Genomic DNA, 57671 nt, shown 5'->3' with positions numbered 1-57671 from the left:
CCGTCATGCTCGGCGCGATGGTCGCCCCGCCGGACCCGGTCGCCGTGGAGGCCGTCGCCGGGCCCGCGAAGATGCCCCGCCGCCTGCTGTCGATGCTGCAGACGGAGGGCCTGTTCAACGACGCCGTCGCGATCGTGCTGTTCACCGCCGCGCTCTCCGCCCTGGACAGCGGCGCCTCGCTGGGCGTCGGGCTGGTCGTCGACTTCCTCGTGGGCGCCGTCATCGCCGTGGGCATCGGCTTCGCCCTCGGCTTCGGCTACCGCTTCGCCTCCCGCATGGTCACGACCACCGCGGCCCGCACCGCCATGAGCGTCGTCGTCCCCTTCGCCGCGTACATCGCCGCGGAGGAGCTGCACGCCTCCGGCGTCATCGCGGTCGTCGTCACGGCCCTGGAGACCAAGCGCCGCGCCCGCGCGGAGGACTCCGAGGCCCGCATCTCCCGCGCGACCTTCTGGGACGTGGCGAACCTGCTCGTCACCGGCATCGCCTTCGGGCTCATGGGCATGCAGCTGCGGGACGTCGTCGCGGAGGAGGGCATGGGGGTCTTCGACTACGTGCCGATCGCGGCGGCCGTCTGCGCCGTGGTCATCGTCGTCCGCGCGATCGGCATGCTGCTGATCCGCCCCGTGGCCCGCAAGGACGGCGGCGACGACCTCTCCTGGAAGGACTCCGTCGTCCTCACCTGGTGCGGCATGCGCGGCCTCGCGACCCTCGCCCTGGCCCTCGCGATCCCCAGCACCGAGGCGGTGGGCGACCACCGCAACCTCGTCGTCATCGTCGCGAGCGCGGTGCTGCTCGTGACGCTCGTGCCGACGGGCCTCGGCGTCGGCCCCCTGCTGAAGGCGCTCAAGCTGCAGGACGACGGCACCGTCACCATGGGCGAGATCCGCGAGCTGACGATGCGCGCCCAGGGCGCCGCGCTCGAGGCGATCCGCGAGCGCTTCGAGAACACCGAGGAGATCACCCCGGACCAGCTCGCCGCGATCAAGCAGCGCTTCCAGGGCCTGCGCAAGGAGCTCGACACCTCCACCCAGGCCGTCGTCGCGATGAACCCCGACGGCACGCCCGTGGACCCCGAGCTGCACCAGCAGATGATCGCCAAGCGCAAGAAGCTGCGCCGCGGCCGCGAGCTCATGGTCGCCGCGCAGACGGTCGGCCTGGACGCCGCCCGCGCCGAGGTCCTCCAGGCCCGCTCCGAGCCGGGCGTGGACCCCGAGGCGGCGGACACCGTGCTGCGCCAGCTGGACCTGCAGATGCTCGCGGCCCCGCCGCAGCTGCGCGGCAAGCACTGAGCCCCACCTGAGGGACCTCCCGGCGAGGAGGTCCATGATGGGGCCATGACGACCCTCGGCGACTTCTCCGCGACCACCCTCGACGGTTCCCCCACCGACCTCTCCGCGCACCGCGGCAAGGTGGTGCTCGTGGTGAACACCGCCAGCCAGTGCGGCCTCACCCCGCAGTACGAAGGGCTGCAGGCGCTGCACGAGGCCTACGCCGAGCAGGGCCTCGCGGTGCTCGGCTTCCCCTGCGACCAGTTCGGCCACCAGGAGCCCGGCACGGAGTCGGAGATCGCGACGTTCTGCTCCACCAGCTACGGCGTCACCTTCCCGATGCACGCGAAGATCGAGGTCAACGGCGAGGGCGCCGATCCACTGTACCGGTGGCTGACGGGCGCGCACGAGACCCCGGCCGGCGAGCACATCGAGGCCGGCGACATCCCCTGGAACTTCACGAAGTTCTTGCTGGACCGCGAGGGCCGCGTCATCGCCCGCTTCGAGCCGACGGTCACCCCGGAGGAGCTCGCCGCGCCGATCCGGGAGGCGCTCGCCGCCCAGGCCTGAGACCTGCGTCATACCCCCGGTCGCCCGCACGGCGGCCGGGGCGGACGACGCGCTGGTCCGCCGCCCGCGCGGCGTACTGTCCTAGGGCAGACAGCACCATCTCGACCGGAAGGACCAGCTCATGGCGACACCTCGCGTCAGCGTGCAGGAGGCGTGGGACGACCTCGCCGCAGGCAACGAGCGCTTCATGGGCGGCGAGGTGAGACACCCCGACCAGGACGCCGCGCGCCGCAGCGAGCTCACCGAGTTCCAGGCGCCGAACGCCGCGTTCCTGGGCTGCTCCGACTCGCGCGTCGCCGCGGAAATCCTCTTCGACTGCGGCCTCGGCGAGCTGTTCGTGGTGCGGAACATCGGCCAGATCGCCAACGAGAACACCGTCGCGACGATGGAGTTCGCCGTCTCGAGCCTCGGCGTCGCGGTGATCGTCGTGCTCGCCCACGGCTCGTGCGGCGCGGTGAAGGCCGCGATCGACCTCACCACCGCGCACCCCTCGGAGACCACCCCGGCGATCCGCCGCGAGCTCGAGCTGATCCAGCCGGCCGTCCAGCAGGAGTGGCTCGCCACCCAGCAGCTCAGCCCGTACGTGGACCCGTCGCGGATCGACGCGGACGCCGTGGGCCGCCGCCACCTCGACGAGACGATCCACCTGCTCATGCGCTCCTCGCGCGTGATCAGCGACGCCGTCGCGCGCGGCGAGCTCGGCATCGTGGGCTGCCAGTACCAGCTCGAGGAGGGCCGCGTCGCCCCGATCACGGCGGTCGGCAAGCTCGACATCGGCGCCTGAGGCCCGGCCGGGCTCGACCCGGCCACCACTGTCCGATTGCGCGCCCCAGTTCCACGAACGGAACCACAGCGCGCAAACGGACACCCAGATCCCCGCAGGTGCCTCCCCGGCCCGGCCACCCCTGTCCGATTGCGCGCGCCAGTTCCACAAACGGAACCACAGCGCGCAAACGGACACTCACCCTCCCCCGCACGTGCCTCCCCGGCCCGGACACCCCTGTCCGATTGCGCGCCCCAGTTCCACGAACGGAAGCCCAGCGCGCAAACGGACATGCGGGAGAGGGTGGGCGAGCGGCCGGGCGGCGGAGCCCGGCAGGCAGCGGGCGGCGGATACCCGGCGGGCGGCCGACGGCCCCTCTCAGGAGGGCACGGTCGGGTCCGCGCCCTCCGGGGCGGGGGCGGACCCGTGCTCGCGGAGCTCCTCGGCGCGGGTCGCCGCCCAGCTCGCGAGCAGGCTCATCCGCTCCGCGGCCTCGGTCGCCGGCTCCGCCGTGTAGGCGATGAGCATGCAGCCCGGATCCGCGGAGAGCTCCATCTGCTCGAAGCGCACCGTCAGCTCCCCCACCACGGGGTGCACGAAGCGCTTGGTGCCGGCGCTGTGGGCGTGGACGTCGTGCGCGCCCCACAGCCGTCGGAAGTCCTCGGAGCAGGTGGAGAGCTCCCCGATCAGCTCCTGCAGCACCGGGTCGTGCGGGTCCTTGCCCGCCTCGACGCGCAGGGCGCCCACGCCCATCCGGGCGAACGCCTCCCAGTCCGGGTAGAAGTCGCGGGAGGCGGGGTCGAGGAACTGGAAGCGCACGAGGTTCGGGGCCTGGGCGCCCTCGGGCAGGGCGAGCAGCCCCGCCTCCCCGATCACGGGCAGGTAGAAGGCGCGGCCCAGCTGGTTCGCGGCGATCATCCGGTGGTACGGGTCGCGGACGAACACGGCGGAGCCGGTCATCCCGTCGAGCATCCACTGCAGCGCGGGCCGGGAGCCGGCGAGCGCCGCGGGGCGGGGCCGGCGGCGGGTCGCGGTGGCGGCGCCGTCGGCCGCGCGGGCGAGGTCCTGCAGGTGGCGACGCTCCACCTCGTCCAGCTGGAGCGCGCGGGAGAGCGCGTCGAGCACGGAGGCGGAGGCGCCGGCGATCTGGCCGCGCTCGAGCTTCGCGTAGTACTCGACGCTGAGTCCGGCGAGCACGGCGACCTCGCTGCGGCGCAGCCCGGGCACGCGCCGGGCGCCGATGCTCGGCAGCCCCGCCTGCTCGGGCGTGACCTTCGCACGGCGGGTCATGAGGAACTCGCGGACCTCGGCTCGGTTGTCCATGCACGCCAGGGTAGGTCGCCGTGCGTGCCCGGGCGGCACCCCTGAGGTGCCCTGCCGGTACACCCCTCCGCCGGGGCTCCCCGTGCCGGCGCGCACGGCCTGGGATGGGACCTGTTCCTCCCCGCCTTCCCCAGGAGATCCCGTGAGCGTCGACTCCCCGCCCGTCCCGCAGCGCGCCGCCGTCCCCGGCCGCACCGCCCTCCCGCCCGTCACCTGGCTGCTCGCCGCGGGCACCTTCCTCATGGGTACCACCGAGTTCATCGTCGCCGGGCTGCTGCCGCAGGTCGCCTCCTCCCTCGGCACGGCCCTGCCGGGCGCGGGCCTCGCGATCACGGCCTTCGCGGTCGGCATGATCGTGGGCGCGCCGACCATGCCGCTGCTGACCCTCCGCCTCCCGCACCGCACGACGCTCGCCGCGGCGCTGCTCGTCTTCGCCGCCGGCCACGTGCTCGGCGCGGTCACCGGCTCGCTCGGCGTGCTGCTCGCCTCCCGGGCGCTGACGGGTCTCGCGACCGGCACCTTCTGGGCCGTCGCGTGCGTCGCGGCGGTCGCGGCGGCGGGCCCGGCGGCGGCCTCCCGGGTGCTCGGCATCGTGCTGGGCGGCGGCATGCTCGCGAACGTGCTGGGGGTGCCGCTCGGCACGATCGCCGGGCAGGCCGTCGGCTGGCGGGGCACCTTCGTGGGTCTCGCGGTGCTCGCGGCGGTGCTCACCGCCGCGGTGCTGCGCGGCCTCCCGCGGGCGGTCGCCGGCTCCGCCGCGCGGCCGTCGCTGCGGGGGGAGCTCGCGTCGCTCCGCTCCGTGCGGCTCTGGCTCGTGCTGCTCACCTGCGCGTTCATCACGGCCGGGGTGCTCTCCACCTACAGCTACGTCGCGCCGCTCGTGACCGACGCCGCGGGGCTGTCGGCCTCGCTCGTGCCGGGCCTGCTGCTCGTCTTCGGCGTCGCCTCCCTCGCGGGGAACGTGCTCGGCGGGCGGCTCGGCGATGCCCGGCCGCTCACGACGGTGGGCGGGGTGCTCGTGGCGACGGCCGTCGTCGCCGTGCTGCTCGCGGCGCTGTCCTCCCGGCCCGTCGCGGTGCCGGTGCTGTTCGCGCTGCTGGGGCTCGTGGGCCTCTCCGCGAACCCGGTGCTGGTGGGGCTCGCGAACGCGATCGGCGGCGGCTCGACCCTCGCGACCGCGATGCCCACGGCGATCTTCAACCTGGGCACCGCGATCGGCACGGCCCTCGCCGGTGCCGCCTTCGCGGGCGGCGCCGGTGTGCAGGGGCCGCTGCTCGTGGGGGCGGTCGCGGCGCTGCTCGCGCCGGTGCCCTTCGCGGCGCTCGCGCTCCGGGGCCGCCGCCGGTCTCAGCCGCGGTCGAGGTCCAGCACGGGCACGTCGAGCGGGGTGAAGCCCAGCACCTGCCCGTAGAAGGAGAGCGCGGCCTCGGTGGCGCGGATGATCGTCGCCGCCTGCCGGAAGCCGTGCTGCTCCCCCTCGAACAGCAGGTAGGCGTGCGGGATGCCCTTCGCGGCGAGCGCGTCGCGGAACATCTCGGACTGGCTGGGCGGCACGATCCTGTCCTCGTCGCCCTGCAGCAGGAGCACGGGGCACTCGAGCTCGTCGACGTGGCTGAGCGGCGCCCGCTCGACGTAGAGGTCCTTCCGCTCCGGGTAGGGGCCGACGAGCCCGTCGATGTACCGGGACTCGAAGTCATGGGTGTCGGAGCGGAAGGACTCGAGCTCCGCGACGCCGAAGCTCGAGACGCCGGCGGCGAAGGTGTCGGTGCGGGTGAGGCACGCGAGGGTGGTCCAGCCGCCCGCGCTGCCGCCCTCGATCGCGAGCCGCGCACCGTCGGCGATCCCGGCGCTGACCAGGTGCTCCATGACGGCGACGGTGTCCTTCACGTCGACCACGCCCCACTGGCCCTGCAGCCGGTCGCGGTAGGCGCGGCCGTGGCCGGTGGAGCCGCCGTAGTTGACCTCGACGACGCCGAGGCCGCGGGAGGTGTAGTAGGCGACGGGCAGGCTCAGCACGGGCGGCACGTGCGAGGTGGGGCCGCCGTGGACGCGCGCGATGAACGGGGGCAGCTCGCCGTCCTTCCCGGCGAAGCCCTCCTGCCGCGGCCGGTAGACGATCGCGTGGACCACGCCGCCGCCGTCGAGCGGCACCTCGATGCTCTCCCCGGCGGGGAGGGCGGCGGGGTCCGGGGCGTCCTGCCGGGAGGAGCGCAGCACCTGCAGCGAGGACAGCGCCGGGGCAGGGTCGAGGGTGAGGCGCGCGGTGTGCAGGGCGGGGAACGCGGTGGGCGAGGCGCCGCCGATCACGAGCAGGCCGTCCTCCCCCACGGCGATCGAGGAGATCAGGGTGAGCGGCTGGTCGAGGTCGGTGACGGCGCCGGTGCTCACGGTGAGCACGCCGAGGGCGTCGGCGTCGCGGCCGTGCTGGACGAGCACCCGGTCCGCGTCGAGCACGTGCATCCAGGTGGTGCCGAGCATCCACAGGGAGCCGGCGAACTCGCGCTCGGCGTGCGGGGACCCGCCCGGCAGCACGGGGCGGGCGCCGTCCTCGGCGCTCCACCGCTGCGGTGTCCACCAGCCGGAGGCGTCGGAGAGGTAGAGCAGGGTGTCCTCGTCGAGCCACTCGGGCTGCAGCACGGAGACGTCCGTCGCGCCGGCGATGATCTCGCCGGTGCCGGCCTGGCCGTCGATCAGCGGCGCGACGTGCAGGAGCGTGCCGTCCCACGGCATCTGCGGGTGCTCCCAGCTGATCCAGGCGAGGCGTGTGCCGTCGGGGCTGAGCGCGGGGGCGGCGACGAAGCGGGAGGCGGGGGTGACGCGGCGGATCGCGGACGGGTCCTCCGCGGCGGAGCCGTCGAGCGGCACGGCGGCGATGTACCGCTCGACGTGCGGGGCGCCGTCGGCGCCGGTGCGGGGCCCGTCGGCGCCGCCGGTGTGGTCCTCGCAGATCCACCACACCTCGCGGGTGCCGTCCTCGAGCGTGACGGGCGTGGGGCACGCCCAGCGCAGCGAGGGTCCGTGGGCGGAGGGGACCTCGGGGCCGACGGGGGTCAGCGGGTGCGGCTCGTGCCCCGGGACCAGGGAGTGCACGCGCTGGGAGTCGAAGTCGACGAAGAGCACGAGCGGCGGCTCGTGGGAGTCGTGGTCGTCGGCGTCGCCGTGGTCGCCGAACCCGGCGGGCACCGCGGTCCAGGCGGAGCCGCCGTACTCGTGCACGCGGGAGCGGGCGTTGTACGGGGCGGGCAGCACGACCTCGGGGTCGGCGGCCGACGGGTCCGTCGACGGGCCCGCGACGCGGACGATCGCGATGCGGCCGCCCTCGGTGGCGATCCCCTCGGTCCACCAGATCTCGTCGCCGACGAGCTGGGCGCCGCCCAGGCGGGTGCCGCCGGAGGCCATCTGCTCGGCGGTGATCGGGGAGGGCCAGGTGCCGAAGGGGAGCGTCGTCGTCATGAGGGCCAGCGTATGACGCGGCGCACACCCGTCGGGACACGGCCGGCGGCGTCGCTCGCGAGCGTCCCCGCTCACCGCCCCCGCGGGCGCACGAGCGGGAAGAGGATGGTCTCGCGGATCGGCAGGCCGGTGAGGTTCATGACGAGCCGGTCGATGCCCATGCCCATCCCGCCGGTGGGCGGCATGCCCAGCTCGAGGGCGCGCAGGAAGTCCTCGTCCACGGCCATCGCCTCGGGGTCCCCGGCGGCGGCGAGCAGCGACTGGGCGACGAGGCGCCGGCGCTGGTCCACGGGGTCGATCAGCTCGGAGTAGGCGGTGCCCTGCTCGGAGCCCTGGATGACGAGGTCCCACTTCTCGGCGAGCCGCGGGTCGTCCCGATGCGGGCGGGCGAGCGGGGCGTTCTCGCGGGGGAAGTCGCAGTAGAAGACGGGCGTGGTCGTCGTGTGCTCGCACAGCGCCGAGTAGAGCTCCTCGAGCACGGGGCCGGCGGCCAGGCGCGGGTCGAGCTCGAGACCGATCGCGCGGGCGTGGGCGTGGAGCGTCGCAGCCGGCGTCGAGGCGTCCACCTCCTCGCCGAGGGCGCGGGAGACGGCGGTCGCGAGGGGGATCACGGGCCAGTCACCGGAGAGGTCGAACTCCTCGAGCCGGCCGTCCTTCGTGGTGCGCAGGCCGATCTGGCGGCCGTGCACGGCCTCGGCGGCGTCCTGGATGATCCGCTGGGTGAGGCGGCGCATGCCGTGCTGGTCGCTGTACGCCTCGTACACCTCGAGGGAGGTGAACTCGGGGTTGTGGGTGGCGTCGGCGCCCTCGTTGCGGAACTGCCGGCCGATCTCGAAGACCTGCTCCATCCCGCCCACGAGCAGCCGCTTGAGGTGCAGCTCGGTCGCGATGCGGAGGTACAGGTCGAGGTCGTAGGCGTTGATGTGGGTCTCGAAGGGGCGGGCGGAGGCGCCGCCGTGGACGGTCTGCAGCACGGGCGTCTCGACCTCGGTGAAGCCGAGCTCGTGGAGGGTGTCTCGCACGCTGCGCACGACGGTCGCGCGGCGGTGGGCGGTGGTGCGGGCGTCGGGCCGCACCACGAGGTCCACGGCCCGGTCGCGCACGCGCGCCTCGGGGTCGGCGAGGCCGTGGTGCTTGTCCGGCAGCGGGCGCAGCGCCTTCGAGGTGAGGGTGAGGGTGCGCGCCTCGACGGTGACCTCGCCGGTGCGGGAGGTGATGACCTCGCCGCGCACGGCGATCTGGTCGCCGAGGTCGAGGCGCCGCCACAGCGCCCATGCCTCGGGGGTGGCCGCGTCACCCAGGAGGACCTGCAGGTCGCCGCTGCCGTCGCGGAGGGTCGCGAAGCCGATGCGGCCGTGCTCGCGGCGGCGCAGGATCCGCCCGGCGACGGCGACCTCGGTGCCGCTGCGGGCGTCCGGTCCGAGGCTCGCCGCGTCGGCGCGCGCCTCGGCGAGGGTCGCGGTGCGCTCGGCTCCCACGGGGTAGGGGTCGATGCCGTCGGCGCGGAGGGCCTCGAGCTTCGCGAGGCGCACCCGCACCTGCTCGGGCACGCGGCGCCCGGCGAGCGCAGCCTCGAGCGGGTCCTCCTCGGGCGGCAGCAGGGCCCGGACGGCGGCGGCGCGCTCCTCGCCGCCGCTCGTGAGCGCCTCCTCGGGGGTCCGACGGCGGCCCGCGCCGGGCAGGGCGAGGGGGCGCAGGAAGCCCTCCGCGGTGCCGGCGGCGACGCCCACCCGGGGGAGGTCGGAGGCGAACTCGAAGCACAGGTAGCGGGGCTCCCACGCGGGCCGGTACTTCGCGTTCGCGCGGTAGAGGGACTCGAGCTGCCAGCTGCGGCTCGCGACGAGCAGACCGCGCCGCCAGAGCCGGGCGAGGGGCCCGGCGCCGATCTCCGCGCCGCGCTCGAAGGCCTCGCGGAACATGGCGAAGTTCAGCGACAGCCGGCCCACGCCGTGCCCGGGCGCCTGCTCCGCCATGGCGGTGACCAGCAGCTCCATGAGGCCGTTGGGCGCGGTGGGGTCGCGGCGCATGAGGTCGAGGGAGGCGCCGGTGCGGCCCCAGGGCACGAAGGAGAGCACGCCGCGCAGGGTGCCGTCGGCGTCGCGCGCCTCGACGAGCAGGCAGTCGCCGTCGAGCAGGTCGCCGAGGCGGCCGAGCGCCATGGAGAAGCCGCGCTCCTCGCCGCCGTCGCCGCGCCAGCGGGCGGCGCCGTCCTCGATCGCGGTGAACTCCTCGGGGGTGAGGTCCGCGTGGCGGCGCACGGCCGTGGTGTAGCCGCGCTCGCGGAGGCGGTGCACGGCCTGCCGCACGCCGCGCATGGCGGGGCCGGAGAGGCTGAAGTCCCGCAGGTCCAGGACGGCCTCGTCGCCGATGTCGTAGACGACGAGCCCGGCCTCGGCATAGGCGCGCCCGCCCGCCTCGCCGGCACCCATGACGGCGAGGGAGAGCCCCTGGTCGCGGGCGTGGGCGCGCCAGGCCTCGATCGCCTGCGGCCACCGCTCGGGGTCCCCGACGGGGTTGCCGCTCGCGAGGCTCACGCTGCCCACGGTGCGGTGGGAGATCCCGGCCCTCGCCTGCGACGGGTCCTCCGTGTCCCAGACGATCGCCTTGTCGCGGCGGGTCGCGAAGTAGCCGAGCGAGTCGTGCTCGCCGTGGGCGGCGAGCAGGGTGCGCACGCGCGCCTCGTCGGCCGCGGGCAGCTCCTGCGCGGCGCGCGGGGGACGGAACAGCAGCAGGGCGGAGGCGAGGACGACGACGGCGCCCACGAGGTTGACGACCCCGTGCACCCACCAGGGGGCGTGCACCGCCTGCACGGCCTCGAAGCGGCCGACGTCGGCGAGCATGCGGGAGAGCACGAAGCCGAGGGCCGAGCCGTAGGAGTCGGCGCGGCCGGCGTGCTGGACGAGCCAGGCCCCGCCGCCGAGCAGGGCGGCGCCGCCCAGGAGGAACAGCGCGGCGGCGGCGCGGAGGCTGCCGGGGACGCGGCGGGCGGTGAACTGCCGGCGCGAGCGCAGCAGCAGCACGATGACGAGCAGACCGAGCAGGAGCCCGATCTCGGGGAGCACGTGGCGGCCGCGGCCGAGCATCGGCCCCGTCGCCTCGGTGAGCTCGAGCAGGCGGCCCAGCTGCGGGATCGCGACCCACCAGATCAGGATCAGCCACCAGGCGGCGCGGAGGCGCCGGCGCAGGGCGACCGCGAGCACCACGAGCAGGGCGGTGTAGATGAGGCTGGGGACGACGGGGATCGCGAGCGCGGAGACCGGGTCGTCCGGCCGGTCGAAGAAGCGGTGCCACGGCGGGACGATCGTGACCAGCAGGTTGAAGACGGCGGCGAGCAGCATGACGCTCGCGAAGCGGTCCGGCCAGCGGTCGTCGAGCGCGTGCCAGGGGCTGCGGCGGATGGCGCCGGTCCGCCCGGCGGTGGGGTCGACGCTGGTCATGCGGGGTCCTTCCGGTCGGGGCCGACGGGGGCGGGGTCGGGCTCGATCTCGCCGTGCCGGGCGAGGGCCACGGCCCCGGCGCTCGCGGCGAGGCATCCGAGGATCGCCGCCCACTCCCAGCCCGGGCGGGGCCGGTCGCCCAGCGCGATCACGCCCACGAGGGCGGGCATGAGCGTCTCGCCCACGACGAGCGGGGCGGTGGCCCGTGTGACGGAGCCGCGCTGGAGGGCGGTGGAGTAGGTGAGCAGGGCGAGCGCCCCGGCGAGGACGAGCGCGTAGCTGCTCGGGTCCGTGAGCAGGGTGAGCAGGTAGCGGCCGGGCGGCTGGCCGGCGGGGCCGGGCAGCACGCGGCTCGCGATCGCGGTGACGCCGAAGGCGAGACCGGCGACGGCCCCGAGACCGGCGGCGCCGCGATGCCCGGGCGCGCGGCCGACGACCATCGCCGCGGGGACGAGCAGCAGGGCGCCCCCGAGCACGGCCCAGTCCCCGGCGGGAGGGAGGGCGACGGCGTGGTCCGGGGCGGCGGAGGCTCCGACGAGCACGAGCCCGCCGACGACCACGGCGATCCCCGCGCGGTCCCGCCCGCCGAGCGGCATGCGCAGCAGCACGGCCGCGAGCACCGCGGTCACGGCGAGGAAGCTCGCGACGACGGACTGCACGACGAACAGCGGCAGGCTGCGCACGGCGAGCAGGGAGAGCAGGAAGCCGGCGCCGTCCGCGGCGACGCCGATCAGGTAGCGACCGGAGCGCAGGAGCCGGGCGAGCAGCCGCGGGTCGAGGCCCGTGGAGGCGGTGGTGCGGCGGGCGGCGTCGGCTTGGAGGACGGAGCCGATCCCGTAGCAGAGGGCGGCGCCGCCGGCGGAGCACAGTCCCAGGAGCACAGGTCAACGATAGGCATCCCCCTGGGAACCTCCAGGGAGGGCGGCGCACAATCGGTGGCGTCGGAGGATCGCGGTCGGATCAGGAGGTGGGCGCGTGCTGCAGGACGATGCGCTGCGCGGCGCCCGGGTGCCGGGCACCGGCGTCCTCGCCCGCCGCCGGTCGGCCGCCCGCGCCGCGCTGACCTCGCGCCGCACCCTGCACCTCGCCACCGGGGCGGTCGCGGCGGTGCTCTACTCCAACTTCCTCATCGACCTGCTGGTCCCGGGCCCGCACGAATGGGCGCAGCAGGTGAGCGTGCTCGAGGTCCCCGGGCACCGCAGCGCCCTGCTGCTGCGCACCACGGACGTGCTCGCGGCGCTGCTCGTGCTCTCGCAGCTGCCCGCGGTGCGCGCGGCGCTGCCCGTCTCGCGGTGGCGGCGGCTCGTCGTGGGCGGGGCGGCGGCCTTCGCCGTGGGCGGGATCCTCGCCGCGATCGTGACCCTGCCCGCGTATCCGCTGGCCGGGACGGACGGACTGCTCACGGCCTCGGGCACGCTCGAGCCGGAGGCGCTGCGGCGCGCGGCCCACAACGGGACGAGCATCCTCTCGGTGGGCGGCATGGTCGTGAGCGCGGGGGCGGCGTGGATGCTGCTGCGCCGCCGCCCGCGCGAGCGTCCCCGCTGGCTGGGCCCGGTGGTCGCGGTCGTCGCGGCGGGCTGCGCGGTCGAGCTCGGCGCGGATCTCGTGGTGGCCCTGCGACCGCAGTGGCAGCTGCTCGACGGCCTCTCGCAGCGGGCCCAGATGCTCACGCTGAGCGCGTGGGTGGTGGGGCTCGGCGCGATCGCGGCTCGCCCACCACGGGCCGTCGAGTCCTGAGACCGGCGGGGCCGACGGCGCCGGGCCGGGCGGCGTCCTCCGACGGCGGCGCTCAGCGGGCGCCGCTGCCCAGTGGGCGCCGCGGATCAGATGTCGATGCTGCCGCGCAGGTCCACGCGGGCGGTGCCGCCCACCCAGAGGGTGCCGTCGGCATCGACGTCGAGGTGCACGAGACCGTCGCGGCGCAGGGCCGTGCCCTGGCGGGCGGTCCACGGCGGGGTCAGCGCGCCGCGCTCGAGCATCCACTGGGCGATGCCGGCGTTGAGGCTGCCCGTGACCGGGTCCTCGTAGCCGGCGGTGCCGGACTCCGGATCCGCCGCGACGAAGCCGCGCACCTCGTAGGCGGGGCCGCCCGCGCCGGCCGTGCCGTCGGCGGCGCCGGTCGTGTCCGTCCCGTCGGCCCCGTCGGCCCCGTCGCCCTCAGTCGACCCGACCACGCCGAGCGCGCCGATCTTGCGGCCGGGGATCGCGGCGAGATCCGGGGCGAGGGCGAGCACCTCCGCGGCGGAGCCCAGCTCGAGCACGCACCAGCCGGCGCCGTTGTCCACCCAGGCGTGATCGCGCACGGCGCCCGGGTCGATGCCGAGGGCCGCGGCGGCGGCCCCCACGTGCTCCGCGTCGAGCGGGCCGCTGCGGCGCAGGGGCGGCGCGGCGAAGGCGAGGGTGCCCGCGGCCTCGTCGCGGCGCACCTCCACGAGGCCCGCCCCGCACTCCTGCACGATCCGCTCCCCCGCCGGGACGCCGCCCGCGGCGAGCCATGCGGCGGCCGTGCCGAGGGTGGGGTGGCCGGCGAAGTCGAGCTCCGAGGAGGGGGTCAGGATCCGCACGCGGTAGTCGGCGCCCTCCTGCGTGGGCGGGAGCACGAAGGTGGTCTCGGAGAGGTTCGTCCAGGAGGCGAAGGCGCGCATCGTGGCCTCGTCGAGGCCGTCGGCGTCGAGCACCACGGCGAGCGGGTTCCCGCGGAACGGGGACGCCCCGAACACGTCGACCTGGGCGAAGGGGCGGGAGGTGGAACGTGCGCGCATGGACACATCCTGTCAGGCCGCGCGGGCGTCGCAGCCTCTCCAGGGGGCAGACTGGCCCCATGCCGGATCCCCAGGACCCCCGTGTCGCCGTATACCTCGACTTCGACAACATCGTCATGTCCTGGTACGACCGCGTCCACGGACGTCACGCCTTCAGCCGAGACCGCCAGCGCATCGCCGCCGATCCCACCGAGCCGGAGATCGCCGACCGCCTGGCGCGCGCCACCGTGGACGTCGGCGCGATCATCGACCACGCCACCTCGTTCGGCTCCCTCATGCTGACCCGCGCCTACGCGGACTGGTCCGCCCCCATCAACGCCGACTACCGCGCCCAGCTGGTCGCGCGCGCCGTGGACCTCGTGCAGCTGTTCCCCGCCGCGGCCTACGCGAAGAACGGGGCCGACATCCGCCTCGCCGTGGACGCCGTCGAGGACATGTTCCGCATCCCCGCCCTCACCCACGTCGTGATCGTGGGCGGCGACTCCGACTACGTGCCGCTCGCGCAGCGCTGCCGCCGCCTGGGCCGCTACGTCGTGGGCCTCGGCGTCGCCGGCTCGACCGCGAAGTCCCTCGCCGCCGCGTGCGACCAGTTCGACTCCTACGAGACCCTGCCCGGCGTGGAGCTGCCCGCCGGGGAGGAGCCCCGCCGCGGCCGCAAGAGCCAGGCGAGCACGGAGACCTCCTCCGACGCTGCCGGCACCGCCGCGACCACCGGCAGCGGGACCGGGTCCGCGTCGGCCGCCACGGCGGAGTCGGCCCCGGCGAGCGCCGCCGCTCCGACCCACGTCGACACCGCCGAGTCGGAGGACTCCCCGGGGCCGACGGCCGCCGAGACCGCCGCCGCGGAGTCCGCCGCCGCGAGCCGCCTGCTCGCGCGCGCCCTGCAGCAGGGCGAGCGGGACGACGCCGAGTGGATGCACCTGTCGATGGTGAAGACGTTCATGCGCCGCATGGACCCCTCGTTCAGCGAGAAGGCCCTCGGCTACCGCTCGTTCTCCGAGTTCCTCCTGGACCACGAGGAGATCGCGGAGATGGAGGAGTCCGGGCACGAGCGCCTCGTGCGCCCCCGCGAGCAGGAGAAGGAGCAGCCCGGGTCCGGGCGCTCCGGCCGCCGCTCGAAGAAGAGCTGACCCGCCTCACGCACGCATGAGCTGAGCCCGCCCCCGGACGTGGGGGCGGGCTCAGTCGTTCCGCGCCGGCCCGGCGTCAGCCGGGTGGGAGGATCAGCGACCGGCCTCGTCGAGCGCCTGGTCCTCGGCGGCGATCGCCTCCGTGCCGAAGTCCTCCGGCTCCGACTCGGGGATGTCCGTGCCGTGCAGGGAGGCGCCGGCCGTCTCCTTGACGAAGAACAGCGCGACCATGCCGACGACGCAGCCGAGCATGACGTAGACGGCGGGGAACTCGAGGAACCCCGACTTCCCGACCACCCACTCGTTCAGCGGCGCCGCCGTCCCCCCGAACAGCGAGGTGAAGACGTTGTAGGTGACCGCGAAGCCCGCGAAGCGCACCTGCGCGGGGAACATCGCCGGGAAGGTCGCGGAGATCGTGGACAGCTGCGGGATGTACAGCAGGCCCAGCACCGCGAAGCCGAGGATCGCCCATCCGAACCCCTGGCCCATGAGGAAGTACATGGGCAGCGCCGCGACGAAGAGACCGATCATCGACGTCCACCAGAGCTTCTTCCGACCGATCCGGTCGGAGAGTCCGCCGCAGAACGGGATCAGCGCCATCATCGCGAGCTCGCCCACGAGGATCACGATGAGCGATTGGTTCGCGCTCATCTCGATCTTCGTCTCGAGGTAGCCGGGCATGTAGGTCAGCAGCGTGTAGTTCGCGATGTTCAGCGGGATCACGAGGCCGGCCATGGTGAGGATCGGCTTCCAGTAGTCGACGATGAGATCTCGCAGACCACGGGTCGCCGACTCCTGGCTCTCCCCGGCCTCGTCCAGCTCCTGGAACACCGGGGTCTCGTCGAGCTGGGTCCGCAGGTACAGACCGATCGCGCCCAGCGGCAGCGCGAAGAAGAACGGGACGCGCCAGCCCCAGGACTCCATCGCCGCCTCGGGCAGGATCAGCTGCAGGGCGAGCACGACGACGGTCCCGAGGGCGAAGCCGCCCAGGGTGCCGAACTCGAGGAAGCTGCCGTACTGGCCTCGACGCTTGTCCGGTGCGTACTCCGCCATGAACGTCGCGGCGCCGCCGTACTCACCGCCCGTGGAGAAGCCCTGCACGACGCGCAGCAGCGCGAGCAGGATCGGCGCGAGGACACCCACCGTCTCGTAGGTGGGGAGCACGCCGATGAGGAAGGTCGCGAGCGACATCAGCACGATCGTCAGCGCGAGCACGTGCTTGCGCCCCAGGCGGTCCCCCAGCGGCCCCCAGACGAACCCGCCGAAGGGGCGGGCCAGGAAGGAGATCGCGAGGAACGCGTAGGTCCAGAAGAGCCCGGACGAGTCCTCGGGGAAGAAGTGGGAGGCGATGTAGGTGGAGACCACGGCGTAGGCGCCGTAGTCGTACCACTCCGTCGCATTGCCGAGCGCCGAGGCGGCGACGGCCTTGCGGATCGTCTTTCGGTCGGGGAGCTCCTCGAAGGGGATGGGTCCCGTGGTGGTGGGCGGCTGGTGCTCGGGCCTGCCCTGATCTGCGGATGACGTGCTCACGTTTCTCCGATCATCGTGGCGCGGGGCGGTTCCTCGCACGCGACGGGGCTCCGACCCTAGGCCCCTGTCCGCGAATCTGACCAGGTGTCACAGCATGTCGAGGCTGTACGCACGTCACCTCGTGCGCGACCGCGCCCCGGCGCCCGGCGCGTCGGCCCGCCTCCGCGCCTCACGATCCGGGCACCCTCCGCGGGCCGCTCCGGGCTGTGCCATGCTGGATCGCGGCGCGACCGGGAGAGCCCGGCCCGCCTGGTGTGCCGGGAAGTCTGGTCGGCGTCGGGATTACTCTGCCCTGAAGCAGCCCGGCCCCCGCCCCGCCCCGCCAGGAGTCCCCATGACGTTCCCCGCCTGGTCCATCGCCCCCTTCGTGCTGATGCTCGGGGCGATCGCGATCGCCCCGCTCGTCCCCGCCCTCGCCAAGCACTGGGAGCACCCGCGCAACCAGCTGCTGTGGTCGCTGCTGCTCGGCGTCCCCGTCACGATCGGCGTGCTGCTCGCGGGCCGCGGTGACCTCGTCACCGTCGCCGGCGTCGAGTACCTGCAGTTCATCGCGCTGCTCTTCGCGCTCTTCGTCGTCTCCGGCGGGATCTTCCTGCGCGGCGACATCGCCGCCACCCCGCGCACCAACACGATCTTCCTGGCCGTGGGCGGCGTGCTCGCGAGCTTCATCGGCACGACGGGGGCGGCGATGCTGCTCATCCGGCCGCTGCTGAACACGAACGCCGAGCGCCGGCACACGGCGCACACCGTCGTCTTCACGATCCTCATCGTCGCGAACTGCGGCGGGCTGCTCACGCCGCTGGGCGACCCGCCGCTGTTCCTGGGCATGCTGCGCGGCGTGCCGTTCACGTGGACCCTGCACCTCGCCCCGATGTGGCTGTTCGTCAACGCGCTGCTGCTGCTGACCTACTGGGCGCTGGACCGTCGGATCATCGCCCACGAGCGCCCCGAGGACGTCGCGGCGGACCGCACGCACGTGACCCCGCTGCGCCTCGCGGGGGCGAGCAGCCTGATCTGGTTCGCGGTCATCATCGTCGCCGTCGCCGTCATCCCCTCCGTGGACGGCCACGAGCTCGCCGAGGGCCACGCCCACGGCGCGGGCCTCGTGCCGTGGCGGGAGATCGTCATGGTGGGCGCCGCCCTGGCCGCCCTCCGCTTCGGGAATCGGGCCGTGCGCTACGAGGACAACCAGTTCGAGCTGGGCCCCATCAAGGAGGTCGCCGCCCTGTTCATCGGCATCTTCCTCACGATGGTGCCGGCGCTCGAGGTGCTCCGGAACGCCGCACCGAAGCTCCCCTTGAACGAGATCACGCTCTTCGTCTTCACGGGCGGCCTGAGCGCCGTGCTCGACAACGCCCCCACCTACGCGACCTTCTTCGAGATGGCGACGCAGCTGCCCGGGGAGCCCCGCGTCGCGGACGTCCCCCAGCTCTACCTGGTCTCGATCTCCCTGGGCGCCGTGCTGTGCGGCGCGATCACCTACATCGGCAACGGTCCGAACTTCATGGTGAAGTCCGTGGCGGAGTCCCGCGGCGTGCAGATGCCGAGCTTCGGCGGGTACGTGCAGCGCACCTTCATGTACCTCGTGCCGGTGCTCGTCGCGATGGTGCTGCTGTTCATCGCCCAGTCCACGTGGACCACGATCGCGGGCGTCTTCCTCACGGCGCTGCTGCTGGCCCGCATCACCCACCTGTTCGTCACCTTCGACGGCACCGTCGGCGTCGCGCTCCTGGACCCGGACGTGCGCGCCTCCCTGCCCGGCCGCCCGCTCCCCCGCGGCGCGGCGGAGCGCGACCGACCCGTCGGCGCCCTCGAGCCCGGCCACCGCGAGGACTGACCGCCCGTCCACCCCGACCCTGCACCAGGAGCCCGGATGAACGACCGCCACTCCCCCGTGACCGCCCCCGCGACCGCCCCCGCCCGCCGCTCGGAGCGCATCCTCGAGCGCGGCACCTACCGCGAGTACCTCCGCATCGAGCAGATCCTCACCCGTGAGACGACGGGCGGCCTCGTGCTGCTCGCGGCGACCGTGCTCGCCCTGATCCTCGCCAACTCCCCCGCCTCCGGCGCCTACGAGGCGCTGCGCGACCAGCACGTCGGCGTCGACATCGGGGACTTCCACCTGCGCCTCACCCTGGGCCACTGGGCGGCCGACGGTCTGCTCGCGATCTTCTTCTTCCTCGCGGGCCTCGAGCTGAAGATGGAGTTCCTGACCGGCGATCTCCGCTCCCCCGGCAAGGCGCTCGTGCCGATGGTCGCCGCCGCGGGCGGCGTGGCCGTGCCGGCGCTGCTGTTCGTCGCGATCACCGCGGCGGGCCCTCCGGGGGCGCTGCAGGGCTGGGCGATCCCCGCCGCGACGGACATCGCCTTCGCGCTCGCGGTGCTCGCCCTGCTCGGCTCGCACCTGCCCACCGCGCTGCGCACCTTCCTGCTCACCCTCGCGATCGTCGACGACCTCATCGCGATCATCATCATCGCCGTCTTCTACACGGCGGATCTGCGCCTGGGCTACCTCGCTCTCGCCCTCATCCCGATCGCCCTGTACGCGCTCGTCGCGCACCGCGCGGAGTGGCTGTTCAAGAAGCACTACGGCGCGGCCTGGCTCGTGCTGCTGCCGCTCGGGGCGATCACCTGGGCGCTGTTCCTGAACTCGGGCGTGCACGCGACCATCGCGGGCGTGGTGCTCGCCTTCATGATCCCGGTGCGCTCCCGCTCCCGGTACGGGGCGCGCTACTCCCTCGCGCAGACCTTCGAGCACCGCTTCCGCCCGCTCTCCACGGGCGTCGCCGTGCCGGTCTTCGCGTTCTTCAGCGCGGGCGTCGCCGTGGGCGGAGTGAGCGGCCTGCTCGACGCGTGGTCGAGCCCCGTCGCGATCGGCATCGTCGTGGGCCTCGTCGCCGGGAAGATCCTCGGGATCGTCGGCGCCACCTTCCTCGTGACGCGCCTGCGCGGCGCGCACCTGGACCCGGACATCCGCTGGGTGGACCTCGTGGGCATGGCGGGCGTCGCCGGGATCGGCTTCACCGTGTCGCTGCTGGTGACGGAGCTGAGCTTCGACCCCTCCGATCCCCTGCACGCGGCGGCGAAGGTCGGCGTGCTCACCGCTTCGGTGCTCGCGGCCGTCGTCGGCGCGGCGGTGCTGCTGCCCCGCAACCGCCGCTACCGGCGGATCGCGGAGCGGGAGGCGGTCGACGCGGACGCCGACGGCGTGCCCGACGTCTTCGCCCCCGAGCCGCCCGCAGGCCCCGGCTCCGCGGCCGACGAGGCACCCCCGGGCGGCGCCGCCCGCTGAGAGCACGAGGCCCCGTGACGCATGCTCGCGTCACGGGGCCCCGATGCTCGGCGGCGGCCGGGTCAGCCCGCCTTGAAGGCGATCTGCTTCTCCTGGCGCATCCGGTAGAGGAACGCCGCGGTCGCGTCGCGGTTCATCGGGTTCGACGGGCGGAAGGTGCCGTCGGACCAGCCGGTGGAGATGCCCTGGTCCTTGAGCCAGGCGATCTCCTTGGCGAACTTCCGGCTCGGCTTCACGTCGGTGAACGGCGCCTTCGAGGGGGCCGCGACGTCGGGTGAGCCCGCGTAGCGGTAGACGAAGGCGGCCATCGCGTCACGCGTGATCGACTGCGTGGGACGGAAGGTGCCGTCGCTCCAGCCCTCGGCGATGCCGTTCTGGAAGGCCCAGATGATCGCGTCGTAATGCTCCTGGCCCTTCTTCACGTCCGTGAAGGGCTCCGAGCGCGGCGGCGTGACCTTCGGGGCGCCCGCGAGGCGGTGCAGGAAGGCGGCCATCGCGTCGCGGTTCACGGGGGTCGTCGGGCGGAAGGTGCCGTCCGGGTAGCCCTTCGCGATCTGGTTGTCCCACGCCCACACGATCGCCTCGTAGTGCTCCTGGCCGGGCTTGACGTCCGTGAAGGGGCTCGTGGAGGTGGTCGGGAGGATCTGGACCACGGTCGGCTTGGGGCCGGTGCCGCCGTCGTACTCGGGGAACATCGAGGTGGGCTCGTCGAAGGTGCCGTCCTCGCCCGGGTGCTGTACGGAGACGAAGGCGGTGCGGTCCTTGTCGCGCACGATCGGGCCGCAGGTCTCCGCCTGGGCGGGCATGGAGGCGAACTGCTCGACGCGGCCGCGCTCGTCGCCCTCGAGGGTCACGCGGAACAGGCCGTCGTTGTAGCCGATGCCGTCGGGGGCGCCGTCGGTGGAGATCCACAGGTTGCCGACGGAGTCGAAGGCCAGGTTGTCCGGGCAGGAGATCGGCGAGACCTTCTCCGCCGGGTAGCCGCCGAAGTAGGTGCCCTGGTCGGTCTCCGGGTCACCGCACACGAGCAGCAGGTTCCACGCGAAGCTCGTCGAGGTCTGGTCGCCCTTCTCGTCGATCTCGACGACGTGGCCGTCGCGGTTCTCGGTGCGGGGGTTCGCCTCGTCCGGGCCGGCCTTGCCGTCGGTGCCGCGGTTGGAGTTGTTCGTGCAGGCCACGTAGACGCGGCGGGAGCTGAGCGAGGGCTCGACGTCCTCGCAGCGGTCCATCTTGGTGGGGCCGACCTTGTCCGCGGCGAGGCGGGTGTGGACGAGCACCTCCTCGACGCTCATGCCCTCGACCTTGGACTCGCCGGCGACGACGAGCGGCAGCCACTCGCCGGAGCCGTCGAAGGCGCCGTCGGAGGGGAGGTCGCCGGTGCCGTCGATCTCGGAGGCCGGGGAGTTGCCGGAGAACTTCGCGACATAGAGGTCGCCGCTCTCCAGGAGGGTCATGTTGTGCTTCTTGTTCCCCTCCTCGTAGTAGCCCTCCGAGACGAACTTGTAGAGGTAGTCGAAGCGCTCGTCGTCACCGGAGTAGGCGACGACCTTGCCGTTCTCCGCGACGATGACGTTCGCGCCCTCGTGCTTGAAGCGGCCCAGCGACGTGTGCTTGCGCGGGGTCGAGCTCGGGTCCCACGGGTCCACCTCGACGATCCAGCCGAAGTGGTTCACGGAGTTCTCGAGGCCCTCGGTGGTCGCGTCGAAGCGGGGGTCGATCTCCTGCCAGCCGCGGGCGAGGTCGTTCTCGCCGAGGCCGTAGCGCTTGTCCTCGGCGGAGGTGCCGGCGGTGCGGAAGTAGCCGTTGAAGTTCTCCTCGCCGGAGAGCAGCGTGCCCCAGGGGGTGAGGCCGCCCGAGCAGTTGCCGAAGGTGCCCTCGGTGTGGCGGCCCTTGGGGAACTGGGAGGTCTTCAGCAGGTCGGAGCCGACGGCCGGACCGGTGAAGTCGTACTCGGTGTCGGAGAGGAAGCGGCGGTTGTACTCGCTGTCCACGACCGGGGCGTAGGGCGCGGTGCGGGAGTCGCGCTTCAGCTCGACGACGGTGAGGCCGTGCGCGGCGAGGGTGACCTCGGCGAGGGTCTTCGGGTCGGTGGAGTCCGGGAACATGATGTTCTCGTTCGTGTACTCGTGGTTCACGAACATGAGGGCGCGCTTGCCGTTGCTGCCCGGGATCTCCTGGATCTCCGTGTAGTCGTTGTTGTAGCCGAACTGGCGGGCCTGCGCCTCGCCCGACTGCGCGTTCCAGTCGAAGTCGGGGGCGTCGGACCACAGCTTCGCGCCCCAGGAGATGACCGGGTGCCAGGAGAAGCCCTCGGGCACGACGAAGCTGTCCTGCGTGTAGTCCACGGGCGCGATCGCCTCGAAGTCGAGCTTGCTGCCCTTCGGCGCGGCGGCCGCGGGGGCCATGCCGCCGAGGCCCCCTGTCGTGCCGGCGACGCCGATCGCGAGGGCCCCGGCGGCGGTGCCGCCCAGGAGCAGGCGGCGGCTCAGGACGCCGGAGACCACGTCGCGGAAGTAGTCGTTGTGCGAGGAGTTGCAGGTCTCCTTGGTGCACGCGTTGCCGCACTTCAGGGCGCAGGTCACGGCGGAGCGCTTGCCCCGCACGTGATCCTTCATGAGCAGGGGGAGGTCGATGAGGGCCACGAGGGTTCCTTCGCTGTCGGGGAGGGTTCCCGCCGGCACGGGGCGGCGGGCCGTCGTGACTCTCCGTCAGCAAAGTGAGGGGCAGAGCACGGGAAGGCGACAGCGAGGTGAACACTCGCCCCCGACTGCCCCTTCCGGGCACGACGAAGCCCCGTCGGCAGCTGCCGGCGGGGCTTCGTGGATGCGGTGACGCGGCCCGCTCAGGGACGGCGGGGCGCGACGAAGCCCTCGGGCTTCACGAGCACCACCGGCGAGGTGGACTCCATGACCACGCGCTGCGAGGTCGAGCCCAGCAGGATCTTCCCGATCGGGGTGCGGCGGCGGATGCCGAGCACCACGAGGTCCGGGCGCGTCGCCTCGATCGCGTCGAGGATGTCGTCCGCCGGGTCGTCACGGCGGGCGACGGTCTGGATCTCGACCTCGAGGCCGGTCTCCGTGAGCCGCTCCGGGAGCGGACGGGGATCGGTCACCGCGCGGCCCTTGCGGGGATCCGGGCCGGCCTCGGAGGCCAGCACGAGCAGGCGGGCGCCGCGGCGCTCCGCCTCCTCGACGGCGAAGTCGAGCGCCGCCTCGCTCGTGGCGCTGGGGACGTAGGCGAGCAGGATCGTCGGGGTCGACGAGGTGGGGGTGGAGGACATGGCAGCTCCCGGTGATGGAGGAGGGACGGGACGGGTGTCAGTCGCGACCGATGTCGTCGGGGTGGTGGAAGCGGGTGCGCCGCGCCTTGATCGCACTGTTGTAGATCCAGGTGGCGATGTAGAGCACGAGGCCCACGGCCAGCAGGCCGCCCGCGATGACGTAGTTCTGCGCAGGCTGCGCGAGCGGCGTGATCAGCGCGAAGGAGGTCGCCGCGCCGATCCACGGCAGCACCGTGGGGGTGCGGAAGTGGCGGTTCTCCACCTTGTCCTTGCGCAGCACGAGCACCGAGACGTTCACGAGGCCGAACACGGCCAGCAGCAGCAGCGCCGTGGTCCCGCCGAGGGCGGCGATCGTGTCCTCCGCGAGCACGTAGCGCACGGACAGCACGAGGACGAAGGCGAGCACGGTCGAGAAGACGATGCCGGCCCACGGGGTGCGGCGGCTCGCGAGGACCCCGCGCAGGAAGCCCGGCAGCACGCCCTGCTTGGACATGCCGTAGAGCAGGCGGGAGGCCATCATCATGTTGATGAGCACCGTGTTCGCGACCGCGAAGATCGAGATGAACGCGAAGATCGTGTCGATCGGGATGCCGGGAGCGCCCACCTTCACGACCTCGAGCAGCGGGGTCGTCGACTCGGTGAGGCGGCCGATCGGCACCACCGCGACCGCGAGGATCGAGATGAGCACGTAGATCACGCCGGTGATCGACAGGCCCGTGATGAGGGCCTTCGGGAAGTTCTTCACCGGGTCCACGGTCTCCTCGGCCATGTTGACCGAGTCCTCGAAGCCCACCATGGAGAAGAAGGCGAGGGCCGTGGCGCCGATGACCGCCATGAACATGCCCTTCTCGTCCTGCGTCTCGAAGAGGATGACGCGGGAGAAGTCCGCCTGGCCGCGGGCGACGGTGAAGAAGCCGACGATGATGACGAGCGCGAGGCCCGTCATCTCGATGCTCGTGAGCACCACGTTCGCCTTCACGGACTCGGCGACGCCGCGCAGGTTCACGAGCGCGACGATCACGAGGAACGCCAGGGCGATGCCGGTGGTGAGCGGCGCGGCCGCGTCACCGAGGCTCTCCTCGAGACCGAAGGCCTTCAGCACGTTCTCCGCGAGGAAGATCGCGCTGTTGGAGGCCGACGTGATGCCGGAGGAGAGCACCGCGAACGTCACCATGAAGGTGAGGAAGTGGATGCCGAAGGCCTTGTGCACGTACAGCGCCGCACCGGCGGCCTGCGGGTACTTGGTCACCATCTCCACATAGGAGAGGGCGGAGACCATCGCGACGGCGAAGGCGACGATGATGGGCAGCCAGCCGGCGCCGCCGACCTCGCCGGCGACCTTTCCGGTCAGGGAGTAGACACCGGTGCCGAGGATGTCACCGACGATGAACAGCAGCAGGAGCTTGGGCGTGATCGCCTTCTTCAGCTCCGGCTGGTCGCTCGCGCCCTCGGTGGGGGGCGCCTGGCGCGGGGATGCGCTCATGGGGGAAGCTCCGTCCGCTCGGGGAGAGGGTGGGGGAACTTTACCCCACGGTGTCCCCGGTCACGCGCGTGGGCAGGCGCTGGGTGCGCACCCAGAGACGGGAGGCGTCGGAGGAGATCGCGAGCAGTCCCAGCACCGAGGCACCGGCCGCGGCGAGCGCCGTGTGGGTGACGTCCCCGGCCGTCGTCGTGGACACGGCGAGCCGGGTGATCGCGGTCGCCGCGAACAGGCCCATGAGCACGATGCGCGACCAGCGGCTGCGGCGCAGGATCCCCACCATCAGCACGAGCTGGGCCGCGGCGAGGATCCCGACGGGCAGCAGCGTCGAGCGCTCGGGGAACATGACCTCCGCGTCCGGGAACCGCTGGGAGAGATCGGCGCCGGCGAGCATCGACACGCCCTGCACGGCGAGGAGGACGGCCTGCAGGAGCACGAGACCCGCGGTGAACAGCACCGTCGGCGGCGGGAGGTGGTGGTCCACGGCGCCCGCGACGGCCTCGTGGATGTCGTCGACCGTGCCGTGCCACTGGGAGGCGAGCTCCCCGGGGCGCACGGCCGCGGCACCCTTGGGGCCCACGCCGGCCCGCGCACGGGCGGCGGCGAGCGCGCTCTGCGTCGCCGCATAGGCGCGGGCCTTCATGACGGTCGTGCCGGTGGGTCGGTGACGCGGCAGCATCATCGCGGTCGCGCCGTCGGAGCGGGCGGCCGCACCGCCCACGTCGATGATCGGGAGGTCGCCGTCGGTGCGGAAGCGGTCGCCCTGCCCGTTGCGCGAGTGGTACGCGGTGGAGAAGCCCTCGATGACCTCGACCTCGATGTCGCGGTCCGCGAAGCTCAGGGTGTCGATGAGGTAGTCGCGCTCGACGTCGATGTTCTCGTCGATGCGGTGCGTGATCTGGAGGGTGAAGAAGGAGAAGCCGACGGCGCGGTCGTAGGTGCCGGCGGCGAGCCAGTCGCTGCGGTACCCGCCGGGCAGCACGAAGTCCGGCGGCATCCTCCAGAACCGCACGTGATGGCGCTTCGTCGTGGTGCCGCCCACCTCCTGCTGGTACGTGAAGTCGTGGCGGCGGCCCATGAGGTAGAGGTCGGAGACGGGCGCGGCCGGATAGGAGCGGCGCAGCAGCGTCGAGCGGATCATGTCCCAGGCGGAGCCGACGGTCCGCTCCTCCGCGAGCACCCACCCCGCGCGGCGCATGGCGACGTGGAGGTCCTCCTCCGGGCCGTCGAGCGCGACGTTCACGGGATCGGAGAGCACCCCCTCGGTGGTGCGCGTGCGGCCGAAGAAGTAGTCCGGCAGGTACATCCAGGTGAGCACCTGGTGCAGGCGCGGCAGGGTGATGTACGTCAGCAGCACCCAGAAGCCCACGAGGTACAGCAGCCGCGCCGGCGTGAGCGAGATGCCCTCGAGCAGGTAGAGCACGCCGAGCCACACCGAGACCACGAGGCCCGCGACGATGAAGAGGGTGTCCAGCAGCGCGTACAGCTCGAACCGGCCGCCGACCGGGGAGTGCCCGCGGTCGTGGTCGTACCCCGGCGGCTCCTCGGGAACGGGGCGCTCGAGCGGCGACAGGCGCGCGCGGCGTGCCGGCGTCACCCGGGGCGTCCCGGCCTGCTCGAGGTCATGCCCCCATCGTAGGGCCGACGCACGGGACCGCCCTGGGCGCGCCCGCCGCGCGGCCCCCACGACCCGCTTCGCCCCCGTCGCCCCCGTCGGCCCCGTCGGCCCCGTCGGCCCCCCGCAATATTGGCACCTGAGGGAGCAAGGCGAGGCGAACATGCTCCCTCTGGCGCCAATACTGCGCAGTGCCGGACCGGGCGACGTGATGCGCCGGCCAACCATCTGCCCCGTCGACCCACCTGCCCCGTCGACCCCGGTGCCCCCGCGGACCACGGGACCTCTTCGTACGGGTCGGCCCCTCAGAGGCGGGACCCGTACGAAGAGGTCCCGTACCCGCGAGGAGCCGGGGGGCGGACGGAGCGGCTGGCGGGGCGGCGGACGGGGCGGCGGGACGTCCTCGCGCAGGTCGGGCCCTCAGGAGCGGGACCCGCGCGAGGACGTCCCGTACCCGGGAGGGGCCGGGGGTGGGCGGGGCGGTGGGCGGGAAGCGGCGACGGCTCAGGCGGGGCGGCGGGCGGCGCGGGCGACCTGGACCGCGCCGAGCAGGCCCAGCAGCAGGAAGAGCGCCGCCCCCGCGAGGGCCGTCCGGGAACCGTCGGTGAAGACGAGGTCGAGCTGGGCGATCGCGGTGCTGCTCGCGGCGCCGTCCAGGGCGGGGAGCACGGAGCCGGCGGTGTCGGTGAGCGCCTGGCCGTAGCGGGCCGCCTCGCCGGTCAGGCCGTTCGCCCCGGAGGCGAGGCCCGCGCCCAGCAGCGCACCGGAGATCGCGGTGCCGAGCGCCGTGCCGAGCTGCCGCACGGTGGACTGCGTCGCGGCGCCCTGCCCGGACTGCGCGACCGGCACCGGGGCGAGAACGGTCGAGGTGAGCTGGGCGGAGGCCAGACCGAGGCCCAGTCCGTAGACCACGAGCACGACGACCAGCAGGGCGATCGGGACGCCCGGCCGGAGCACCCCCGCGAGGACGCTCACGCCGAGCAGCTCCGCCGCGAGCCCCACGATCACGGTCGCGGGGGCGCCGATCCGCGCGGCGAGGTGCCGGGCGGCGCTGCCGGAGGCGAAGGCGCCGAGCGCCATGGCCGCGAGCACCAGGCCGGAGGCGAGCAGGCCCAGCCCCTCGACGTCCACGAGGTGGAGGGGCAGCACGAACAGCAGGCCGAACTCCCCCACGGCGACGGCCGCGGCGGTCACATTGCCCCAGGCGAAGCCGGGCAGGCGGAAGAGGGTGAGGTCCAGCAGCACCCCGCGGCCGGCGGCGGCGCGACGGGCCTCGACGAGCACGAAGACGGCGAGCAGCGCGAGACCGGCGAGGATCAGCACGGGGGTGAGGGAGAGACCCGCGGGGCCGGTGAGGCTCAGCGGTCCGATCGCGAGCGGGGCCTGCGCGGTCCACCAGCCCAGCGTCGTCCCCTCGATGATGCCGATGACGAGGGCGGCGAGGCCGGCGGCGCTGAGCAGGGCGCCCGGCAGGTCGAGCCGCAGCGCCCGGAGCCCTGGCGGTGCGACGGCGCCCACCGCGCATGCCGCACCCGCCGCGCCCGCCGCGCCCGCTGCGCCCACCGCGCCTGCCGCGCCCTGGGTCCCCGCGCCGCCGTCGGCCGCCTCCTGCCGGGTCTCGGGGACCCAGGCGAGGGTGCCGGCGATGACGAGGGCGCCGATCGGGACGTTGACCGCGAAGATCCACGGCCAGGAGAAGGAGCTCGTGAGCCAGCCGCCGAGGAGCGGGCCGAGGGCCGCGGCGCCGGCCATGACCGCGCCCCAGACGCCGAAGGCGGCCGCGCGCTCCTTCCCGCGGAAGGTCGCGTTCACGGTGGAGAGGGTCGAGGGGAGGATGAGCGCGCCGCCCACGCCCTGCACGAGGCGTGCGCCGATGAGCGGGCCGGCGCCGCCCGCGAGCGCGGCGAGCACGGAGCCGGCGACGAACACGGCGGTGCCGGCGAGGAGGAGCCGTCGCCGGCCGATCCGGTCGCCGAGCCGGCCGACGACGAGCAGCAGCGCGGAGAGCACCGCGGCGTAGCTCGCGGACACCCATTGCGCGTCGGCGAGGTCCAGGCCCAGGTCACGGATGATGTCCGGGAGGGCGACGGCGACGATCGAGCCGTCGATGACGATGAGCGCGAGGCCGGCGGCGAGCACGCCGAGCGCCTTCCAGCGGCGGGGGTCCGCGGCGGGGTCGGGCGCGACGGCGAGCGCGGGGGCGACAGGGGCGGTGGGGTCGGGGGCGGCCTGCGCGGTCGCCCCGGGGGCGGGGCGGTTCGTTCTCATGGCCCCCACGTTATGACGCAGCGTCAGATACTGCCATCGTCCGAAGGGTTGATCCCGCCCGGCGCCCGGCGCGTACGCTCGGCGGCGATCCCCCTGTCCCTGAGGAAAGGTGCTCCCATGCCCGCCGTGCCCTCCGTCCCGCTCAACGACGGCCGCTCCATCCCCCAGCTCGGCTACGGCGTCTTCAAGGTGGACGCCGAGGTCACCGCCGATGTCACCGGCCAGGCCCTGCGCGCCGGCTACCGCCACGTCGACACCGCGAGGATCTACGGCAACGAGGACGGAGTGGGCCAGGCGCTGCGCGACTCCGGCCTGCACCGCGACGACGTCTTCGTCACCACCAAGCTCTGGGACGACGCCCACGCCCACGACGACGCGATCGCCGCCGCCGAGGCCTCCCTCGAGCGCCTCGGCATCGAGCAGATCGACCTCTACCTCATCCACTGGGCGGCCCCCTCGCAGGGGAAGTACCTCGAGGCATGGAGGACGCTCATCGAGCTGCGCGAGCGCGGCCTGGTCCGCTCGATCGGCGTCTCCAACTTCCCGCTCCCCCAGCTCGAGGAGATCATCGAGGCGACCGGCGAGGTCCCCGCCGTGCACCAGATCGAGCTGCACCCCTACTTCCCGCAGACCGAGCTGCGCGAGGTGCACGCCCGCCACGGCATCGTCACCGAGTCGTGGGGCCCGCTGGGCCAGGGCAAGTCCGACCTGCTCGAGAACCCGGTGATCACGGAGGCGGCCGCCGCCCATGACGCCACCCCCGCGCAGGTCGTGCTCGCCTGGCACCTCGCGCACGGCATCGTCGCGCTGCCGAAGTCCGTCACCCCGGAGCGCATCGTGGAGAACCTCGCCGCGGCGGAGCTCCGGCTCACCGCCGAGGAGATCGCCGCGATCGACGGCCTGGACCGCGGCGAGGCCGGCCGCGGCGGCACGGACCCTGCCACCAAGTGACCCGCTGACGGCGCCGACGGGCCCGTCGGCCCCCGCGCTCAGTAGTACACGGCGAGGGGGCCGTCGGGCCCGTCGATCACCTGCACGTCCGTGTCGAAGACGCGGCTGAGCAGCGCCCCGTCCATGATCTCGGCGACCGGCCCGGACTCGACGACCCGCCCGTCCTTCATCGCGATGATGCGATCCGCGTAGCGGGCCGCGAAGTTCACGTCGTGGAGCACCACGACGATCGTGCGGCCCAGCTCGTGCGCGGCCGCGTGCAGGCGGCGCATCATCTGCACGCTGTGGCGCATGTCGAGGTTGTTCAGCGGCTCGTCCAGCAGCACGTACTCCGTGTCCTGGGCGAGGACCATGGCGACGTAGGCGCGCTGGCGCTGCCCGCCGGAGAGTTGGTCGAGGTAGCGGGACTCGAGCTCCTGCAGGCCCAGGAAGTCGATGGCCTCGCTGATCTTCTGCTCGTCGGCCGCGGTGAGGCGTCCCTGCGAGTGTGGGAAGCGGCCGAAGCCCACGAGCTGGCGCACCGTGAGCCGCGTGATGAAGTGGTTCTCCTGGCGCAGCACGGAGAGGACCTTCGCGAGATCCTTCGAGGCGGTGCGGGAGACGTCGTACCCGGCGACCTCGATCGCGCCCTCGTCGATCCCGAGCAGCCGCCCCACCATCGTGAGCAGGGTGGACTTGCCCGCACCGTTCGGGCCCACGAGGGCGGTGACGCCGCCGGCGGGGATCTCGAGGGTCACGGGACCGATCTCGACGGTCCCGTCGGCGGAGCGGTAGCGCTTGCGCACCGTGTCGATGGTGATCACAGACGGCCCTTCCGCAGCAGCACGACCAGGAAGACCGTGCCGCCGACGAGCTCGATGATGACGGAGACCACGCCGCCGGCGTAGAAGACGTGGTCCATGACGAGATAGGCGCCGGCGAGCACGACGAAGCCGAGCAGCACGCCGAGCGGCAGCAGCAGGCGGTGCGCGTGGGTGCCCGCGAGCTGGTAGGTGAGGGTCGCGACGAGGAAGCCGAAGAAGGTCATCGGTCCCACGAGCGCGGTCGAGGTCGCCATGAGCACGGAGACCAGCACGAGGACCAGGAGCGTCTGCCGGCGGTGGTCGACGCCCACGTTCAGGCACACGTCCCGCCCGAGGGCGAGGACGTCGAGCCTCCGCGCGCTCAGCCAGATCCCGGCGCCCGCGATGCCGGCGAGGCCGATCGCCCAGGGCAGGTACTCGACCCGCGCGTTGGAGACGGAGCCGAAGAGCCGCGCGGAGAGCACGTCGAACTCGCTCGGGGTGAGCAGGCGCTGCATGAAGGAGGAGATCGAGCCGAGCCCGCCGCCGAGGATGATGCCGATCAGCAGCATGACCTGCATGTCCGCGTAGCGGCCGCGCAGCAGCCAGCCGTAGAGCAGCATCGACAGGCCCACCATCGCGGCGACCTGGAGCAGGAACTGCCCGGTGCCCTGGATCGCGACGACGCCGGCCACGCCGAGCACGTAGACGGCGGTGGTCTGGATCGCCGTGTAGAGCGACTCGAAGCCCAGCAGGGATGGCGTGATGATGCGGTTCGCGGTCACGGTCTGGAAGGCGATCGTGGCGGTGGCCTGGCAGAACGCGGCGATCAGCATCGTGGTCACGGAGGTGGCGCGCATCTGCGCGATGAGCCGGAAGCCCTCGCTGCCCGGCGGCATCGGGTTGCCGACGGCGAGCAGGGCGTAGGCGCAGCCGCCGGCGGCGAGCAGGAGGGCGCCGAGCACGATCAGGTAGCGGCGGCGGGAGCGGGCGTCCGCGAAGGCGCCGGAGCCGCTGCGTGCGACGGGGGCGGCGGGGGCCGGGCCGACGGAGCCGACGGTGCCCATGACGGGATCCGCGATCGGGGCGGTCACGCGCTCAGCCACGTCGGCGCTGCCGCAGGAGGAGGGCGATGAACACCGCGGCGCCGACGACGCCGAGGATGAGGGAGACCGGCACCTCGAAGGGCATGATGACGATCCGGCCCACGAGGTCGCACAGGGTGACCACGCCGATGCCGAGCAGGCACACCCACGGCAGGTTCGAGCGCAGGTCGTCACCGCGCAGCATCGAGACGATGTTGGGGACCACGAGCCCGAGGAACGGCAGGTTGCCGACCACCACGGTGACCACGCCGGTCGCGACGGCGACGAGGGCGGTGCCCGCGAGGACCATCCGCCGGTAGCTCACGCCGACGCTCGTCGCGACGTCCTCGCCGAGCCCCGCGACGGTGAGGCGGTCCGCGAGGACGAACACCGCGACCGCGACGAGGGCGACGACCCACAGCACCTCGTACTGGCCGCGCAGCACGGAGGTGAAGGAGCCGGCGAACCAGACGCCGAGGATCTGCAGGGCGTCGAACTGGAGCGCCACGAAGGTCGAGACGGAGCTGACGACCGCACCGAGCATGAGCCCGATGATCGGGACGATGAGGGAGCTGCGCAGGGTGACCCGCTGCAGCACGGCGAAGAAGACCATGGTGCCCACGAAGGCGAAGACCACGGCGACGCCCATCCGGGTGAGCAGCGAGGACTGCGGGGCGACGATCATGACGGCGATGAGGCCGAGGCCCGCCCATTCGGTGGTGCCGGTGGTCGAGGGCTCGACGAAGCGGTTCTGCGTGAGCAGCTGCATGACCAGGCCGGACATGGCCATGGCGGCGCCGGCGAGGACGAGCGCGATCGTGCGGGGCACGCGGGTGATGGCGAACATCTGCGCGCCGTCCTCCGCGCCGAGGTCGTAGACGCCGGTGAACAGGGAGGCGACGAGCAGGGCGCCGACGACGGCGAGGCCGATCAGCAGCTTCGCGTCGAGGAGGCGCTCACGACCGCGCCGGCGGGGTGCCGGCGCGGTCGCGGGTCGCGCGATGGTGGCGCGGGAGGTCATGCGGGAGGTTCCTGCCCGGGGGCTCAGGCCTTCTTCTCGAGGGCGTCGGCGAAGCTCTCGAAGAACTCGGTGTAGGTCTGGATGCCCTCGTTGGTGTAGGTGTCCTCCGGCATGTAGAGGATGTTGCCCTCGGTGACGGCGGTGACGCCGGCGAGCGCCTCGGAGGCCTCGAGGACCTGCGCGGCGGGCTCGTAGGAGGGGTCGTCGGCGCTCACGGCGGCGTCGCGGTCCATGACGAGGATCCAGGCGGGGTTCGCGGAGGCGATCGCCTCGACGGAGATGTCGTCGCCCTGGTGGTCGTCGCTCGCGCCCTCGACCTCGAGCGCGGGGACCAGGCCGAGGGCCTCGAAGGTCCAGCCGAGGGTGCGGCCGGCGCCGGGGGCGATGAAGCCGATCTCGCCGCCGGAGACGTTGACGGCCATGACGGTGGAGGAGCCGTCGTAGGCGGCCTTCACGCGGTCCATGGCGGCGTCGAGGCCGGCGCCGAGGTCCGCGGCCTCGGTCTCCTTGCCGAAGATCGTGCCGAGGGCGGTGACCTGGCGCTTGAGCTCGTCGGCGAAGGGCTGGTCGTCGCGGGGGTCGAGCTCGAGCACGGTCGCGTCGGGCGCGAGGCGGGCGAGGTCGTCGTGGAACTGGGTGAAGCGCTGCCCGTTGATGATGAGGGTGGGCTGGGCGGCGACGACGGCCTCGAGGTCGGGCTCGCGGTGGTTGCCGAGGTCGACGATGGACTCGTCGTCGCGGTAGCCGATGGTCGTGGGCATGAGCGCGCGGGCGGCGGCGGTGAGGGTGACGCCCCAGTCCTCGAGGGTCTCGAAGGTGCGGTTGTCCGTCGCGACGACGGAGGCGGGCGGCGTGGCGATGGTCTGGGTGCCGTTGTTGTCCTCGATCTCGACAGTACCGACGGAGCCGGCGGCGCCGCCGGCGTCGGAGGCGCCCGCGGCGGCGTCGGTCGCGGCGTCGGACCCGCCGCAGGCGGCGAGGAGGAGGCCGAGGGCGCCGGCGGTGGAGGCGGTGCCGAGCGTGCGACGGGACAGGACGGTGGTCATGGAGGGGCCTCGGTCTTCGTGCGGGGCGGGAAGGTGGGGTCCCCTCCTTGGAGGGGCGTACTGAGGCTAGCCTCACCTCGCACTATTTCGCCAGTCGACGCTTTCCTTATTGGACCGTCTGGACGGTGATCGTCGTCTCACCACGGATCCGCCCCGGCAGCACGCCGTCGAGCAGGAGCACCACGAGCGGCACGAGCACCAGCGAGGCGAGGACGTCCGTCGGATGGTGCACCCCGAGCGCGACCCGGGACCAGGCGGTGGCGAGCGCGAGCACCACGGCCGGCACGACGAGCACCGCGCGCACACGCCCCGCGGGCACGGCGAGCAGCAGCGCCCCGCCGAGCGCGACGGCGATCGCGGTGTGCCCGCTCGGGAAGCTGCTCGAGCCCGGCACGGGGACGAGGAGAGCGACCAGGGGATCCGCCTCCGGCCGCGGCCGGCCGACGAGCAGCTTCACGAGCTTCGCGGCCGCCCAGGGCAGGGCGACGAGCGCGGCGGTGCGCAGTCCCGCCGCGGGCCGGCGCCGCAGCACGGCGACCAGGACGGCGAGGAGGAGGCCGAGCACGGCGGCGGGAACGGGTGACAGCCCCACGTCCAGCAGCAGTGCGAGGCGGGAACCGGGCGAGCCGGACTCGACGTGCAGGTGGTCCAGGAGCAGGTCGTCGAATCCGTCGAGCACCCCGGTCGCGAGCAGCATCCGCCCCACCGCCGCCGCGGCGAGCACGAGGAGGACGATCGCGAGCCCGCGGAGGAGCACCGCCCGCGCGGGAGACGAGGGGCCGGGCGGCGGCATGGGCGGCGGGGACTCGTCGGGCATGGGCACCAGGATGCGCCCTCGCGCCGTCGGCCGTCCGGGTTCCGGGGTGAGCGGGCCCACAGGGCCGACCCGAGGTCTCCGCTGGACATTTTCGTGAGGGTCGCCTTACTTTTTGATCGACGACCCGCTGGGGGCCGCCCGATCCCTTCCGGAGTGCCACCGCATGTTCCTGCCCAATCTGCTGATCGCCCTGCGCGAGGGCCTCGAGGCCTCGCTCGTGGTGGGCATCCTCGTGGCCTATCTGGTCCGCTCGGACCGCCGGGACGTGCTGCCGCGACTCTGGGCCGGAGTCGCCCTCGCCGCGATCGTGCCGCTCGCCGTCGGCGCGATCCTCACCTGGGGACCCAAGACCCTCACCTTCCAGGCGCAGGAGATCCTCGGCGGCACGCTCAGCCTCGTCGCCGTCGCGCTGACCACCTCGATGATCTTCTGGATGTCGAAGAACGCCCGCGCGCTCAAGCAGAAGCTCGAGTCCGGGCTCGAGAAGGCGCTGCGGGACGGCCGGGGCTGGGGCGTCGTCCTCATCGCCGCTGTCGCCGTGGGCCGCGAGGGCGTCGAGACCGCGCTCATCCTCTGGGCGACCGTGAAGTCCTCCGTCGCGAGCTCCACCTGGGTCACGACCGCCGGGATCCTCACCGGCTTCGCCGTCGCGATCGTGCTGGGCGTGCTCATCTACCGCGGTGCGCTGCGGCTGAACCTCGGCACCTTCTTCACCTGGACCGGCGGCCTGCTGATCCTCGTCGCCGCCGGCATCACCGCCTACGGCATCGGCGACCTGCAGGAGGCGGGCGTGCTGCCCGGCCTGAACGACCGCGCCTGGGACCTCTCCGCCGCGCTGCCCGCCCCGAGCTCCCCGATCTACTGGCTGTACGTGCTGCTCGGCGCCATGTTCCAGCTCAACGTGAACCCCACGGTGCTGCAGGTCGTCGGCTGGTTCGTCTACCTCGTGCCCGTCGGCACCCTGTTCGTCCTGCGCACCCGCGCCCCGCGCCGCCCCTCCCCCGTCGCCCCCGCGGGCGCCCCTCCCGTCGACGCCTGACCGGCCCCTCGGCACCCTCACCCCGACTCACCCTGCGCGACCCCGTCGCCCGAACCACCGGAGCACCATGACCGCCTCGTCCCGCACCCTGCCCTCGCGCCGCCTCCTGCTGGGGAGCCTGCCGCTGCTGGGCCTCGCCCTCGCCGCATGCACCGACAACCCCGGCGTCGCCTCCTCCTCCGCCTCCGACGGCGGCGGCGCGACCGGCGCGGTCACCGTGACCCTCACGGACGACGCGTGCGAGCTCTCCACCGCGTCGGTCCCCTCCGGCCAGGTCACCTTCACCATCACGAACAGCGGCACCGTGCCCAACGAGTTCGAGATCCTCGCGGAGGACAAGCTGCGGATCATCTCCGAGAAGGAGAACATCGGCCCCGGTAGCAGCGTCGAGCTCACCACCTCCCTCGCGGAGGGCTCCTACTTCACGGCGAGCAAGCCGAACATGGTGGGCGCCCTCGTGGGCACCGCCGCCTTCACCGTCACCGCGGGCGAGGCCGTCGAGGTCGACGAGGACATCGCCGCCCTCGAGGAGAAGGCCGTCGCCGACTACACCGCGTACATCAAGGACCAGGTGGGCCTGCTGGTGACGAGCGCGAAGGAGTTCACCGACGCCTACGTGAGCGGCGACCGCGAGCTCGCCCGCTCGCTCTTCGCCCAGGGCCGCCGCCCCTACGAGCGCATCGAGCCCACCGCGGAGGCCTTCGGCATCGAGGAGGCCGGGGACCTCGACATGGCGATGGACGCGCGCGTCCAGGACCTCGCCGCGGACGCCGGCACCGAGGTCACCGACCCCTCCGTGCTCGAGGGCTGGACCGGCTGGCACCGCATCGAGGCGGATCTCTTCACCGAGGACGGCTCGCCCTTCTCCTTCGCCGACGACGCTGCCCGCAAGGCCGCCGCCGACGACCTCAACGAGAACATCCAGACCCTCTACGACATCGTCTACGGCAAGCGCACGGGCCTCGGCGGCGCGGCCTTCACGATCACGCTGAACGACGTGGTCCAGGGCGCGCAGGGGCTCATGGAGGAGGTCGCGACGGGCAAGATCGTGGGCGAGGAGGACACCTTCTCCCACACCGACCTCGACGACTTCCAGGCGAACCTGCAGGGCGCCCAGGTCGCCTACGGGAACGTGCAGGCCCTCGTCGTCGCGAAGGACGAGGCGCTGGACAAGGACATCTCCGAGCGCTTCGACGCGGTCCAGGCCGAGCTCGACAAGCACACCGACGGCACCACGCCCGACGGCGAGCCCGCCTTCGTGGACTACTCGACCATTGCCTCCGTCCAGGAGGACGCGGGCGAGGCCCCCGGCGACGACTCCTACACCGACGCCCAGCGGGCGATCTCCGACGCGGTCAACGCGCTCTCGGAGAGCCTCTCGCAGGTCGCCGGCACGATCCTGCACTGAGCGACGGGGCGGGGACGGTGGATCGGCAGCATCAGGAGGAGGTCCCGGAGGTCGGGACCTCGGCCGACGGGACGCCCGAGGGCGTGCGGCCCACGAGCGGGACGAGGGCCGACGGCGCGGCATCGGCGTCGGCGTCGGCGTCGGCGTCGGCCGACGGTTCCGCGCGCGCGGGCGGCGCCCGCTCGGGCGGCGTGGGCCGCCGCGGTCTTCTCGGCGCCGCCGGCGGCGCCCTGCTCGCGGGCGGTCTGCTCGGCGCGGCCGGCATGCGCGCCGCGGACTCCCACGGCGGCTCGGGCGAGGTGGGCTCCGCGGACCCGCTCTCCCGCTCCCACCCGCTGCGCGGGGAGCACCAGTCCGGGATCACCACCGCCGCCCAGGACTACCTGTTCACGGCCGCTTTCGACGTCACCACGTCGGACCTCGAGGACCTCCGCACCCTCATGGCGGACTGGAGCGTCGCCGCGGAGCAGATGACCGCGGGCGAGCTCGTGGGCGGGGAGCCGGACCCGAACCCCTACGCCGCCCCGCGGGACACCGGCGAGGCCTGGGGCTACCCGCCCAGCTCGCTCACCATCACCGTGGGCGTGGGCCGCGGGATCTTCCTCGGCGCCGACGGGAAGGACCGGTTCGGCCTGGCCTCCCGGATCACCGAGGTGCTCGAGGCGGGCATGCCGACCTTCGCGAACGAGGCGCTCCAGGAGAAGCACTCCGGCGGCGACATCATCGTGCAGGCCTGCGCGGACGACGCCCAGGTCGCGATGCACGCGATCCGCAACCTCACCCGCATCGCCTTCGGCACCGCGGCGCTGCGCTGGACCCAGATCGGCTACGGCCGCACCTCGTCCACGTCGACCGCGCAGGAGACCCCGCGGAACCTCTTCGGCTTCAAGGACGGCACCCTCAACGTCAAGGCGGAGGACGGCGCCGACGTGCTCGCCGAGCACCTGTGGGTCGCCGAGGGCGACGACGGCGGCGACTGGCTCTCCGGCGGCACCTACCTCGCGCTGCGCAAGATCCGCATGCACCTCGAGGTGTGGGACCGCCTGCAGCTCGGCGACCAGGAGGCGACGATCGGCCGGGACAAGCGCTACGGCGCCCCGCTCTCCGTCGCGGACCCCGCCGCCTCCCGCGCCGAGTTCACGACCCCGGACTACGAGGCCTCCGAGGGCGGGTCCCCGCTCATCCCGGCGGACGCCCATATCCGCCTGGTCTCCCCCGAGAACAACGACGGGGCCCGGATGCTGCGCCGCGGCTACAACTACACCGACGGCTCCGACTCCCTGGGCCGGATCGACGGCGGCCTGTTCTTCGCGGCCTTCGTGCGGGATCCGCGCGCCGGCTTCTACCCGATCCTGGACCGCATGACCAGGAGCGACGCCCTCACCGAGTACCTGCAGCACGTGGCGAGCGGCCTGTTCGCGATTCTCCCCGGGATCGGGACCGGGGAGACGATGTTCGGGCAGCGCCTCTTCGGCGTGCCCGGCTCCGCGGTGCCCTCGGCGGGCTCGACCGCCTCGGATGCCGGCGGCGCCTCCGACTCCGGCGCCTGACGGCCACCTCCCTCCCCCTGGGTCCCGGACCTCCATCTCCCCTGAGCCCCGGACCGCCATCTCTCTCTCCCCCCCCCAGGCCCCGCCCCGCACCCCCTCCCGTTGTCCGTTTGCGCGCCTGGGTTCCACGAACGGAACACAGGCGCGCAATCGGACACGGGTGAGGGGCGGCGGGGGCGGGCCCGCCGCGCTGCGGTCCGCACGAGGAAGATGTCCGATTGCGCGCTGGAGAACCTTTCGTGGAAGCACGGCGTGCAATCGGACACGAGTGAGGACCGACTGGGGCCGGGGGCCGGGCCGGCGGGGCCGGGGAGCACGGCGATCGGGGCGGGCCCGCCGTGCTGCGGGCCCGCCCCGATCACGGTGCTACTTCCAGGTGTCGGAGAGGCTGAGCTTCCCGTCGGCGCCGACGGTCGCCGTGCGGTTCGCGCCCGACTCCCAGACGGCGGCGCCGGAGTCGTCGACCTTCACGTACTTGTACTCGAAGGTCGTGCCGGCGGGGAGGTCCACAGAGCCGGTCCAGGCGGGGTAGCCGGCCGGGTCGAGGGCCACGCCGGAGGCGGGCTTCCAGCTGCCGAGCGCCGGCACGGAGCCGACGATCCGCACGTTCTGGCCGAACGTGGTCGTGGCCTGCACGCTCACGGAGACCTTCCCGGCGACGGGCTCGGTGCCCGGGTCGGGATCCGGCGTGGTGCCCTCGGAGGTCTTCCCCACGTGCAGGGCGAGCGCCCCGTAGGCGGGGAGGGTCGCCGAGAAGGTGCCGTCGGCCGCGACCGTGATCGTCTCGGAGCAGTCGCTCGAGGCGACGACGTCGCAGTACGTGCCCGCGGGCAGCGAGCTGGTGTAGGTGCGGGTGGTCGCGGAGCCGGTGTTGTTCATCGCGACGAAGCCCTTGTCACCACGGCCGTAGGCGATCTGGTTGGCGCCATCGTCCCACCAGTTCGTGACCTCGGTGCCGGCGACCGCGTTGTGGAAGCCGACCATGCCCTGGATCTCGGTCCAGCGCTGGGTGCAGGTCCAGGCGTCGGAGTCGCAGTTCGCGTCCGGCACGGAGGTGGCGGTCGCGCCGGGGGCGCCGGCGTCCTTGTCGGTGAAGGCGTAGCCCGAGTACACCGACGGGGAGCCGTAGGGGTAGGACAGCATGAACGTGTTCGCCAGGACGTACTTCGCGCCCCAGGTGGAGTTCATGGTCTCGCCGTTGCGCTCGGTGTCGTGGTTGTCGACGAACACGCCGGCCTGGGCGGAGGGCAGCTTGCCGTCGGCGATGGTCTGCAGGTTCGCGATCGATCCGTCGAAGCTCGACTTCAGCTGGCGCGCGTAGTCGAACTCGTGCACGTCACCGGTGCCCACGTACTCGGACTCCTGGACGGGCTCGCCCGAGGCGCCGATGACCTCCTGGACCCAGTAGGCGTCCGGGTCGGTGAGCTTCGACTTGATGGCGGAGAGGTCGCTCGCGGGGATGTGCTTCGCGGCGTCGATGCGGAAGCCCGCGACGCCCAGGGAGAGCAGGTCGTTCATGTACCCGGCGAGGGTGTCCTGCACGTGGGTCGAGCCCGTGCGCAGGTCCTGAAGGGACACGAGGCGACAGTTCTGGACCTGGTAGCGGTCCTGGTAGTTCGTGATGTCGGTGCGGCAGTCGTTGAAGTCCTCGGCGCCGTAGATGCCGGGGAAGGAGTCGATGCCGTAGGAGCTGCCGGCGGTGCCGGTGCCGGAGCCGCCGTCGGCCCCGGTGGTGTGGTTGATGACGGCGTCCGCGATGACCTCGACGCCGGCGCTGTTGCAGGACTCGACCATGGCGGCGAACTCGGCGCGGTCGCCGAGCTTGCCCTCGATCTTGTAGCTCACGGGCTGGTAGGACGTCCACCAGGCGGTGCCCTGGATCGTCTCCTGCGGCGGGGAGACCTGCACGTAGCCGAAGCCGGCGGGCCCGATGGTGCTCTCGCACTCGGCGGCCACGGAGTCCCAGGTCCACTGGAACAGGTTGAGGATGACGTCGCCGCGGCCGTTGGGCGAGGTCGCGCCGCCGCTCGGGATCGGGGGCGCGGCCTGGGCGGGCGGCGCCGCAGCCGGGGAGCCGGCGAGGGCGAGCAGGGCGGCGAGCGCGAGGGCCGCGAGCAGGCGGGCGAGCGCGCGCGGCCCGGGGAGGGTGCGCGCCCCGGGGAGGGCTGCGGCCGACGCCGTGGCAGGTGCCGATGCGGGTGTCGAGGCCCGGGGGATGCGGGGTCTGGGGACGGGGTGCTGCATGGGTTCTCTCCTTGTCGTCGACGACGCCCACCGTCGGGCTCGTCATCCGGCGGCGTCGCCGGGGAGGGGTGCAAGAACTTGCAGGATCTGGCCAGATCTTGCCGTGGAGAGTACAGGCTTCATTCAGATCCGTCGAGAGGTGGGCCACATCTCGACAGGAGAAGGGCATGCATGCAGGTCATGCCGCGGCGGCTGGGCGGCGATGACGACGCCGAGCAACTGCAAGTTTTTGCAGTCCTCTGGCGTTCTCCGGCAAAACGCCCGCCGTCTCCCTGTCCGTTTGCGCGCCGGGGTTCCACGAACGGAACCTCAGCGCGCAAACGGACATGGGGTGAGGGGGGTGCGCCGGGAGCGGCGGGCAGCGCGGGCCGGACAGCGCAGGCAAGGCGGGCGAGGCGGGCCGGGCGAGGCGGGCGAGCCAGGCCGACGGGACCGGCCCAGGTGGCCCCGCCCCACGACACAGAAAGTCCGATTGCGCGCTGGGGTTCCACGAACGGAACCTCAGCGCGCAATCGGACATGCAGAGGGGGTACGACGGGCCTCCGCGGGCCGGGTCGGACCCCGGCGGGCCAGGCCCAGCCCCAGCCCCAGCCCCAGCCCCAGCGGGGATCAGGCGGCCGGAGCCTGCTTCTCGAGGCTGCGCTCGAGCTTCGCGGCGCGCTTCTCCGCCTGCTTGGCGGCCTTCTTCGCCTCGCGGGCGCCGCCACCGGTGCCGAGGATCAGCGCGATCGCGATCGCGGCCATCCAGGAGTCCTTGGCGAGCGGGGTGCCGGCCTGGGTGGGGCGCACGCCGTCGGCCTCGGTCATCTCCGGGGTGCGGAAGTACATCGAGAGCATCGAGCCGGAGAAGCCGGCGAGCGCGAGGCCCGCGACCTTCGTGGGGACGAAGGGCAGCAGCAGGGAGGAGCCGACGGCGATCTCCCCGATCGCGACGAGGCGGCCGAACTGCTTCGGGGAGAGGTTCTCCACCGCGGGGATGCCGTGGACCGCCATCGACTGGAGGTAGCCGGCGGTCTGCTCGTCCAAGCCGAGCTTCCCGATGCCGGAGTTGAGGATGAAGGCACCGGGGACGGCGCGCAGGACGGCGGAGCTGAGGTTCATGAGGGATCCTCCCGATGGACGTCGTGATCGCGCCCAGAATAGGACGTCCGCCCCGGCGACGGGATCACTCGCCCTCCGTGGACCCGTCGGTCCCCCACGCCCCTCAGACGGTCGCGACGATCTCGCCGTGGAGCAGCACGAACCAGGCGTCCTCCGCGGCGGCCCAGTCGCGGAACGCGGCGGCCACGTCCTCGCGCTCGGTGGCGTCGGCCCGGCCCTCCCGCTCGAGCTGCGCGGCGAGCGGATCGCTCGTGATGCGCCCGGACCAGGTGCGGGCCCACGCCTCGCGCGCCTCCGGGGTCGCGTGCAGCCACGTGGAGGCACCGGGCGTGACCTGCGTGAACCCGGCCTCGTGGGCCCAGGCGAGCAGACGGCGACCGGCGTCCGGGGTGCCGCCGTTGGCGCGCGCCACGTCGAGGTAGAGGCGCAGCCAGCGATCCAGGCGCGGGTCCTCGGGGAACCAGCGGAAACCCTCGTAGTCGCTGTCCCGGGCGGCGACGAGACCGCCGGGCCGGGTCACGCGCCGGGCCTCGGCGAGCGCGTCGACGGGACGCGGGAGGTGCTGGAGCACCTGGTGGGCGTGGACGACGTCGAAGGTGTCGTCCGCGAACGGCAGCGCCTGCGCGTCCCCGACGACGACATCGACCTCGTCGAGTCCCTGCCGGTGGAGCTCCGCGCGGGTGATCGCCGCGGACTCCTCCCCCACCTCGAGGGCGGTGACGTTCCCGGGGCCGACGATCCGGGCGAGATCCGCGGTGATGGTGCCCGCACCGGAGCCGACGTCGAGCAGCCGCTGCCCGGGGCGCAGGTGCGGGAGCAGGTGACCGGCGGAGTTCGCGGCGGTGCGGGCGCGGTGGCTGTCGAGCACCGCCTCCCCGTAGCCGTGGGTGTAGGCAGGGTCTGCTGGGGTGGCGGGGACGTCGGCGGTGGTCATGGAGCCGCACGTTACGACTCCGGGCACCGCCCGGCGAGGGCGGACCAGGGGGCGGGCGGCCTCAGCCGGCGACGGACTGCCGCGCGCGGCGCCGCTCGAGCGCGCGCCGCCCGAGGATCATCACGAGGCCCACGGCGACGCCGATCGCGGTCTCGAGCACGCGCGCCCGCAGCATCGGCCCGGCCGGCTGGGGATGGCCCAGCTGCACCATGAGCAGGGCGAGCGGGGTGATGAACAGGAGCGCCATCGCGTAGTTGCGCAGCACGTACAGCTCGGCGAGGAACTGCAGCAGCACGACCCACACGACGAGCTGCCAGGGCTCCGCGGGGAAGGACAGCAGGAAGGCGGTGGTGACGATGCCAAGGGTCGTGCCGACGACGCGCTGCAGGCCCCGCTCCACCTGGGCGGAGTAGCCGAGCGGCGCGAGCGGGGCGACGGCGGCGACCTGCGCCCAGTACGGGAAGGGCAGTCCGGAGAGCAGGCCCAGCAGTCCGGCGGCGAGCGCGGCGACCGTGTAGCGGAGGAACTCGGCGGTGCGCTCGGCGCGGGTGGCGTGCAGGTGGTCGGTGGAGAGGACGACGCCCGGGTGCCGCTCCCCCGCCCAGTGGCCCAGCAGGCCGAGGCCCACGCACAGCGCCGCGCAGCACGCGGCGACGAGGGCCGCGACCCAGACCGGGGCGGCCGGCGGGGCGGAGGCCACCGCGGCGACCGCGAAGACGGGGAAGATCGCGCCGCCCGGCTTGAGACCGCGGGAGCTGACGACGACGGCGGAGCCGCCCGCCACGAGCGCGGTGACGACGATGATCGCGATCTTCCCGGTCATGCCCGGCGCGGCCGAGGTGAGCTGCGCGAGCAGCGCGCCGATCGTCACGCACACCACGAGCATCGCCCCGGCCTGCGACTGCCGGCGGAACCGGTCGCGGGTGGGCTCGTAGCGCGAGTAGATGCCGGTGAAGGCCCCGAAGCCGGCGAACATCGCCCATCCCAGGTGCCCCGTGAGCAGCAGCGTCGCCAGCGGTATCGCGAGGCCCAGGGAGATCCGGGCGGCGGGGATGTGGTCGTAGCGCGGCGGGGCGAGGCTGACGAGGCGGTGCAGGCGGGACGGGGACGAGGACACACGGCTCCTGGGAAGGACGGGAGGGCCGACGGGGGCCCGTCGGCGGGGAGAGCGAGGGTGCGGGCCAGGGGCCACGACCTTCCGAGGGTATGCCCGAGCGACCGGCGCCGCCATGACGCAGGGAACCCCCGTCGGCGCTGTGACGTGGGAGACTTCCGCCAGTGCCCCGCCCGGGCGCCCTCCCCCTTCGGATCTCCTCTTCCTCGGAGCGGACCATGACGACCCCCTCTCCCACCCCTGGCCTCATCGAGACCACCGGCATCGAGATCATCGCCGAGTCGGAGCGCACCGCCCGCCCGCGCGACCTCGTGTGGCCGTGGTTCGCCGCGAACATCTCCGTGTTCGGCATGAGCTACGGCTCCTACCTGCTGGGCTTCGGCATCAGCTTCTGGCAGGCGAGCGTCGTCGCGGTGATCGGCATCGTCATCAGCTTCGCGCTGTGCGGGCTCGTCGCGATCGCCGGGAAGCGGGGCGGCGCGCCGACGATGGTGCTCTCCCGGGCCGCGTTCGGCGTGCACGGGCAGAAGCTGCCGGGCATCATCTCGTGGCTCACGTCGATCGGCTGGGAGACCTCGCTCGCGATCTCCGCGGTGCTCGCGACGGCGACCGTGTTCAGCACGCTGGGCGTCGCCTCGGGCCGCGCGGTCACGGTGATCGCCGCGGTCCTCATCGCGGCGCTGATCGTCACGGCGAGCGTGCTCGGCTATCACACGATCATGCGCCTGCAGTCGGTGCTGACCTGGGCGACCGGGATCATGACGATCCTGTTCATGGTGCTCACGGTGCCGCACATCGACTGGCAGGCCGTCGCCTCGATGCCCTCGGGGCCGCCGCAGGCGATGATCGGCGCGCTGGTGATGGTGATGACGGGCTTCGGCCTGGGCTGGATCAACATCGCGGCGGACTGGTCCCGCTACCAGCGGCGCACCGCCTCGGACGCCTCGATCGTCCTGTGGAACACGGTGGGCGGCGCGGCGGCGCCCGTCGTGCTCGTGGTGTTCGGCCTGCTGCTCGCGGGCTCGGACCAGACCCTCTCCGAGGCGATCTCCGGGGACCCGATCGGCGCGCTCGTCTCGATCCTGCCGCTGTGGGCGCTGATCCCCTTCTGGATCGTCGCCGTGCTGACCCTCGTCTCCGGCGCGGTGCTCGGCATCTACTCCTCGGGCCTGACCCTGCTGAGCCTCGGCATCCGCATCCCCCGCCCGGCGGCCGCCGCGGTGGACGGCGTGATCCTCACGGTCGGCACGATCTGGGTCGCGTTCTTCGCGACGAGCTTCATCGGCCCGTTCCAGAGCTTCCTCATCACGCTCGGTGTGCCGATCGCCGGCTGGGCGGGCATCCTCATCGCGGACGTCCTCACCCGCCGCCGCGACTACGACGAGCAGGCCCTGTTCGACCCCCGCGGCCGCTACGGCGCCGTCGACTGGACGAGCATCATCACCCTGGTCGTGGTCTCGGTGCTCGGCTGGGGCCTCGTCGTGAACTCCTACGCGGCCGACGCCCCCTGGAACAACTGGCAGGGCTACCTCCTGGAGCCGCTGGGCCTGGGCACCTACGTCGACGATCCCGCGGGTCCGTACTGGGAGGGGAACTGGGCGTACGCGAACGTGGGCGTGCTGCTCGCGCTCGTGCTCGGCTTCCTCGTGACCTTCGTGGCGCGGCGCGGGAGGATCCGCCGGCAGGAGGCCGGGCTGTGACCGGCACGGACGCCCGGGCCCCTTGGCTGCTCGTGGTCGACGCGCAGCGCATCTTCGCCGATCCCGCCTCCGACTGGGCCTCCCCCGCCTGGGACGGCGCCTGGGCCCGGATCCGGGAGCTCGCCGCGGCCGTGGGCCCCGAGCGCACGCTGCTCACCCGCTGGCTGCCGACGGCGGACCGCTCGACCGCCTGGGGCGCGTACTTCGCGCAGTGGCCCTTCGCGGACGTGCCGCCGTCGGATCCGCTCTACGAGCTCGTGGACGGCGCCGCGGCGCTCACCGCGCACCCCACGATCGACGAGCCGACCTTCGGCAAGTGGGGCCCGCAGCTCGCCGCGCATCTGGGCGCCGCCCCCGCCGAGCGGCCGCCGCTGCTGGTCGCCGGGGTCTCCACGGACTGCTGCGTCATCGCCACCGTCCTCGCGGCGGCCGACGCTGGCGCGCGCACGACCGTCGTCACCGATGCCTGCGCCGCCTCCGATGCCGCGAACGGCGCCGCCGCCCTCCACGTCATGGGCCTCTTCGGCCCCCAGGTGGACCTCGCCCCCACCGCGGAGGTCCTCGCCCGCGGGGGCGTGCGCTGAATCGACGGGGCAGACGAAAACCCCTGGCCCCGGGCTCGCCCGGCGCCTACCGTCGGCCCCATGACGCATTCCCCCGGTCTCCCCCGCACGGCCCTGCTCACAGGGGCGGGCCGTCGCCGCGGCATCGGCGCCGCGATCGCCCGCGGCCTCGCCGAGGACGGCTTCGCCCTCGCCCTGTCCTCCCTGGACGCCTACGACCGTCGCGTGAACGGCGAGCCCTCCGACGTCGTCTCCCTCGCCGAGGAGCTGCGCGCGGAGGGGGCGAGCGTGCTGCTGCTGGACGGCGACCTCGCGGATGCTGCGGTGCCGGCGCGCCTCGTCGCCGAGGCCCATGAGCAGCTGGGGCCGATCGGCGCGCTCGTCATGGCGCACTGCGAGTCCGTGGACTCCTCGATCCTGGACACGACCGTCGAGAGCTTCGACCGCCACTACGCGGTGAACGTGCGCGCGAGCTGGCTGCTCATGAAGGCCTTCGCCGAGCAGGTCGCGCCGGGGCCGGACACCCCCGGCGGCGCCGTCCTCGCGCTCACGAGCGACCACACCACGCACAACCTGCCCTACGGCGCCACGAAGGGTGCGCTGGACCGCCTCGTGCTCGCGGGCACCCATGAGCTCGCCGATCGCGGCATCCGCACGAACGTCGTGAACCCGGGCCCGATCGACACCGGCTGGATGACGGACGAGGTGCGGGCCGCCGGCGCCGCGCAGACCCCGGGCGGGGAGCTCGGCGGGCCGGGCACCGTCGCGGATCTGGTGCGCTTCCTGCTCTCCGAGCAGGGCCGGTGGATCCGCGGGCAGCTGCTGCTGTCCAACGGGGGCTTCGCGACGCCCGCGGTCTGAGCGGCCCCGCGGCCGACCCGCGCCGCCGCTCAGCGCTGGACGACGAGCTCGCCGATCGACAGCGGCCCCGGCCGTGCCGCGCCCTCGGGCGCCGCGGGGTCCGGGTGCAGCTCCCGGCGCAGGCCCAGGGCACCGCCCGCGAAGATCGCGAGCGTCACGCGCACCTGCGCGTTCTCGGGGACCTGCCTGCCGGTGCGGGCGGTGAGCACGTTGACGCCGACCTCGACGGGCGCGCCGTCGCCCAGCATGGTCGAGGTCATCATCGCCCCGGAGAGCACGATCCGCTCGGTCCACCCCTCCGGCCCCCTGCCGAGGCCGTGGAGCGTGAGCGCCAGGGTGGTCGGTGCCGCCGCCTGCCCCGCACCGTCCTCGAAGGTCCAGGTGAGCTGCTGGACGAGCGGACCCCGCGCGGCGGCCGGGCCGGGGATCTCGAGCATGCCGGGCCCCGCGTCGCCCGGGACGGCAGGCAGGATGCGCGGGCACGACCCGGCGGCGAGGTCCGCGCCGGAGATCGTCAGCCCCGCGTCGAGGATCCCGCTGCCGCCCGCGTCCGGGTGCAGTCGGCGACGCAGGCACCAACCCTCCCCCGGGCCGGCCTCGACCTCGGTGCGTCGCCAGTCCAGGCGGAAGCGCCCACGGGGCCCGGTCCGGACCTCGGGCGCGGCCGCCGCACGGGCGGCGGCGCGGGCGCCGAAGGTGCGGTGGCCGGCGAGGCTCGGGGAGACGGCGGGGCGCGGGGAGACGGCGGGGCGCGCGTCGAGCAGGGTCACGGGCGCACCTCCCGGGGGCGGGCGGCGTGCGCGAGGAGGCGGGTGGGCATGGCGGCTCCCGGGCGACGAGGACGGATCCCCGCCATTCCAGCGTCGCGGCGCGGAAAGATGGACGCTCCTCACAGTCGCGGCCCCGCGTTCCTGGGCATCCGCCGGGATGTGACGGAGATCCGCGCATCACCCCAGGTCACAAGACGATGCGGGCGCTCCCCCGCCTGTGCCGGCGGCCACGTGCACCATGCGGATCCTCAAACTTGCCCGGCCCCCGTCGGCCGCCCCCACGGGCCAGCTCCCCCAGGGACGACAGCGCCGGGGCGGGCACGGGGCCCGCCCCGGCGCCGCGGGGTGCTGCGACGCCTGCGGCGCCGCGGGTGGGATCAGTGCTGCGTGATCTCCGCGTCCTCGTCGGAGCCGGAGCTCTTGGGCGGGAACAGCAGCGAGGCCGCGACCGCTCCGGCCATCGACACGACGATCACCGTGAGCGAGAGCCAGATCGGCACCTCGGGGATCTTCTCGAGGAGCTCGAAGCCGGGGATGAAGTGCAGCGGCGCCTCGTGGATCGCGTGGATCAGCAGCTTCACGCCGATGAAGCCGAGGATGATCGCGATGCCGTAGTGGAGGTACGCGAGGCGCTCCATGAGGCCGCCCAGCAGGAAGTACAGCTGGCGCAGGCCCATGAGCGCGAAGAGGTTCGCGGTGAACACGAGGAACGGGTTCCGGGTCACGGCGAAGATCGCGGGGATCGAGTCGAGGGCGAACATGACGTCGGTCAGGCCGATCGTGATGAAGACCATCAGCATCGGGGTGAGCATCGTCCTGCCGTTCACCCGGGTGCGGAGCTTGTTGCCGTCGTACTCCTGCGCGACGGGGAACAGCTTGCGCACCCAGCGCATGATGAACGACTCGGAGTCGTCGTCCTCGTCCTCGCCGACCTGCTTCCACGCGGTCCACAGCAGGAACAGGCCGAACAGGTAGAAGACGCCCACGAAGTGCTCGATGATCACGGAGCCCGCGAGGATGAACAGGGCGCGTGCGATGAGCGAGATGATGATGCCCACCATCAGCACTTCCTGCTGATACTTCTTGGGCACCGCGAACTTCGTCATGATGACGATGAAGACGAAGAGGTTGTCGACGCTCAGCGAGTACTCAAGCAGCCAGCCGGTGACGAACTCCGAGGCGGGCGCCATGCCGCCCACGAAGAACAGGACGACGGCGAAGACGAGCGCGAGGCCGACGTAGAAGCCGATCCATCCCGCGCATTCCTTGAGCGACGGCACGTGCGGCCGCTTGATGACCAGCAGGAGATCTGCCAGGAGGAGGACGACGAGGACGGCGAGGGCCGCGATCTCGAAGCCGAGGTGCAGCTCACCCACGGGAGCTCCTTCGAGGTTGGGGACGTGCGACCGGCCCGGGCGCCATCAGGGACCGGGGTCGGGATCGTCCCAGGGTATCGCGAACCCCGCGGGCGGCCCCGGGCGCGGGGCGTCGGCTCGGTCTCCGCGGTGGGGGCGGGGCGCGGCGGTCCCGGGAAGGTCGACGGCCACGGCGTAGAATGCCCTGACCAGCACAGAGGGGGCCAGCACCGAGGGGGTTCGCGTGACGGAGGAACGGCTCGACGAGGACCTGCCCGCGGCCGCCCGCCCGGAGACCGGCGAGCGGATCGTCGAGGCCTGGCGCCACGGCACCCTCGTCCTCCCGCTGCGCGACGCCACCTCCCCCGTGCGGCTCCCCGGCCTGCACAAGTCCGTGCTCCCGGCCTCGCTCTCCGGCGCGGCGCGGGTGTCGCTGCTGGGCGTCGGCGAGCACTTCGCCGCCTGGCGCGTCGCCCCGCAGGAGAACGCCCCGCTGCTGGTGCGCGTGCCGCACGTCGATCCCGCGGAGCTGCCGCAGTCCCTCGCCCACGAGATCGCGGCCCTCGCCCTCGCGCCCGTCGAGGTGGGGCCCGAGCCGATCGCCTACGCGGACGATCCCGCCGCGAGCCCGCTCGGTGTCCCCTACGTCGTGACCAGCGAGGTGCCCGGCACCGCCGCCGCACCCGGCGCCTGGACGACGGCGCACCTCGCCGCGCACGCTGAGCTCCTCGCCCGCCTGCACACGGTCGCCGCCCCGGGCCGCGGCCCCGTCTCCTTCGGCGCGGCCCCCTGGGACGCGGTCCCCACGACCACGCCGTCCCTGATCGCGGAGGTCGCCGGGGCCGTCGCCGACTGGCGCGAGCACGCGGCCGCGGTGATCGCCGAGCACGAGCTCGAGCCGTTCCTCGAGGCGACCCTCGCCCGGGTCGCCGGCGTCGAGGAGCAGATCGGCTCCCTCGACGCCTTCGCCCTCACCCACGGCGACCTGTGCGCCACGAACATCATGTGGGACGAGGCGCCGGGGTCGGAGGTCCCCCGGGTCCAGTACATCGACTTCGAGTGGGCGCAGGCCGACGACCCCGCCCGGGACCTCGCGATCATCGGCGGCTCCGTGCACGCCGGCCCCTGGTACGTGCCGATGGACGAGGAGGCCGTGGCCGGGTTCGTCCACGTCTACCTCGAGTCACGGACGCGGCTGGGTCCTGTGCCCGACGCGATCGCGGACCTCCCCTCGCTGCGGGAGCGGATGCGCGCCTGGACCGCCTACGAGCGCACCGGCATGCTCGTGCACCTCGCCCGGCGCGCGAGGGGGAGGCGCTCGTACCGCCCGCTCGTGGAGCAGATGCGGCCGCTGCTGGCCGCGGAGCTGGGCCTGCCCGCCTGAGGCTCCTACGGTGGTGGGCATGGACGACGTCGACAGTGCACTGTTCACCAAGTCCCGTTCCGGTGCGCCCACCGGGTTCTTCGCGGCGGAGGCCGCGGGTCTGCGCTGGCTCGCCGCCGCCCGCCGGGTCCCCGTGGTCGAGGTGCGCGCGGTGCGCGAGGACGGCCTGGACCTCGAGCGTCTCGAGGAGACCGGGGCGAGCGCCCGCGCGGCGCGCCGGCTGGGCACCGATCTCGCACGGCTTCACGACGCGGGCGCCGAGGCCTTCGGCTGGACGCCCGCGGAGGGAGCCTGGTTCGGGCCGCTCGACGCACCGTTCGCGGTCCCGGTGCGCCACCACGACGCCTTCGCCCCGTTCTGGGCGGAGGACCGTCTCGCCCCGCTCGCGCGGAGGGCGGCGCCGCGGCTGGGCACCGAGGGGAGCGCGGAGGTGGAGGCGGCGATCGCCGTGATCCGCGACGGCGCCTTCGACGGGATCTCCGGGCAGGGCCAGGAGCGGCCCGCGCGGCTGCACGGGGACCTGTGGTCCGGCAACGTGCTCTGGACGGAGGGTGGCGCCGTGCTCATCGACCCGGCCGCGCACGGCGGCCACCGCCTCGAGGACCTCGCGATGCTCTCCCTGTTCGGCGCCCCGCACCTCGAGGAGATCCTCGCCGGCTACGAGGAGGCCCATCCGCTGCCCGCCGACTGGCGGGAGGACGTGCCCGCCCACCAGCTGTTCGGCCTGCTCGCCCATGTGGTGCTCTTCGGCGGCTCCTACACGGCGCCCGCGCGCGCCGCGGCCCGCGCCGTCACCGCCCGCGCGGAGCGGCTCGCGCGCGGCTGAGGGGCGCCGGGGAATAACGGCGCAGGGAGAGGTGTTGAGCCCCGGGCCGCTGCACGGCGGCCCGCCGAGCGAAGGAGCGCCCATGCCGACCCCCACGCCCGCCATCACCGCCCCGGACCGCACCCGGTCCGATGTCACCGCATCCGAGATCACCGCCGAGAGCACCGCTGCTGAGAGGCCCGCATCCGTGAGCACTGCCATCCCGACCACCACCGACGAGAGCACCGCAGGCCCGACCGACGTCGCCCCGCCCCTCCCCCCGCTCGCCGAGCAGGCCGAGCGGCTGGTCGCCCTCGGCGTGCCCGAGCTCGCCGGGATCACCCCGGAGGACCTGCGCTCCCATGCGCGTCGCCTCGCCGCGACGCTCGCGTCCACCACCACCCCTGCCGGCCCCGCCGCCGACGCGCCGGACCGCGCACTCCTCGTGGTCCATCCCGCCGCGGTCCCGGCGGCGGCCCTCGCCCCGCTGCTCGAGCACGCCGGGAAGCCGGGCTTCGTGGTGGTGGACATGACGGACCTCGCGGAGTTCGTGCCGATCGACGGCATCGACCTCCCCGAGGGACCGCTGTACCTGGTCACCGACCCGGAGCGCGGGGACGAGCTGCGCAACTGGTCGCCCGACGAGGCCCTGCCGGAGATCCGCGGCGGCGGTCGCACGCCGCTCACGGTCTCCGAGGGCATCAGCTGGCTGCTCCAGCAGCCCGACCGCCTCGAGGCGAACCGCTGCTTCATGACGATCGGCTCGAGGAGGCCGAAGACGGGCGGGCGGGGCGGTCTCGACGCGCGCACGCCCGCGCTGTGGATCAGCGGCGGCACGGGCCGCGACGGCCGGGAGCGCCGGGGCGCGCCGAAGGTCGGCTGGTGCTGGGCGGGCAACCGCCACACCTGGCTCGGCTTCGCCTCCGCCGCGACGCGCGTCGGCTGAGCCGCGGCGCGCATCGGCTGAGCCGGGACGGCCCCGTCAGCGCCGCTCGTCCCACCGCGGCTCGGCTGTCCCATAGCCGCTGATCGCCCCGGTCAGCGGGACCCCGTCGAGCAGGAGCGGGACGGGCACGGTCGAGACGCGGCCGTGCGGCGTCCCGAGCTCGACCGCTGGAGGGAGGCCGACGGCGGCGCCATCACCGGCGCCGCCGTCGGCCTCCGCTCGTCCGTCGCCGTCGCCGTCGCCGGCGCCCGTGCTCGATGTCGCGCCGGTGCCGGTGGCGAGCAGGGTGCGGGCGGCGCCCAGCAGGCTCGCCCGCACCACACCCGCGCGTCCGTCGGCGAGGAGGTCGAGCATCCCGGCGGCGAGACGGAAACCGGTCGCGTGGTCGAGGGCCTGCACGGGCAGCGCCCCGGGCCGGCCGTCCTCCCGTGCGCAGCGCACGGCGATCCCGGTCGCCGCCTGGACGATCGAGTCGAAGCCGGCGCGGTCGCCCCACGGCCCGTGCTCGCCCCAGGCGGAGAGCGCGCCGATCACGAGGTGCGGATGCCGTGCGGCGAGGTCGCTTGGGTCCAGGCCCACGTCGGTCAGGGCCCCGGGCCGGTAGCCGAGCACGACGACGTCCGCCCCGGCCAGCAGCTCCTCGAGCAGGTCACGGTGGGCGCGGAGGTCCAGCAGGGCGGAGCGCTTGCCCATCCCGGCGGCGAGGAAGGCGTCGAGCTGCTCGGGGCGTGCGGGCGGGTCCAGGCGCAGCACATCGGCCCCCAGGCAGCCGAGGAGCTGGGTCGCGACCGGGCCGGCGACGACGCGCGTCAGGTCGAGCACGCGTCGTCCCGCGAGCGGGAGATCCGCCCTCGTCGCGGCCGGATCGCGCGGACCGGCCGGACCTGCGTCGACCTGCGCGGCGGCTCCGATCCCTCCGGTCCCCACCGCGCCCGCGGCGTGCGCCCGCAGCCGCGGGCCACGGGCCGCTCCTCCGGTCTGCGTCGTCACCCACGGATCGTCGGCCGTCGCGCGGGCGTGCGGATGCGCCCGCCACTCCTCCGGGGTGCGCACCACGGCGGCGATCCCTCCCGCGCGGAGCACGCGCGCCGCCGCCTCCTCCGCGGGTAGAGGGGCGACCGCCGCGGCGAGCCCCTCCGCGGTGCTCGCGCCGAGCGCGGCGGTGATCGCGGTGGCGTGGTGCGGGTAGTTGCCGTGGAGGCGCAGCCAGCCGTCCCGGGCGGCGACGAAGCCGGAGAGCGGAGCCCAGGGCTCCGCCGCGCGGCCGTCCACGCGCAGCCGGTCGATCGCGGAGAACGCCACCTCGACGAGCTCCGGATCGGTGGTGACCCGCACGTCCGTGCTGTGCGCTCGCAGCAGCCGCTCGGTCGCGGCCCGCGCCTCGTGGACCGCGCCGAGCGCCAGCCCGGCGACGTCCAGGGGCCCTGCCCAGGCCGGGATGCTCGCGGTGCTCATACCCGGATCGTGCCACCACGGGGACGGCCGCGCATCCGGGCGTGCTTGGATCGGTGAATGCGCCTGTGGAGCCTGCACCCGTCCCTGCTGGATCGCGCGGCCCTCGTCGCCGGCTGGCGGGAGGCGCTGCTCGCCCAGAAGGTGCTCGCCGGCGGCACCCGCGGCTACACCCGGCACCCGCAGCTGCGCCGCTTCCAGGCGCATCCCGCACCGCTCGAGGCGATCGGCGGCTTCCTCACGGGCCTGCAGGAGGAGGCGACGACGCGCGGCTACCGCTTCGACCTCACCCGCGTGCTGCACCCGGCCCCGCCGGTCTCGCTCCCGCCGATCGAGGTGACCGCGGGGCAGCTGGCGTACGAGCTCGAGCACCTCCGGGCGAAGTGCGAGCACCGTTCCCCCGAGCACCTCGCGCTCCTCCCCGCCCCGGGGGTCCCGGTGCCCGCGCATCCGCTGCTGCGGGCCGTGCCGGGGGACGTGGAGGACTGGGAGGTCCGCTGAACGGCCTGCTCAGGAGGCGAGGCGCGGGCCGTCCGTCTCGGCGCCGGCCGTCGGCCCGCTGATCTGCGCCCACACCTCGTCGCCCGTCCGTCGTGTCGCGGTCAGCGCACGCCGAGCTCGGCCCAGAGCGGGTGATCGGACTCGACGGCGAGGGCGCGCGGCATGCTTCGCCTCCGCAGCGCCCCTTCCTCCACCAGGTGATCGAGCAGTGCCTCGGCCGCGGGACCCGCGATGTGGTCCTTCCGCTCGGTCCAGTCGAGGCACGGGCGGATGGGGGCCCCGCGCCGCCGCGCCCCCGGATCGAGCGCGTGCTCCTCCCACCAGCGCCGGCCGGACTCGGTGAGCTCCCATCCGACGCCCACGAGGCCCCGCCGTCGCAGGCCCTCCGCGAGCGCCACGCCACGACGGCCGGCCAGGTGGCGATAGCAGGTGCGGGCCTCGCGCAGCGCGGCATCCGCCCGCTGGGCGCGGAGAGAGGGGGCGGCCGGACGCACGAGCCCGCGTGCGGCGGCGAGCGCGGCGAGGCCCTCCACGGCGAGCGCGACCTCGGGATCCTCGATCCTGACGTAGCGATGGCGGCCCTGGCGACGCTCCACGACGAGTCCCGCGGAGAGCAGCCGGTCCAGATGCCCGCTCGCCGTGGGGCGGGCCACCCCCGCGGCCGCCGCGAGCTCCCCGGCCGTCCACGCGCGGCCGTCGAGCAGCGCGAGGAGCATCGTCGCGCGGGAGTCATCGGCCATCGCCCGGGCGAGTTCGGCGAGGGCAGGGGCCGAGGTGGAGTCCGGTGCGTCGGATGGCATGCGTCGATCCTCGCACCGGGACACGTCGGCGACCACCGAACCGTCGAGCGCCCACCATCGGGGCATGCACCTCCACATCGAACCCAGCGTCCTGTACTTCGGCACCCCCGTCGCCCTGATCACGACCCTCGATGAAGACGGCGGCACCAACATCACCCCGATCTCCTCCGCGTGGGCGCTGGGTCGCACGTACGTGCTCGGCATCGGCGACGACTCCCACGGCCTCGCGAACCTCCGACGCGACCCCGGCGTCGTCATCAACCTGCCCGAGGCGTCCCTCGCGCACCGGATCGAGGCCATCGCGGCGACCACGGGCGCCGCGAGCCTCTCCCCGCGCAAAGCCGGGGTCTACCGCACCGAGAAGGACAAGTGGGGCCTCGGGGGATTCACGCCGTCACCGGCTGATCTGGTCGGGCCGATGCGCATCGTCGAGTGCCCCGTCCAGGTCGAGGCCCGGGTGGAGAAGATCGTGCCCTGCGACGACGACGCGAGCGCCGTGCACGCCCGCGTGCTGCGGGTCCATGCCCGCGAGGACATGGTGGTCCCGGGGACGCACCACGTGGACCTCCGCGCATGGCGGCCGCTGCTGTACACCTTCCGCCACTACTTCGCACAGGGCGAGGAGGTCGGCCGGAGCTTCAGGGCCGAGCACTGACCGGGCCCGAGTCCCCGCACGACTCAGGAGGCGAGGCGCGGGCCGTCCGTCTCGGCGTCGGCTGTCGGCCCGCTGATCTGCGCCCACACCTCGTCGAGCGAGAGGCCGAGCTCCGCCGCGATCGCGGCGATGGTCGGGAAGGACGGCGTGGCCACGCGGCCGGACTCGATCTTGCGGAGCGTCTCCGGGGAGACGCCGGCGTCGAGGGCGACGCGGAGCAGGGGCCGCTCGCCGCGGGCACGGCGCAGCAGGGCGCCGAGGCGCTCGCCGCGGGCGATCTCGTCAGGGGTGAGGGGGAGGCGCACCATGCACCGATAGTAATACCGGTATAGATTGGCCGGGATACTTATCCCACACCCCGGAAGGCACCCCGTGATCGAGATCCTCTCCCCCGCCGAGCTGGTGCGCGCCCGCGCCGCCGGCGCCCTCGTCGGTGACATCCTCGCCGAGCTCCGCGAGCTCGCCGCCCCCGGCGTGACCCTGCTGGACCTCGACGCCCGCGCCGCCCAGCTCATCGACGCCGCCGGGGCCGTCTCCTGCTACGTGGACTACGCGCCGTCCTTCGGCGACGGCCCCTTCGGCCACCACCTCTGCACGGCCGTGAACGACGCCGTCCTCCACGGCATGCCGCACGACACGGCCCTCGCCGACGGCGACCTGCTCACCCTCGACCTCGCCCTCACGCTGCGTGGCATCTCGGCCGACGCCGCCGTGAGCTTCACCGTGGGCGGCACCTCCCGCCCGCGCGACGCGGAGCTGATCGCGGTCACCGAGCGCGCCCTCGCCGCCGGCATCGACGCCGCCGTGCCGGGCGGGCGCCTGGGCGACGTCTCCGCCGCGATCGGCCGCGTGCTCACCGGCGAGGGCCACCAGGTCAACAGGGAGTTCGGCGGCCACGGGATCGGCAGCACGATGCACCAGGACCCGCACGTCCCCAACGACGGAAGGCCCGGGCGCGGCCTCCGCCTGCGCCCGGGCCTGCTGCTCGCCCTCGAGCCATGGGTCATGGACGGCACCGATCAGCTCGTCACCGATGCCGACGGCTGGACACTGCGCAGCGCCAACGGCGGCCGCGCCGCGCACACCGAGCACACGATCGCGATCACCGAGGACGGCCCCGAGATCCTGACCCTGCCGAGCTCGGCCGGGCGCTGAGCCCCGCGCTCCGCCCAGGGCGCGCGGGGCGTCGAGCCCTGCGGCTCAGGCCTCGCCGCCGTCGGAGGCCTCGTCGTCATGGCCCTCGTGGTCATGGTCGTCGTGATCGGCGTCCTCACCCTCGTGGTCGTGACCCTCGTGGCTCTCGCCGCCCACCTCGTACTCGCCCGACGCGGTGCCGGTGACGACCTGGATCTCGTTCGGGACGACGGGCAGGTCGAGCTCGCGGTAGACCTCGCCGGAGGCGACGTCGACCATCGTGAGCTTCTGCTGCTCGGGGTCCACGACGAAGGCGGTGCCGTCGGCCACGGAGAGCATCGGGCCGGGGGTCTGCCACTGCTCGGGCTCCTCCCACGGCTCGGCGACCTTCACCTCGTGGAGGATCTTCCCGCTCTCGGGGTCGAGGATGTTCAGCTCGCCGTCGCCGGTGAGGACGAGCGCCTCACCGTCGGGTCCGCGGTCCAGGGAGCGGAACCAGTAGGGCGATCCGAGGTCGACGGTCGTCATCGAGGCGTCGCGGGTGTCGATCAGCGCGACGGAGGTGGGGTGCTCGGTGCCGCCCTCGGGATCGGCCTCGACCTTGTTGTCGGCGAGGACGATGGGGCTCGCCTCGCTGCCCTTCTGATTGCCGGAGCGCTGGTAGTCACCGTCGACGGCGACCTTGTGGAACTCGCCGCCGGAGTAGACGACCGGCCCGTTCTCGCAGCCGAAGGAGACGACGTCGGAGCCGTCCTCGGCCGGGGCGGCGGCGGCCTCGCCGTGCACGCCCGGGCAGTCGTCGGTCTGGGCGACGACCTCGCCGTCCGCATCGAGCGCCTGGATGGTGTGGCGCTCGTCCTCGGTGCCCTGCGTGACGAGCAGGCCGCCGTCCTCGAGCGGCACGGCGACGCCGTGGTGGGCGGCGTCGGTGGTGAGCTCGTCGACCACGCCGAGGTCGCCCTCGGCGAGGGAGGCCGGGTCGTAGACGGTGACCGCGCCGGTGCCGTCCGCGAAGAGCGCGGCCCGGTCGCCGTGGGTGACGACATGGCCCGGAGAGGGCGCGTCGAGGGTGATGCCGGTGAGCGCCGGGTCCTGCTCGTAGTAGTGGAAGTGGTCGCCGTGGGCCTTGGCCTCGAGACCGGTGTCGTAGGCGGTGAAGGACTCCTCCGCGCTGACCATGACGTGGCGGCCGTCCCCGGCGGGGTTCAGTCGCACGTACCCGTTCAGCTCGGTCTCGTCGAGCACCTCGCCGTCGGTGGAGTCGAGGGTGGTGACGCCGCCGTCGTGGGCGAGCACGATCCGCGGGGTGAGGGCGCCGACCTCCGCGCGGTGGCGATCCTCGGTCGCGGCGGCCGACGTCTCGCCGCCGCCGTCCGAGCCCCCGGAGGCGGCGGGGTCCGCCTGGCCGCAGGCGGCGAGCGCGAGCAGGCCCACGCCGGCGAGCGCGGCGACTCGTCGTTTCATGACAATGGTTCTCAT

47 protein-coding genes (1 of these 47 only partly in view) are annotated in these 57671 nt (G+C 73.8%); 21 read left to right on the top strand and 26 right to left on the bottom strand.

Features of this window, described 5'->3' with window-relative positions; genetic code table 11:
* From NLU66_RS04100 to NLU66_RS04090, 3 genes are all read left to right on the top strand, one after another.
* Nucleotides 1-1292: the 3' portion of a cation:proton antiporter gene (locus tag NLU66_RS04100; RefSeq protein ID WP_259361670.1), read on the top strand. The gene continues 340 nt to the left of window position 1, outside the view; the window shows 1292 of its 1632 coding nt (coding positions 341-1632); the start codon falls outside the window, past its left edge; the stop codon is at nt 1290-1292.
* A 45-nt stretch (nt 1293-1337) separates the two neighbouring features.
* Complete coding sequence (locus NLU66_RS04095; RefSeq protein ID WP_259361669.1) at nt 1338-1841, top strand: glutathione peroxidase; 504 nt, start codon at nt 1338-1340, stop codon at nt 1839-1841.
* A gap of 121 nt (nt 1842-1962) precedes the next feature.
* A complete protein-coding gene (locus tag NLU66_RS04090) occupies nt 1963-2625 on the top strand; it encodes a carbonic anhydrase (protein WP_259361668.1) in 663 nt (220 codons plus the stop codon).
* 357 nt (nt 2626-2982) lie between these two features.
* Here NLU66_RS04090 and NLU66_RS04085 read toward each other — a convergent pair whose 3' ends face one another.
* Nucleotides 2983-3927, bottom strand: coding sequence for a helix-turn-helix transcriptional regulator (locus NLU66_RS04085; RefSeq protein ID WP_259361667.1), 945 nt, complete (start codon nt 3925-3927; stop codon nt 2983-2985).
* Nucleotides 3928-4069: 142 nt separating this feature from the next.
* Here NLU66_RS04085 and NLU66_RS04080 point away from each other — a divergent pair, with 142 nt between their 5' ends.
* A complete protein-coding gene (locus tag NLU66_RS04080) occupies nt 4070-5338 on the top strand; it encodes an MFS transporter (protein ID WP_259361666.1) in 1269 nt (422 codons plus the stop codon).
* Here the strand turns inward: NLU66_RS04080 and NLU66_RS04075 are convergent.
* From NLU66_RS04075 to NLU66_RS04065, 3 genes are all read right to left on the bottom strand, one after another.
* Nucleotides 5275-7380 carry a prolyl oligopeptidase family serine peptidase gene (locus NLU66_RS04075; RefSeq protein ID WP_259361665.1) on the bottom strand — a complete coding sequence of 702 codons (2106 nt, stop codon included), beginning with the start codon at nt 7378-7380 and terminating at the stop codon, nt 5275-5277. The two genes, NLU66_RS04080 and NLU66_RS04075, sit on opposite strands and share 64 nt — an antisense overlap.
* A 71-nt stretch (nt 7381-7451) precedes the next feature.
* Nucleotides 7452-10817, bottom strand: a complete 3366-nt coding sequence (gene lysX, locus NLU66_RS04070; RefSeq protein ID WP_259361664.1) for a bifunctional lysylphosphatidylglycerol synthetase/lysine--tRNA ligase LysX — start codon at nt 10815-10817, stop codon at nt 7452-7454.
* A complete protein-coding gene (locus NLU66_RS04065; RefSeq protein WP_259361663.1) occupies nt 10814-11698 on the bottom strand; it encodes a hypothetical protein in 885 nt (294 codons plus the stop codon). The genes lysX and NLU66_RS04065 overlap by 4 nt, the downstream gene beginning before the upstream one ends.
* 94 nt (nt 11699-11792) lie before the next feature.
* Here NLU66_RS04065 and NLU66_RS04060 point away from each other — a divergent pair, with 94 nt between their 5' ends.
* Entirely contained in the window at nt 11793-12554 is a 762-nt protein-coding gene (locus NLU66_RS04060; RefSeq protein ID WP_259361662.1) for a DUF998 domain-containing protein, read from the top strand.
* Between the two features lie 86 nt (nt 12555-12640).
* Here the strand turns inward: NLU66_RS04060 and NLU66_RS04055 are convergent, their stop codons facing one another.
* Nucleotides 12641-13579 carry a PhzF family phenazine biosynthesis protein gene (locus tag NLU66_RS04055; protein WP_259361661.1) on the bottom strand — a complete coding sequence of 313 codons (939 nt, stop codon included), beginning with the start codon at nt 13577-13579 and terminating at the stop codon, nt 12641-12643.
* Nucleotides 13580-13638: 59 nt separating this feature from the next.
* Here NLU66_RS04055 and NLU66_RS04050 point away from each other — a divergent pair, with 59 nt between their 5' ends.
* Entirely contained in the window at nt 13639-14709 is a 1071-nt protein-coding gene (locus NLU66_RS04050; RefSeq protein WP_259361660.1) for an NYN domain-containing protein, read from the top strand.
* 93 nt (nt 14710-14802) lie between these two features.
* On the opposite strand, the gene NLU66_RS04045 is transcribed toward NLU66_RS04050, so the two are convergent.
* Nucleotides 14803-16239: an MFS transporter gene (locus NLU66_RS04045; protein WP_416232180.1), complete on the bottom strand. Its 1437-nt coding sequence runs from the start codon at nt 16237-16239 to the stop codon at nt 14803-14805.
* 334 nt (nt 16240-16573) lie between these two features.
* On the opposite strand from NLU66_RS04045, the gene NLU66_RS04040 reads away from it, so the two are divergent.
* On the top strand, nt 16574-18076 hold the full coding sequence (locus NLU66_RS04040) for a sodium:proton antiporter (protein WP_259361659.1): 1503 nt from the start codon (nt 16574-16576) through the stop codon (nt 18074-18076).
* A gap of 36 nt (nt 18077-18112) precedes the next feature.
* Complete coding sequence (nhaA, locus tag NLU66_RS04035) at nt 18113-19531, top strand: Na+/H+ antiporter NhaA (protein WP_259361658.1); 1419 nt, start codon at nt 18113-18115, stop codon at nt 19529-19531.
* Nucleotides 19532-19593: 62 nt separating this feature from the next.
* On the opposite strand, the gene NLU66_RS04025 is transcribed toward nhaA, so the two are convergent.
* The 5 genes from NLU66_RS04025 to NLU66_RS04005 all read right to left on the bottom strand — a co-directional run bounded on the left by NLU66_RS04025 (nt 19594) and on the right by NLU66_RS04005 (nt 28174).
* Nucleotides 19594-22173, bottom strand: coding sequence for an alkaline phosphatase PhoX (locus tag NLU66_RS04025; RefSeq protein WP_416232179.1), 2580 nt, complete (start codon nt 22171-22173; stop codon nt 19594-19596).
* A gap of 200 nt (nt 22174-22373) precedes the next feature.
* Nucleotides 22374-22811: a universal stress protein gene (locus NLU66_RS04020; protein ID WP_259361657.1), complete on the bottom strand. Its 438-nt coding sequence runs from the start codon at nt 22809-22811 to the stop codon at nt 22374-22376.
* Nucleotides 22812-22848: 37 nt separating this feature from the next.
* Entirely contained in the window at nt 22849-24294 is a 1446-nt protein-coding gene (locus NLU66_RS04015) for an APC family permease (RefSeq protein WP_259361656.1), read from the bottom strand.
* A gap of 40 nt (nt 24295-24334) precedes the next feature.
* Entirely contained in the window at nt 24335-25888 is a 1554-nt protein-coding gene (locus NLU66_RS04010) for an LssY C-terminal domain-containing protein (RefSeq protein WP_259361655.1), read from the bottom strand.
* A gap of 522 nt (nt 25889-26410) precedes the next feature.
* Nucleotides 26411-28174: an MFS transporter gene (locus tag NLU66_RS04005; protein WP_259361654.1), complete on the bottom strand. Its 1764-nt coding sequence runs from the start codon at nt 28172-28174 to the stop codon at nt 26411-26413.
* 117 nt (nt 28175-28291) lie between these two features.
* Between NLU66_RS04005 and NLU66_RS04000 the strand changes: the two genes are divergently transcribed.
* Nucleotides 28292-29125: an aldo/keto reductase gene (locus NLU66_RS04000; protein ID WP_259361653.1), complete on the top strand. Its 834-nt coding sequence runs from the start codon at nt 28292-28294 to the stop codon at nt 29123-29125.
* A gap of 38 nt (nt 29126-29163) precedes the next feature.
* On the opposite strand, the gene NLU66_RS03995 is transcribed toward NLU66_RS04000, so the two are convergent.
* From NLU66_RS03995 to NLU66_RS03975, 5 genes are all read right to left on the bottom strand, one after another.
* Nucleotides 29164-29928: an ABC transporter ATP-binding protein gene (locus NLU66_RS03995; protein WP_323374442.1), complete on the bottom strand. Its 765-nt coding sequence runs from the start codon at nt 29926-29928 to the stop codon at nt 29164-29166.
* Nucleotides 29925-30974, bottom strand: coding sequence for an iron chelate uptake ABC transporter family permease subunit (locus NLU66_RS03990; protein ID WP_259362537.1), 1050 nt, complete (start codon nt 30972-30974; stop codon nt 29925-29927). Before NLU66_RS03990 ends, NLU66_RS03995 begins: the two co-directional genes overlap by 4 nt.
* A gap of 31 nt (nt 30975-31005) precedes the next feature.
* Nucleotides 31006-32013 (bottom strand): ABC transporter permease, encoded by a 1008-nt coding sequence (locus NLU66_RS03985; protein ID WP_259361652.1) that lies wholly within the window; start codon nt 32011-32013, stop codon nt 31006-31008.
* Nucleotides 32014-32036: 23 nt separating this feature from the next.
* A complete protein-coding gene (locus NLU66_RS03980; protein ID WP_259361651.1) occupies nt 32037-33059 on the bottom strand; it encodes a siderophore ABC transporter substrate-binding protein in 1023 nt (340 codons plus the stop codon).
* Between the two features lie 106 nt (nt 33060-33165).
* Entirely contained in the window at nt 33166-33876 is a 711-nt protein-coding gene (locus tag NLU66_RS03975) for a phosphatase PAP2 family protein (RefSeq protein WP_259361650.1), read from the bottom strand.
* A gap of 163 nt (nt 33877-34039) precedes the next feature.
* Between NLU66_RS03975 and efeU the strand changes: the two genes are divergently transcribed.
* The 3 genes from efeU (at nt 34040) to NLU66_RS03960 (ending at nt 37873) form a co-directional block, all read left to right on the top strand.
* Nucleotides 34040-34915 (top strand): iron uptake transporter permease EfeU, encoded by an 876-nt coding sequence (gene efeU, locus NLU66_RS03970; protein ID WP_259361649.1) that lies wholly within the window; start codon nt 34040-34042, stop codon nt 34913-34915.
* Nucleotides 34916-34982: 67 nt separating this feature from the next.
* Complete coding sequence (efeO, locus tag NLU66_RS03965; protein WP_259361648.1) at nt 34983-36323, top strand: iron uptake system protein EfeO; 1341 nt, start codon at nt 34983-34985, stop codon at nt 36321-36323.
* Between the two features lie 17 nt (nt 36324-36340).
* Entirely contained in the window at nt 36341-37873 is a 1533-nt protein-coding gene (locus tag NLU66_RS03960; protein ID WP_259361647.1) for a Dyp-type peroxidase, read from the top strand.
* Between the two features lie 366 nt (nt 37874-38239).
* Here the strand turns inward: NLU66_RS03960 and NLU66_RS03955 are convergent, their stop codons facing one another.
* The 4 genes from NLU66_RS03955 to NLU66_RS03940 form a co-directional block, all read right to left on the bottom strand.
* Complete coding sequence (locus NLU66_RS03955) at nt 38240-40117, bottom strand: carbohydrate-binding module family 20 domain-containing protein (RefSeq protein WP_259361646.1); 1878 nt, start codon at nt 40115-40117, stop codon at nt 38240-38242.
* A 609-nt stretch (nt 40118-40726) separates the two neighbouring features.
* A complete protein-coding gene (locus NLU66_RS03950; RefSeq protein WP_259361645.1) occupies nt 40727-41218 on the bottom strand; it encodes a DoxX family membrane protein in 492 nt (163 codons plus the stop codon).
* Nucleotides 41219-41321: 103 nt separating this feature from the next.
* Nucleotides 41322-42152: a methyltransferase domain-containing protein gene (locus NLU66_RS03945; RefSeq protein WP_259361644.1), complete on the bottom strand. Its 831-nt coding sequence runs from the start codon at nt 42150-42152 to the stop codon at nt 41322-41324.
* 61 nt (nt 42153-42213) lie between these two features.
* Complete coding sequence (locus NLU66_RS03940) at nt 42214-43269, bottom strand: FUSC family protein (protein ID WP_259361643.1); 1056 nt, start codon at nt 43267-43269, stop codon at nt 42214-42216.
* A 215-nt stretch (nt 43270-43484) separates the two neighbouring features.
* On the opposite strand from NLU66_RS03940, the gene NLU66_RS03935 reads away from it, so the two are divergent.
* From NLU66_RS03935 to NLU66_RS03925, 3 genes are read left to right on the top strand one after another with little or no spacing between them, the layout of a single operon-like run.
* Nucleotides 43485-44966: a purine-cytosine permease family protein gene (locus tag NLU66_RS03935; protein ID WP_259361642.1), complete on the top strand. Its 1482-nt coding sequence runs from the start codon at nt 43485-43487 to the stop codon at nt 44964-44966.
* Nucleotides 44963-45550, top strand: a complete 588-nt coding sequence (locus NLU66_RS03930; protein WP_259361641.1) for a cysteine hydrolase family protein — start codon at nt 44963-44965, stop codon at nt 45548-45550. The genes NLU66_RS03935 and NLU66_RS03930 overlap by 4 nt, the downstream gene beginning before the upstream one ends.
* Nucleotides 45551-45610: 60 nt before the next feature.
* Nucleotides 45611-46390, top strand: coding sequence for an SDR family oxidoreductase (locus NLU66_RS03925; RefSeq protein WP_259361640.1), 780 nt, complete (start codon nt 45611-45613; stop codon nt 46388-46390).
* A 29-nt stretch (nt 46391-46419) separates the two neighbouring features.
* On the opposite strand, the gene NLU66_RS03920 is transcribed toward NLU66_RS03925, so the two are convergent.
* Nucleotides 46420-47160, bottom strand: coding sequence for a hypothetical protein (locus tag NLU66_RS03920; RefSeq protein WP_259361639.1), 741 nt, complete (start codon nt 47158-47160; stop codon nt 46420-46422).
* A gap of 377 nt (nt 47161-47537) precedes the next feature.
* Nucleotides 47538-48536 (bottom strand): TerC family protein, encoded by a 999-nt coding sequence (locus NLU66_RS03915; protein ID WP_259361638.1) that lies wholly within the window; start codon nt 48534-48536, stop codon nt 47538-47540.
* Nucleotides 48537-48759: 223 nt separating this feature from the next.
* On the opposite strand from NLU66_RS03915, the gene NLU66_RS03910 reads away from it, so the two are divergent.
* The 3 genes from NLU66_RS03910 (at nt 48760) to NLU66_RS03900 (ending at nt 51650) form a co-directional block, all read left to right on the top strand.
* Complete coding sequence (locus tag NLU66_RS03910) at nt 48760-49899, top strand: phosphotransferase family protein (RefSeq protein WP_259361637.1); 1140 nt, start codon at nt 48760-48762, stop codon at nt 49897-49899.
* 19 nt (nt 49900-49918) lie between these two features.
* Nucleotides 49919-50725 carry a fructosamine kinase family protein gene (locus tag NLU66_RS03905; RefSeq protein WP_259361636.1) on the top strand — a complete coding sequence of 269 codons (807 nt, stop codon included), beginning with the start codon at nt 49919-49921 and terminating at the stop codon, nt 50723-50725.
* Between the two features lie 82 nt (nt 50726-50807).
* Nucleotides 50808-51650 carry a DUF5701 family protein gene (locus tag NLU66_RS03900; RefSeq protein WP_323374441.1) on the top strand — a complete coding sequence of 281 codons (843 nt, stop codon included), beginning with the start codon at nt 50808-50810 and terminating at the stop codon, nt 51648-51650.
* 36 nt (nt 51651-51686) lie between these two features.
* On the opposite strand, the gene NLU66_RS03895 is transcribed toward NLU66_RS03900, so the two are convergent.
* Nucleotides 51687-53105, bottom strand: coding sequence for a CoA transferase (locus NLU66_RS03895; RefSeq protein ID WP_259361635.1), 1419 nt, complete (start codon nt 53103-53105; stop codon nt 51687-51689).
* A 57-nt stretch (nt 53106-53162) separates the two neighbouring features.
* Between NLU66_RS03895 and NLU66_RS03890 the strand changes: the two genes are divergently transcribed.
* Nucleotides 53163-53603, top strand: a complete 441-nt coding sequence (locus NLU66_RS03890) for a pyrimidine dimer DNA glycosylase/endonuclease V (RefSeq protein ID WP_259361634.1) — start codon at nt 53163-53165, stop codon at nt 53601-53603.
* Nucleotides 53604-53704: 101 nt separating this feature from the next.
* Here the strand turns inward: NLU66_RS03890 and NLU66_RS03885 are convergent, their stop codons facing one another.
* The gene (locus NLU66_RS03885) at nt 53705-54403 is read right to left on the bottom strand and encodes an ArsR/SmtB family transcription factor (protein WP_259361633.1); all 699 of its coding nucleotides are present in this window, start codon (nt 54401-54403) and stop codon (nt 53705-53707) included.
* Nucleotides 54404-54467: 64 nt separating this feature from the next.
* Here NLU66_RS03885 and NLU66_RS03880 point away from each other — a divergent pair, with 64 nt between their 5' ends.
* Nucleotides 54468-55058, top strand: a complete 591-nt coding sequence (locus NLU66_RS03880; protein WP_259361632.1) for a flavin reductase family protein — start codon at nt 54468-54470, stop codon at nt 55056-55058.
* A 23-nt stretch (nt 55059-55081) separates the two neighbouring features.
* On the opposite strand, the gene NLU66_RS03875 is transcribed toward NLU66_RS03880, so the two are convergent.
* Nucleotides 55082-55366 carry a helix-turn-helix transcriptional regulator gene (locus tag NLU66_RS03875; RefSeq protein WP_259361631.1) on the bottom strand — a complete coding sequence of 95 codons (285 nt, stop codon included), beginning with the start codon at nt 55364-55366 and terminating at the stop codon, nt 55082-55084.
* A 64-nt stretch (nt 55367-55430) separates the two neighbouring features.
* On the opposite strand from NLU66_RS03875, the gene map reads away from it, so the two are divergent.
* Nucleotides 55431-56213, top strand: a complete 783-nt coding sequence (gene map, locus NLU66_RS03870) for a type I methionyl aminopeptidase (protein WP_259361630.1) — start codon at nt 55431-55433, stop codon at nt 56211-56213.
* 45 nt (nt 56214-56258) lie between these two features.
* Here the strand turns inward: map and NLU66_RS03865 are convergent, their stop codons facing one another.
* On the bottom strand, nt 56259-57656 hold the full coding sequence (locus NLU66_RS03865) for a hypothetical protein (RefSeq protein ID WP_259361629.1): 1398 nt from the start codon (nt 57654-57656) through the stop codon (nt 56259-56261).
* Between the last annotated feature and the right edge of the window lie 15 nt (nt 57657-57671).

Source organism: Brachybacterium sp. NBEC-018 (assembly GCF_024860185.1).
GTDB lineage: Bacteria > Actinomycetota > Actinomycetes > Actinomycetales > Dermabacteraceae > Brachybacterium > Brachybacterium rhamnosum.
This window is presented reverse-complemented; position numbering and strand designations above follow the sequence as displayed.

Excerpts from the sequence above, each read along its gene's own strand:
- NLU66_RS04095 (WP_259361669.1), top strand. The coding sequence starts at position 1,338 with ATGACGACCCTCGGCGACTTCTCCGCGACCACCCTCGACGGTTCCCCC.
- NLU66_RS04090 (WP_259361668.1), top strand. The coding sequence starts at position 1,963 with ATGGCGACACCTCGCGTCAGCGTGCAGGAGGCGTGGGACGACCTCGCC.
- NLU66_RS04085 (WP_259361667.1), bottom strand. The coding sequence starts at position 3,927 with ATGGACAACCGAGCCGAGGTCCGCGAGTTCCTCATGACCCGCCGTGCG.
- NLU66_RS04075 (WP_259361665.1), bottom strand. The coding sequence starts at position 7,380 with ATGACGACGACGCTCCCCTTCGGCACCTGGCCCTCCCCGATCACCGCC.
- lysX (WP_259361664.1), bottom strand. The coding sequence starts at position 10,817 with ATGACCAGCGTCGACCCCACCGCCGGGCGGACCGGCGCCATCCGCCGC.
- NLU66_RS04055 (WP_259361661.1), bottom strand. The coding sequence starts at position 13,579 with ATGCGCGCACGTTCCACCTCCCGCCCCTTCGCCCAGGTCGACGTGTTC.
- NLU66_RS04050 (WP_259361660.1), top strand. The coding sequence starts at position 13,639 with ATGCCGGATCCCCAGGACCCCCGTGTCGCCGTATACCTCGACTTCGAC.
- NLU66_RS04040 (WP_259361659.1), top strand. The coding sequence starts at position 16,574 with ATGACGTTCCCCGCCTGGTCCATCGCCCCCTTCGTGCTGATGCTCGGG.
- nhaA (WP_259361658.1), top strand. The coding sequence starts at position 18,113 with ATGAACGACCGCCACTCCCCCGTGACCGCCCCCGCGACCGCCCCCGCC.
- NLU66_RS04020 (WP_259361657.1), bottom strand. The coding sequence starts at position 22,811 with ATGTCCTCCACCCCCACCTCGTCGACCCCGACGATCCTGCTCGCCTAC.
- NLU66_RS04015 (WP_259361656.1), bottom strand. The coding sequence starts at position 24,294 with ATGAGCGCATCCCCGCGCCAGGCGCCCCCCACCGAGGGCGCGAGCGAC.
- NLU66_RS04005 (WP_259361654.1), bottom strand. The coding sequence starts at position 28,174 with ATGAGAACGAACCGCCCCGCCCCCGGGGCGACCGCGCAGGCCGCCCCC.
- NLU66_RS04000 (WP_259361653.1), top strand. The coding sequence starts at position 28,292 with ATGCCCGCCGTGCCCTCCGTCCCGCTCAACGACGGCCGCTCCATCCCC.
- NLU66_RS03990 (WP_259362537.1), bottom strand. The coding sequence starts at position 30,974 with ATGGGCACCGTCGGCTCCGTCGGCCCGGCCCCCGCCGCCCCCGTCGCA.
- NLU66_RS03985 (WP_259361652.1), bottom strand. The coding sequence starts at position 32,013 with ATGACCTCCCGCGCCACCATCGCGCGACCCGCGACCGCGCCGGCACCC.
- NLU66_RS03980 (WP_259361651.1), bottom strand. The coding sequence starts at position 33,059 with ATGACCACCGTCCTGTCCCGTCGCACGCTCGGCACCGCCTCCACCGCC.
- NLU66_RS03975 (WP_259361650.1), bottom strand. The coding sequence starts at position 33,876 with ATGCCCGACGAGTCCCCGCCGCCCATGCCGCCGCCCGGCCCCTCGTCT.
- efeU (WP_259361649.1), top strand. The coding sequence starts at position 34,040 with ATGTTCCTGCCCAATCTGCTGATCGCCCTGCGCGAGGGCCTCGAGGCC.
- efeO (WP_259361648.1), top strand. The coding sequence starts at position 34,983 with ATGACCGCCTCGTCCCGCACCCTGCCCTCGCGCCGCCTCCTGCTGGGG.
- NLU66_RS03955 (WP_259361646.1), bottom strand. The coding sequence starts at position 40,117 with ATGCAGCACCCCGTCCCCAGACCCCGCATCCCCCGGGCCTCGACACCC.
- NLU66_RS03950 (WP_259361645.1), bottom strand. The coding sequence starts at position 41,218 with ATGAACCTCAGCTCCGCCGTCCTGCGCGCCGTCCCCGGTGCCTTCATC.
- NLU66_RS03945 (WP_259361644.1), bottom strand. The coding sequence starts at position 42,152 with ATGACCACCGCCGACGTCCCCGCCACCCCAGCAGACCCTGCCTACACC.
- NLU66_RS03935 (WP_259361642.1), top strand. The coding sequence starts at position 43,485 with ATGACGACCCCCTCTCCCACCCCTGGCCTCATCGAGACCACCGGCATC.
- NLU66_RS03925 (WP_259361640.1), top strand. The coding sequence starts at position 45,611 with ATGACGCATTCCCCCGGTCTCCCCCGCACGGCCCTGCTCACAGGGGCG.
- NLU66_RS03905 (WP_259361636.1), top strand. The coding sequence starts at position 49,919 with ATGGACGACGTCGACAGTGCACTGTTCACCAAGTCCCGTTCCGGTGCG.
- NLU66_RS03900 (WP_323374441.1), top strand. The coding sequence starts at position 50,808 with ATGCCGACCCCCACGCCCGCCATCACCGCCCCGGACCGCACCCGGTCC.
- NLU66_RS03895 (WP_259361635.1), bottom strand. The coding sequence starts at position 53,105 with ATGAGCACCGCGAGCATCCCGGCCTGGGCAGGGCCCCTGGACGTCGCC.
- NLU66_RS03890 (WP_259361634.1), top strand. The coding sequence starts at position 53,163 with ATGCGCCTGTGGAGCCTGCACCCGTCCCTGCTGGATCGCGCGGCCCTC.
- NLU66_RS03885 (WP_259361633.1), bottom strand. The coding sequence starts at position 54,403 with ATGCCATCCGACGCACCGGACTCCACCTCGGCCCCTGCCCTCGCCGAA.
- NLU66_RS03880 (WP_259361632.1), top strand. The coding sequence starts at position 54,468 with ATGCACCTCCACATCGAACCCAGCGTCCTGTACTTCGGCACCCCCGTC.
- NLU66_RS03875 (WP_259361631.1), bottom strand. The coding sequence starts at position 55,366 with ATGGTGCGCCTCCCCCTCACCCCTGACGAGATCGCCCGCGGCGAGCGC.
- NLU66_RS03865 (WP_259361629.1), bottom strand. The coding sequence starts at position 57,656 with ATGAAACGACGAGTCGCCGCGCTCGCCGGCGTGGGCCTGCTCGCGCTC.